At 66.8% G+C, this 54496-nt stretch carries 58 protein-coding genes and 1 tRNA gene (2 of these 59 cut by a window edge); 26 read left to right on the top strand and 33 right to left on the bottom strand.

Going from position 1 to position 54496, the window contains the following annotated elements:
- From ACTIF6_RS02115 to ACTIF6_RS02095, 5 genes are all read left to right on the top strand, one after another.
- Positions 1-1890, top strand: partial view of an alpha-2-macroglobulin family protein gene (locus ACTIF6_RS02115; RefSeq protein ID WP_439586528.1) — the 3' portion only. The gene continues 4050 nt to the left of window position 1, outside the view; 1890 of the gene's 5940 nt are visible here — the last part of the coding sequence; its start codon lies beyond the left edge, outside the window; the stop codon is at positions 1888-1890.
- Positions 1890-4064: a penicillin-binding protein 1C gene (gene pbpC / locus ACTIF6_RS02110; RefSeq protein WP_439586344.1), complete on the top strand. Its 2175-nt coding sequence runs from the start codon at positions 1890-1892 to the stop codon at positions 4062-4064. Before ACTIF6_RS02115 ends, pbpC begins: the two co-directional genes overlap by 1 nt.
- A gap of 1 nt (position 4065) precedes the next feature.
- On the top strand, positions 4066-4953 hold the full coding sequence (locus tag ACTIF6_RS02105) for a LysR substrate-binding domain-containing protein (RefSeq protein WP_439586343.1): 888 nt from the start codon (positions 4066-4068) through the stop codon (positions 4951-4953).
- A 125-nt stretch (positions 4954-5078) separates the two neighbouring features.
- On the top strand, positions 5079-6233 hold the full coding sequence (locus ACTIF6_RS02100; RefSeq protein WP_439586342.1) for a mandelate racemase/muconate lactonizing enzyme family protein: 1155 nt from the start codon (positions 5079-5081) through the stop codon (positions 6231-6233).
- 36 nt (positions 6234-6269) lie between these two features.
- Positions 6270-7253: a Bug family tripartite tricarboxylate transporter substrate binding protein gene (locus ACTIF6_RS02095; RefSeq protein WP_439586341.1), complete on the top strand. Its 984-nt coding sequence runs from the start codon at positions 6270-6272 to the stop codon at positions 7251-7253.
- Positions 7254-7272: 19 nt separating this feature from the next.
- Here ACTIF6_RS02095 and ACTIF6_RS02090 read toward each other — a convergent pair whose 3' ends face one another.
- Positions 7273-7584 (bottom strand): DUF4124 domain-containing protein, encoded by a 312-nt coding sequence (locus ACTIF6_RS02090; protein WP_439586340.1) that lies wholly within the window; start codon positions 7582-7584, stop codon positions 7273-7275.
- Between the two features lie 174 nt (positions 7585-7758).
- On the opposite strand from ACTIF6_RS02090, the gene ACTIF6_RS02085 reads away from it, so the two are divergent.
- Positions 7759-8913, top strand: coding sequence for an alpha-hydroxy acid oxidase (locus tag ACTIF6_RS02085; RefSeq protein WP_439586339.1), 1155 nt, complete (start codon positions 7759-7761; stop codon positions 8911-8913).
- Positions 8910-9416 carry an anti-sigma factor domain-containing protein gene (locus ACTIF6_RS02080; RefSeq protein WP_439586338.1) on the top strand — a complete coding sequence of 169 codons (507 nt, stop codon included), beginning with the start codon at positions 8910-8912 and terminating at the stop codon, positions 9414-9416. The genes ACTIF6_RS02085 and ACTIF6_RS02080 overlap by 4 nt, the downstream gene beginning before the upstream one ends.
- On the opposite strand, the gene ACTIF6_RS02075 is transcribed toward ACTIF6_RS02080, so the two are convergent.
- From ACTIF6_RS02075 to ACTIF6_RS02065, 3 genes are all read right to left on the bottom strand, one after another.
- Positions 9401-10732 (bottom strand): hypothetical protein, encoded by a 1332-nt coding sequence (locus ACTIF6_RS02075; RefSeq protein WP_439586337.1) that lies wholly within the window; start codon positions 10730-10732, stop codon positions 9401-9403. The two genes, ACTIF6_RS02080 and ACTIF6_RS02075, sit on opposite strands and share 16 nt — an antisense overlap.
- A 31-nt stretch (positions 10733-10763) precedes the next feature.
- A complete protein-coding gene (locus tag ACTIF6_RS02070; protein WP_439586336.1) occupies positions 10764-11105 on the bottom strand; it encodes a hypothetical protein in 342 nt (113 codons plus the stop codon).
- 71 nt (positions 11106-11176) lie between these two features.
- Positions 11177-11635 carry a hypothetical protein gene (locus ACTIF6_RS02065; protein ID WP_439586335.1) on the bottom strand — a complete coding sequence of 153 codons (459 nt, stop codon included), beginning with the start codon at positions 11633-11635 and terminating at the stop codon, positions 11177-11179.
- Between the two features lie 160 nt (positions 11636-11795).
- Here ACTIF6_RS02065 and ACTIF6_RS02060 point away from each other — a divergent pair, with 160 nt between their 5' ends.
- The 6 genes from ACTIF6_RS02060 to ACTIF6_RS02035 all read left to right on the top strand — a co-directional run bounded on the left by ACTIF6_RS02060 (position 11796) and on the right by ACTIF6_RS02035 (position 17114).
- The gene (locus ACTIF6_RS02060) at positions 11796-12359 is read left to right on the top strand and encodes a CARDB domain-containing protein (protein WP_439586334.1); all 564 of its coding nucleotides are present in this window, start codon (positions 11796-11798) and stop codon (positions 12357-12359) included.
- Positions 12360-12416: 57 nt separating this feature from the next.
- The gene (locus tag ACTIF6_RS02055; RefSeq protein ID WP_439586333.1) at positions 12417-13037 is read left to right on the top strand and encodes an RNA polymerase sigma factor; all 621 of its coding nucleotides are present in this window, start codon (positions 12417-12419) and stop codon (positions 13035-13037) included.
- On the top strand, positions 13030-13716 hold the full coding sequence (locus ACTIF6_RS02050; protein WP_439586332.1) for a hypothetical protein: 687 nt from the start codon (positions 13030-13032) through the stop codon (positions 13714-13716). The genes ACTIF6_RS02055 and ACTIF6_RS02050 overlap by 8 nt, the downstream gene beginning before the upstream one ends.
- A 2-nt stretch (positions 13717-13718) precedes the next feature.
- Positions 13719-14984 (top strand): S8 family serine peptidase, encoded by a 1266-nt coding sequence (locus ACTIF6_RS02045; RefSeq protein WP_439586331.1) that lies wholly within the window; start codon positions 13719-13721, stop codon positions 14982-14984.
- 89 nt (positions 14985-15073) lie between these two features.
- A complete protein-coding gene (locus ACTIF6_RS02040) occupies positions 15074-16312 on the top strand; it encodes a Y-family DNA polymerase (RefSeq protein WP_439586527.1) in 1239 nt (412 codons plus the stop codon).
- Positions 16272-17114: an enoyl-CoA hydratase-related protein gene (locus ACTIF6_RS02035; protein WP_439586330.1), complete on the top strand. Its 843-nt coding sequence runs from the start codon at positions 16272-16274 to the stop codon at positions 17112-17114. The genes ACTIF6_RS02040 and ACTIF6_RS02035 overlap by 41 nt, the downstream gene beginning before the upstream one ends.
- Positions 17115-17141: 27 nt before the next feature.
- On the opposite strand, the gene ACTIF6_RS02030 is transcribed toward ACTIF6_RS02035, so the two are convergent.
- The gene (locus ACTIF6_RS02030) at positions 17142-17567 is read right to left on the bottom strand and encodes an Lrp/AsnC family transcriptional regulator (protein ID WP_439586329.1); all 426 of its coding nucleotides are present in this window, start codon (positions 17565-17567) and stop codon (positions 17142-17144) included.
- A gap of 122 nt (positions 17568-17689) precedes the next feature.
- Between ACTIF6_RS02030 and ACTIF6_RS02025 the strand changes: the two genes are divergently transcribed.
- The 4 genes from ACTIF6_RS02025 to ACTIF6_RS02010 all read left to right on the top strand — a co-directional run bounded on the left by ACTIF6_RS02025 (position 17690) and on the right by ACTIF6_RS02010 (position 21416).
- Positions 17690-18766 (top strand): ornithine cyclodeaminase, encoded by a 1077-nt coding sequence (locus ACTIF6_RS02025; protein ID WP_439586328.1) that lies wholly within the window; start codon positions 17690-17692, stop codon positions 18764-18766.
- Positions 18767-18813: 47 nt separating this feature from the next.
- Positions 18814-19875, top strand: coding sequence for a histone deacetylase family protein (locus ACTIF6_RS02020; protein ID WP_439586327.1), 1062 nt, complete (start codon positions 18814-18816; stop codon positions 19873-19875).
- A 175-nt stretch (positions 19876-20050) separates the two neighbouring features.
- A complete protein-coding gene (locus ACTIF6_RS02015) occupies positions 20051-20623 on the top strand; it encodes an RNA polymerase sigma factor (protein ID WP_439586526.1) in 573 nt (190 codons plus the stop codon).
- A gap of 10 nt (positions 20624-20633) precedes the next feature.
- Complete coding sequence (locus ACTIF6_RS02010) at positions 20634-21416, top strand: anti-sigma factor (RefSeq protein WP_439586326.1); 783 nt, start codon at positions 20634-20636, stop codon at positions 21414-21416.
- Here ACTIF6_RS02010 and queF read toward each other — a convergent pair whose 3' ends face one another.
- The 6 genes from queF to ACTIF6_RS01980 all read right to left on the bottom strand — a co-directional run bounded on the left by queF (position 21417) and on the right by ACTIF6_RS01980 (position 26463).
- Positions 21417-22262, bottom strand: a complete 846-nt coding sequence (queF, locus tag ACTIF6_RS02005) for an NADPH-dependent 7-cyano-7-deazaguanine reductase QueF (RefSeq protein ID WP_439586325.1) — start codon at positions 22260-22262, stop codon at positions 21417-21419.
- The gene (locus ACTIF6_RS02000; RefSeq protein ID WP_439586324.1) at positions 22259-23146 is read right to left on the bottom strand and encodes a 2OG-Fe(II) oxygenase; all 888 of its coding nucleotides are present in this window, start codon (positions 23144-23146) and stop codon (positions 22259-22261) included. The genes queF and ACTIF6_RS02000 overlap by 4 nt, the downstream gene beginning before the upstream one ends.
- Before the next feature lie 11 nt (positions 23147-23157).
- Positions 23158-23934 carry a peroxide stress protein YaaA gene (gene yaaA / locus ACTIF6_RS01995; RefSeq protein WP_439586323.1) on the bottom strand — a complete coding sequence of 259 codons (777 nt, stop codon included), beginning with the start codon at positions 23932-23934 and terminating at the stop codon, positions 23158-23160.
- 60 nt (positions 23935-23994) lie between these two features.
- Positions 23995-24585 (bottom strand): DUF3501 family protein, encoded by a 591-nt coding sequence (locus tag ACTIF6_RS01990; protein WP_439586322.1) that lies wholly within the window; start codon positions 24583-24585, stop codon positions 23995-23997.
- A 10-nt stretch (positions 24586-24595) separates the two neighbouring features.
- Positions 24596-25945: a (Fe-S)-binding protein gene (locus ACTIF6_RS01985; RefSeq protein WP_439586321.1), complete on the bottom strand. Its 1350-nt coding sequence runs from the start codon at positions 25943-25945 to the stop codon at positions 24596-24598.
- Positions 25946-26040: 95 nt separating this feature from the next.
- The gene (locus ACTIF6_RS01980; protein WP_086125420.1) at positions 26041-26463 is read right to left on the bottom strand and encodes a rubrerythrin family protein; all 423 of its coding nucleotides are present in this window, start codon (positions 26461-26463) and stop codon (positions 26041-26043) included.
- Positions 26464-26752: 289 nt separating this feature from the next.
- On the opposite strand from ACTIF6_RS01980, the gene ACTIF6_RS01975 reads away from it, so the two are divergent.
- From ACTIF6_RS01975 to ACTIF6_RS01960, 4 genes are all read left to right on the top strand, one after another.
- On the top strand, positions 26753-27367 hold the full coding sequence (locus tag ACTIF6_RS01975) for a VOC family protein (RefSeq protein WP_439586320.1): 615 nt from the start codon (positions 26753-26755) through the stop codon (positions 27365-27367).
- A 302-nt stretch (positions 27368-27669) separates the two neighbouring features.
- A complete protein-coding gene (locus ACTIF6_RS01970; protein WP_439586319.1) occupies positions 27670-29400 on the top strand; it encodes an FAD-dependent oxidoreductase in 1731 nt (576 codons plus the stop codon).
- On the top strand, positions 29397-29579 hold the full coding sequence (locus tag ACTIF6_RS01965) for a DUF2783 domain-containing protein (RefSeq protein WP_439586318.1): 183 nt from the start codon (positions 29397-29399) through the stop codon (positions 29577-29579). The genes ACTIF6_RS01970 and ACTIF6_RS01965 overlap by 4 nt, the downstream gene beginning before the upstream one ends.
- A gap of 67 nt (positions 29580-29646) precedes the next feature.
- Positions 29647-32541: a valine--tRNA ligase gene (locus ACTIF6_RS01960; protein WP_439586317.1), complete on the top strand. Its 2895-nt coding sequence runs from the start codon at positions 29647-29649 to the stop codon at positions 32539-32541.
- A gap of 12 nt (positions 32542-32553) precedes the next feature.
- Here the strand turns inward: ACTIF6_RS01960 and ACTIF6_RS01955 are convergent, their stop codons facing one another.
- The 4 genes from ACTIF6_RS01955 to cysM all read right to left on the bottom strand — a co-directional run bounded on the left by ACTIF6_RS01955 (position 32554) and on the right by cysM (position 35429).
- Positions 32554-33600, bottom strand: coding sequence for an NAD(P)-dependent oxidoreductase (locus ACTIF6_RS01955; RefSeq protein WP_439586316.1), 1047 nt, complete (start codon positions 33598-33600; stop codon positions 32554-32556).
- Between the two features lie 44 nt (positions 33601-33644).
- Positions 33645-33872 (bottom strand): sulfurtransferase TusA family protein, encoded by a 228-nt coding sequence (locus ACTIF6_RS01950; RefSeq protein WP_439586315.1) that lies wholly within the window; start codon positions 33870-33872, stop codon positions 33645-33647.
- A gap of 86 nt (positions 33873-33958) precedes the next feature.
- Entirely contained in the window at positions 33959-34513 is a 555-nt protein-coding gene (locus ACTIF6_RS01945; protein ID WP_439586314.1) for an NUDIX domain-containing protein, read from the bottom strand.
- Positions 34514-34526: 13 nt separating this feature from the next.
- Entirely contained in the window at positions 34527-35429 is a 903-nt protein-coding gene (gene cysM, locus ACTIF6_RS01940) for a cysteine synthase CysM (protein WP_439586313.1), read from the bottom strand.
- 40 nt (positions 35430-35469) lie between these two features.
- Between cysM and ACTIF6_RS01935 the strand changes: the two genes are divergently transcribed.
- Positions 35470-35554, top strand: a tRNA-Leu gene (locus tag ACTIF6_RS01935).
- 55 nt (positions 35555-35609) lie between these two features.
- Here the strand turns inward: ACTIF6_RS01935 and ACTIF6_RS01930 are convergent.
- On the bottom strand, positions 35610-36530 hold the full coding sequence (locus ACTIF6_RS01930) for an SDR family oxidoreductase (RefSeq protein WP_439586312.1): 921 nt from the start codon (positions 36528-36530) through the stop codon (positions 35610-35612).
- 82 nt (positions 36531-36612) lie between these two features.
- Here ACTIF6_RS01930 and ACTIF6_RS01925 point away from each other — a divergent pair, with 82 nt between their 5' ends.
- Positions 36613-37647 carry a CDP-6-deoxy-delta-3,4-glucoseen reductase gene (locus ACTIF6_RS01925; protein WP_439586311.1) on the top strand — a complete coding sequence of 345 codons (1035 nt, stop codon included), beginning with the start codon at positions 36613-36615 and terminating at the stop codon, positions 37645-37647.
- A gap of 43 nt (positions 37648-37690) precedes the next feature.
- On the top strand, positions 37691-38662 hold the full coding sequence (locus ACTIF6_RS01920) for a tripartite tricarboxylate transporter substrate binding protein (protein ID WP_439586310.1): 972 nt from the start codon (positions 37691-37693) through the stop codon (positions 38660-38662).
- 8 nt (positions 38663-38670) lie between these two features.
- On the opposite strand, the gene ACTIF6_RS01915 is transcribed toward ACTIF6_RS01920, so the two are convergent.
- The 4 genes from ACTIF6_RS01915 to styA are packed head-to-tail and all read right to left on the bottom strand — an operon-like array spanning position 38671 to position 42211.
- Positions 38671-40119, bottom strand: coding sequence for an aldehyde dehydrogenase family protein (locus ACTIF6_RS01915; protein ID WP_439586309.1), 1449 nt, complete (start codon positions 40117-40119; stop codon positions 38671-38673).
- Positions 40116-40637 (bottom strand): styrene monooxygenase NADH-dependent flavin reductase subunit StyB, encoded by a 522-nt coding sequence (gene styB / locus ACTIF6_RS01910; RefSeq protein ID WP_439586308.1) that lies wholly within the window; start codon positions 40635-40637, stop codon positions 40116-40118. The genes ACTIF6_RS01915 and styB overlap by 4 nt, the downstream gene beginning before the upstream one ends.
- Positions 40634-40945, bottom strand: a complete 312-nt coding sequence (locus ACTIF6_RS01905; RefSeq protein ID WP_439586307.1) for an EthD family reductase — start codon at positions 40943-40945, stop codon at positions 40634-40636. The genes styB and ACTIF6_RS01905 overlap by 4 nt, the downstream gene beginning before the upstream one ends.
- A gap of 21 nt (positions 40946-40966) precedes the next feature.
- Positions 40967-42211 (bottom strand): styrene monooxygenase subunit StyA, encoded by a 1245-nt coding sequence (gene styA, locus ACTIF6_RS01900; protein ID WP_439586306.1) that lies wholly within the window; start codon positions 42209-42211, stop codon positions 40967-40969.
- A gap of 103 nt (positions 42212-42314) precedes the next feature.
- Between styA and ACTIF6_RS01895 the strand changes: the two genes are divergently transcribed.
- Positions 42315-43217: a LysR family transcriptional regulator gene (locus tag ACTIF6_RS01895; RefSeq protein ID WP_439586305.1), complete on the top strand. Its 903-nt coding sequence runs from the start codon at positions 42315-42317 to the stop codon at positions 43215-43217.
- Between the two features lie 5 nt (positions 43218-43222).
- On the opposite strand, the gene ACTIF6_RS01890 is transcribed toward ACTIF6_RS01895, so the two are convergent.
- From ACTIF6_RS01890 to ACTIF6_RS01855, 8 genes are all read right to left on the bottom strand, one after another.
- Positions 43223-44701, bottom strand: a complete 1479-nt coding sequence (locus tag ACTIF6_RS01890; protein ID WP_439586304.1) for a DegQ family serine endoprotease — start codon at positions 44699-44701, stop codon at positions 43223-43225.
- 66 nt (positions 44702-44767) lie between these two features.
- Positions 44768-46102: an ATP-binding protein gene (locus ACTIF6_RS01885; RefSeq protein WP_439586303.1), complete on the bottom strand. Its 1335-nt coding sequence runs from the start codon at positions 46100-46102 to the stop codon at positions 44768-44770.
- On the bottom strand, positions 46099-46758 hold the full coding sequence (locus ACTIF6_RS01880) for a response regulator (protein ID WP_439586302.1): 660 nt from the start codon (positions 46756-46758) through the stop codon (positions 46099-46101). The genes ACTIF6_RS01885 and ACTIF6_RS01880 overlap by 4 nt, the downstream gene beginning before the upstream one ends.
- A 34-nt stretch (positions 46759-46792) precedes the next feature.
- On the bottom strand, positions 46793-47407 hold the full coding sequence (locus tag ACTIF6_RS01875; RefSeq protein ID WP_439586301.1) for an SCO family protein: 615 nt from the start codon (positions 47405-47407) through the stop codon (positions 46793-46795).
- A 5-nt stretch (positions 47408-47412) separates the two neighbouring features.
- On the bottom strand, positions 47413-48318 hold the full coding sequence (gene cyoE / locus ACTIF6_RS01870; protein ID WP_439586300.1) for a heme o synthase: 906 nt from the start codon (positions 48316-48318) through the stop codon (positions 47413-47415).
- The gene (locus tag ACTIF6_RS01865; RefSeq protein WP_439586299.1) at positions 48315-49481 is read right to left on the bottom strand and encodes a COX15/CtaA family protein; all 1167 of its coding nucleotides are present in this window, start codon (positions 49479-49481) and stop codon (positions 48315-48317) included. Before ACTIF6_RS01865 ends, cyoE begins: the two co-directional genes overlap by 4 nt.
- A gap of 1 nt (position 49482) precedes the next feature.
- Entirely contained in the window at positions 49483-50160 is a 678-nt protein-coding gene (locus ACTIF6_RS01860) for an SCO family protein (RefSeq protein ID WP_439586298.1), read from the bottom strand.
- Complete coding sequence (locus ACTIF6_RS01855; RefSeq protein WP_439586297.1) at positions 50141-50881, bottom strand: SURF1 family protein; 741 nt, start codon at positions 50879-50881, stop codon at positions 50141-50143. The genes ACTIF6_RS01860 and ACTIF6_RS01855 overlap by 20 nt, the downstream gene beginning before the upstream one ends.
- A 41-nt stretch (positions 50882-50922) precedes the next feature.
- Between ACTIF6_RS01855 and ACTIF6_RS01850 the strand changes: the two genes are divergently transcribed.
- Positions 50923-51159, top strand: a complete 237-nt coding sequence (locus ACTIF6_RS01850) for a twin transmembrane helix small protein (RefSeq protein WP_439586296.1) — start codon at positions 50923-50925, stop codon at positions 51157-51159.
- A gap of 88 nt (positions 51160-51247) precedes the next feature.
- On the opposite strand, the gene ACTIF6_RS01845 is transcribed toward ACTIF6_RS01850, so the two are convergent.
- The 5 genes from ACTIF6_RS01845 to ctaD all read right to left on the bottom strand — a co-directional run.
- Positions 51248-52129: a cytochrome c oxidase subunit 3 gene (locus ACTIF6_RS01845; protein WP_439586295.1), complete on the bottom strand. Its 882-nt coding sequence runs from the start codon at positions 52127-52129 to the stop codon at positions 51248-51250.
- A 69-nt stretch (positions 52130-52198) separates the two neighbouring features.
- Positions 52199-52405: a DUF2970 domain-containing protein gene (locus ACTIF6_RS01840; RefSeq protein ID WP_439586294.1), complete on the bottom strand. Its 207-nt coding sequence runs from the start codon at positions 52403-52405 to the stop codon at positions 52199-52201.
- Complete coding sequence (locus ACTIF6_RS01835) at positions 52402-53019, bottom strand: cytochrome c oxidase assembly protein (RefSeq protein ID WP_439586293.1); 618 nt, start codon at positions 53017-53019, stop codon at positions 52402-52404. Before ACTIF6_RS01835 ends, ACTIF6_RS01840 begins: the two co-directional genes overlap by 4 nt.
- 22 nt (positions 53020-53041) lie before the next feature.
- Complete coding sequence (locus ACTIF6_RS01830) at positions 53042-53158, bottom strand: cytochrome oxidase small assembly protein (protein ID WP_439586292.1); 117 nt, start codon at positions 53156-53158, stop codon at positions 53042-53044.
- A 16-nt stretch (positions 53159-53174) separates the two neighbouring features.
- Positions 53175-54496, bottom strand: partial view of a cytochrome c oxidase subunit I gene (gene ctaD, locus ACTIF6_RS01825; protein WP_439586291.1) — the 3' portion only. Its footprint extends 298 nt past the window's final position; the window shows 1322 of its 1620 coding nt (coding positions 299-1620); the start codon falls outside the window, past its right edge; its stop codon occupies positions 53175-53177.

Below are 54496 nucleotides of genomic sequence, written 5' to 3'. Positions count from 1 at the left end.
GAGATCGCGCCGCGAGCGACGCTGCTGGAACTGAACACCCAGACGGTGGACATCCCTGCGGGTGAGGCACGCGAAGTGGCCTGGACGGTGACCGCGCCTGCACAGCTCGCGCAGACACGCGCCGAGGCGATCCTGTGGGAGATCGAGGCCAAGGACACGCTGGGCGGTGCAAAAGACGCGCTCAAGGCCCGACAGCGCATCGTGCCCGCCGTGCCGCTCACGGTGCAACAGGCCACGCTGGTGCAGGTGGATGGCGCGTTCAATCTGGACGTGAACCCGCCGGCCAACGCCCTGCCCGGGCGCGGTGGCCTCAAGCTCGCGCTGCAGCCCAGGCTGGCCGAGGGCCTGCCCGGCGTGCGCGACTGGTTCGCCAACTACCCCTTCGTCTGCCTCGAGCAGAAGACCAGCAAGGCCGTGGGCCTGCGCGATGCGAAGCTGTGGCAAGGCGTGGTGACCCAGTTGCCCAACTACCTGGACGCCGATGGCCTGGCCAGCTACTTCCCGCCGCGCGAAGGCGATGCCAACCGGGGCAGCGACACGCTCACGGCCTACCTGCTGGCGGCCACCCACGAAGCCTCGACCCTCGAACCCGCCTTCGGTTTGCCGGACGATGTGCGCGCACCCATGGAGCGCGGCCTGATCGCTTTTGTCGAAGGCCGCATCAGCCGCGAGTTCTGGAGCCCGCGCAAGGACCTGGACGTGCGCAAGCTCGCGGCCATCGAGGCCCTCTCGCGCTACGGCAAGGCGCGGGGCCGCATGGTGGGCAGCGTCACCATCGCCCCCAACCAGTGGCCCACCAGCGCGGTGATCGACTGGGTGTACATCCTGAAGCGTGTGGCCGATGTGCCGCAACGCGAGCAGCGCATGGCCGAGGCCATGCAGGTGCTGCGTTCGCGCCTGAGCTTCCAGGGGACGAAGCTCGCGTTCAGCACCGAGCAGGACGACTACTGGTGGTGGCTCATGACCAACGGCGACGTCAACACCGCGCGGCTCATGCTCGCGGTGATGGACGACCCGGCCTGGAAGGACGACATGGGTCGCCTGGCCAACGGCTTCATCGGCCGGCAGCAGGGCGGCGCCTGGCACACGACCACGGCCAACCTGTGGGGCGGCCTGGCGCTGGAGAAGTTCTCGGCGAAGTTCGAGGCCGTGCCGGTGGCGGGCGTGACGCGCGCGGCCATGGGCACGGGCAGCGCGGCCATCGACTGGAGCAAGGTCGACCGCGTGAAGACTTCCGACGCCGCCGGCGCACCCAACCAGAAGCAACAGGATGGCACCCGTGGCGTGCCGTGGTTCGGCGCGCCCGCCAGCCCCGGCAACCTGCGCAACAACACCGGCTTCCTGCCATGGACCACCAACGGCGGCAAGGACACGCTGACGGTGACGCACCAGGGCGCCGGCAAACCCTGGCTCACGCTGCAGTCGATCGCGGCCATTCAGCTCAAGGCACCCTCCAGCGCGGGCTACGCGATCAAGAAGACCATCACCCCGGTGGAGCAGGCGACGGTGGGCAAGTACACGCGAGGCGATGTGTTGCGCGTGGCGCTGGAGGTGAACGCCTCGGCCGACATGACCTGGGTCGTGGTCACCGACCCGATTCCCGGCGGCGCCACCATCCTCGGCGGTGGGCTCGGGCGCGATTCGCAGATCGCGACCTCGGGCCAGAGGAGCCCGACCGGCTACGCCTGGCCGGCTTTCGAGGAGCGCAGTTTCGAGGCGTACCGCAGCTACTACGAGTACGTGCCCAAAGGCGTGATCAAGATGGAGTACACCGTGCGCCTCAACAACGTCGGCGAGTTCTCGCTGCCGCCCAGCCGCGTGGAGGCGATGTACGCGCCCGAGATGTTCGGTGAAACACCCAACGCACGGGTGAAGGTGGAGATGCCGTGATGAAGGCGGTTCGAGCCGGCATCGCCATCACCCTGCTGGGTGCGGCGGCGCTCGCGCACGCCTTGCCCACTTTCGACGAGGTCCGCAGGAACTGGCAACCGTCCGACACCACCATCGTCGATCGCCACGGCGAATTCCTGCAGCGCATCCGCACGGATGCCACCGTGCGGCGCGGGCAGTGGGTGGACCTGCAGGACATGTCCCCCGCGTTGCGCACGGCCATGGTGTTGAGCGAAGACAAACGCTTCCACGAACACAGCGGCGTCGACTGGCGCGCGGTGTCGGCGGCCGCCTGGGCCAACCTGTGGAACCAGCGCACGCGCGGCGCCTCGACCATCACCATGCAACTGGCCGCCCTGCTGGACGATGGCAACACCCTGCAACGGGCGGCAGGCGGCAGGACCGTGCCGCAAAAACTCGGGCAGGCCGTGGCGGCCCAGCGACTGGAACGGCACTGGCGCAAGGACCAGATCCTGGAGGCCTACCTGAACCTCGTGCCTTTCAAGGGCGAGGTCGTCGGCATCGACGCGCTCTCCCGCACGCTGTTCGGCAAGGCCGCGCATGGTCTCGACGAGCGCGAAGCCGCCGTGGCCGCGGCGCTGGTGCGCGCGCCGAACGCGAAGGCGCGGCAGGTGAGCCAGCGGGCATGCGGCGTGCTCAGACTCATGCAGCCGGGCACGCAGGTCGATTGCGCCGGACTGGCCATGTTTGCCACGGCCACCCTGCCGCAACGCAGTTTCGATGCCAGCGAAGGCATCGCGCCGCACCATGCGCGGCGCCTGCTGACCCAGGCCAGTCAGGCGGGTGGTGCGGGTCCGGCATCCACGGTGGCGTCGACCCTGTCCGCGCCCCTGCAGCGTTTTGTCTTGCAGACCCTGCAACGCCACCTGCGCGAGCTGCGGGGCCGCAACGTGCACGATGGCGCCCTCGTCGTGCTGGACAACGCCACCGGCGAGGTTCTGGCCTGGTTGGGATCGTCGGGCAACCTGAGTGCGGCGTCCGAGGTGGATGGCGTCCTGGCGCAGCGGCAACCGGGCTCGGCACTCAAGCCGTTTCTCTACGCTCAGGCGATGGCCGAGCGCCGCATCACGGCGGCCTCCCTGCTGCAGGACTCGCCCACCAACATCCCGACCGCCAGCGGCCTGTACATCCCGCAGAACTACGACCGCTTGTTCAAGGGCTGGGTCTCCGCGCGCACGGCACTGGCGTCTTCGCTCAACGTGCCGGCCGTGCGCACGCTGGTCATGGTGTCGCCCGATGCCTTCCACAGGCAGCTCAAGGCCGTCGGCCTGCCGCTGCGGGAGTCTGGCGACTACCACGGCTACAGCCTCGCCCTGGGCAGTGCCGAAGTGTCGCTGCTTTCGCTGACCAATGCCTTCCGCACGCTGGCCAACGGCGGACGCTACGGACCGGTGGGCTCCCCCCCGCAGGCCAGGCCCGCGATCGACCCGCGCGCCGCCTTCATCGTCGGCGACATCCTGAGCGACCCCAACGCGCGGGCCCGCACCTTCGGCACCGACAGCATCCTGGCCACGCGCTTCTGGGCCGCCGTGAAGACCGGCACCAGCAAGGACATGCGCGACAACTGGGCAGTCGGCTGGTCCGAGCGCTATTCGGTCGGCGTGTGGGTCGGCAACGCCGACGGTGCACCCATGTGGGACGTCAGCGGCACCAGCGGCGCAGCGCCCGTCTGGGCGGCCGTCATGCAGCACCTGCACGCCCACACGCTCAGCCGCGCGCCGCGCGCGCCCGCCGGCCTGGTGCAGGCGCAGGCCAGCTTCGGCGACCCCGGCGACGGCCGGCCCCTGGAAGCGGCGCGCCGCGAATGGTTCATCGCCGGCACCGAACAGGCCAGCTTCGCCATGCACACACCGGAGCAGCGCAGCGCTGCCGCACCGCGCATCCGCACGCCCGCGCCGGGCACCATCGTCGCGCTGGACCCGGACATCCCGCCCGACCGCCAGCGCCTGACCTTCGCCGCCAGCGGTGCGGGTGGCCACTGGCGCCTGGACGGCAAGCCGCTGGCCCGGGGCACGCAGGTGCAATGGCTGCCCTGGCCGGGCCGGCATGTGATGCAGCTCACCGACGCGCGCGGCCGCGTGCTGGACGAGGTGCGCTTCGAGGTGCGCGGCGCGGGGGTGAAGCCGGGCGCCATGGCCGTGGGAGCGCGCTGAGATGCACGAACCCATCGACCTGAGCACCCTGCGCGTCGTGGTCGCTGCCGCCGACCTGGGCTCCATCAGCGCGGCCAGCGAGCGGCTGCAACTGGCCGTGGCGGCGGCCAGCGCGCGCATCACCGCGCTGGAGGAATCGCTCGGCTTTCGCGTCTTCGAACGCTCGTCGCGCGGCGTGCAGCTCACACCGGCCGGTCAGATGCTGGTGCAGCGCAGCCGTGCCCTGCTCACCGATGCCGACCGCCTGGCCCAGCACCTGCGCGGCTACAGCGAGGGCCTGCAGGGCCACGTGCGCGTGCTGGCCAACACCTCGGCGCTGCTGGAGGTGCTGCCGCAACGGCTGGCGCATTTCGCGAAGGCGCATCCGCTGATCCGCATCGATCTGGAGGAACGCGGCAGCCCGGAAATCCCGCTCGCCCTGATCGAGGGGCGGGCCGACTTCGGCGTGGTGGACCTGCCCGTTCCGCCGGCTGGCCTCGCGTTCACGCCGTTTTTCAGCGACACGCTGGTGCTGCTCACGCCACGCTCGCACCGGCTCGCCAGCCGGCGCCGGCTGCGCCTGGTCGACGCGCTGGACGAGCCATTCATCACGCTGCACGACGGCACCGCGCTCTCCAACCGGCTGGTGACCTCGGCGGCCGACGCGGGCCGACCCCTCCACGTGCGCATGCGCATGCGCGGCTTCGACGCCGTCTGCCGCATGGTGGCCGCCGGGCTGGGCGTGGGCGTGCTGCCGCTGCAGGCCATCGCGCCCCAACTGGCGCACCTACCGTTGTCGGCCGTGCCGCTGTCCGACCCGTGGGCGCAACGCACACACCACATCGCTACGCGGGTCGACGCGCCTTCGGCGCCCGCCGCGCTCACGCTGATCCGCGCCCTCACCCGCTGAAGCGGCTTTCGCGAAACGCGAAAGCCGCCTTTGCCGCACGCCATTGCGGCGCCACGGCCACCGTTCCTACACTGACCCAGACCCAAGAACACAAGTGCCGGCGCACCGCTGGCGCAGGAGACCCCATGAAGATCGTCCGCGTCAGCGCCACGCCGCTGAACCTGCCCGTGACCGTGCCCCTGGGCAGCGGCAGCAAGACCACCAGCCTGTCGGTGTGCATCGTCAGCATCGAGACCGACACCGGCCTGGTCGGCACCGGCATGACGGCCATCACCGAAGAGGAAGTGATCGGCAGCATCGTCAACGACATCGCCGCACACCACCTGGTCGGCATGGACCCGATGCGCCACGAGCAGATCTGGGAGCGCCTGTACTGGCTGCTCACGCCGCGCGGCCAGTCGGGCTACGCCAGCCACGCCATCGCCGCCATCGACCTCGCGCTGTGGGACATCAAGGGGCAGGCCCTGGGCGAGCCGTGCTGGCGCCTGCTGGGCGGCGCGCGGGCCGAGGTGCCGGTGTACGCCACCTTCGGCTTTGCGTTCTTCGATCGCGACGAACTGGCCGCGGCCGCGCGCGACTGGGTCGATCGCGGCTTCTCGCGCCTGAAGATGACCGTGGGACACCACGCCCTGCAGCGCCGCGACGAGCCGCGCCCGCTCGACCAGGTGATCGCGGAGGACTTGCAGCGCATCCGCGCGGTGCGCGAAGCGGTCGGGCCAGAGGTGCAGATCTACATCGACGCCAACTGCAGCCTGGACTACTTCCACGCGCTCACCCTGGCGAAGAAAGTGGAGCCGTATGACATCAGCTTCTTCGAGGAACCGGTGTCGCAAAACGACATCCCCAACCTCGTGAAGCTGCGCGCCAAGACCTCGATCCCGCTGGCCGCCGGCCAGAACGAAGGCCTGGCCTCGCGCTTTCGCGACCTGCTGGTGGCCCAGGCGGTGGACGTGGTACAGCCCAATGCCTGCATCACCGGCGGCTTCACGCAATGCACCCGCATCGCCGGCATGGCTGCGGCCTTCAACACGCGGCTGGCCAACGGCGGCGCCTGGCCGCACCACAACATGCACCTGCACGCGGGCCTGGCCAATGGCTCGCTGGTGGAATACCACTCGGTGGCCGTGCAATGCTGCGAACTGGTGTTCGACGACCTGCCCAAGCCCGAACACGGTGTGCTGCGCCTGCCCGAAACACCCGGCCTGGGTTTCAAGCCGAACCCCGAGCGACTCGCCGAACTCGCCCGGCGCCCAGGCTCCCGGGGCGCCGGCAAGGCCTGAGATTCGCGACCCCAAAAAACACCACAGGAGACCTCCATGCCCCTTTCCCACCATGTTTCATCGATCAGCCGGCGCGGCGCGCTGGCCCTGGCCCTGGCCGCCGCCACCAGCGGTGCCTGGGCCCAGGCCTATCCGTCCAAGGCCGTGCGCCTCGTGGTCGGTTACTCGGCCGGCGGTGGCGTCGACGCCATGGCGCGGCTGATCGCGCCGCGCATGGCCGCCGCGCTGGGGCAGCAGGTGGTGGTGGAGAACCGCACCGGCGCAGCGGGCCTGATCGCGGGTGACACGGTGGCGCGCGCCGCGCCCGATGGCTACACGCTGATGCTGGGCGACAGTTCGCTGCTGATCGCGCAGCACCTGCAGCCGCGCATGAGTTTCGATCCGGTCAAGGCCTTCACGCCGGTGGCCAGCGTGTTCACGCTGCCGCTGGTGATCGTGGTGAACAACGACGTGCCCGCGAAGACGCCGGCCGAGTTCGTCAAGCTCCTCAAGGACAACCCGGGCCGCTATTCCTACGCCACCTCGGGCGTGGGTACGGTGCACCACCTCGGCTTTGAGATGCTCAAGGGCAAGACGCGCAGCTTCGTCGTCCACATCCCCTACCGCGGCGCGGCCCAGATCGTGCCCGACGTGATGAGCGGCCAGGTGCCGATCGGCGTGGTCAGCGCCACCTCGGCCATCGCGCAGGCGCGCGCGGGCAAGCTGCGCGCGCTGGCCGTGATGAACCCGGTGAAGCTGGCCGGTGGCGAGGACATTGCGCCGCTGTCCGACGCACTGCCCGGTTTCTCCGCCGTACCACGGCTGTACGTGCTGGCCCCAGCCGGTACGCCCGCGGCCATCGTCGACCGGCTCAGCGACACCCTGCGCACGGTCATGGAGGCGCCGGACATCGCCCAGGTCGCGGCCCAGCAGGGCGCGGTCCCTGCCTACATGCCGGCCGCGCCGCTGGCCGCCGACATCGTGCGCGAGTCCGCCGAGTGGGGCAAGGTGATCCGGGAGCAGGGCATCACGGCGCAGTGAGCGGGCGTTCGTCGCCGCATCAGGTGCAGGGTTCGGGCTGCGGCACCTCGGTGCAGCGCTGGTAGGCCTCGGGCTTGAGCCCACCGCCGACCACCCGGTACTGGTCGAAGCAGGCGGCGCTGGCCAGGTAGCGGTGCCAGCGCGCCTCGCAGGCGTTGGTGCCCCGCGGCAGCGGCGCGCTGGCGGGCTCGGCGCGGTGTCGGTGGCGTTCCGGCACCTCGGTGCCATAGACCCAGCGGCCGAAGTCGTCCACCCAGCGGTACACCTCACCCGAATGGGCCAGGCAGGGCAGCGCCAGCAGGCACACCAGGAGCATCCGTTGGAACTTCATGACCCTGGGATTCTGCGCCTGGCCACCAGGTTCCACCTCCTGTCTGGCGGTCCAGCGCGTTCCCGTGTCATTTTTTTCAAGCGCCACCGTCCCGCTTTCACGCGCCTTTTGAGGAGCGGGCCGCTAACATGCGTGCCAGCGACCCCGACAACACTTATTTCCGGAGACTCCCGAATGACTGTCATCACCACCGTCGAAGACCTTCGCGTGCTCGCCCAGAAGCGGGTCCCGCGCATGTTCTACGACTACGCCGATTCGGGCTCGTGGACCGAGGGCACCTACCGCGCCAACGCAGACGACTTCCAGAAGATCAAGCTGCGCCAGCGGGTGGCCGTGAACATGGAGAACCGCAGCACGCGCAGCACCATGGTGGACCAGCCGGTGGCCATGCCCGTGGCGATCGCCCCCACGGGCCTCACCGGCATGCAGCACGCCGACGGCGAGATCCTGGCCGCGCGCGCCGCGAAGGCCATGGGCATTCCGTTCACCCTGTCGACCATGAGCATCTGCTCGATCGAGGACGTGGCGCACAACGCCGGCGACGGCTTCTGGTTCCAGCTCTATGTGATGAAGGACCGCGCGTTCATCGAACGCCTGATCGACCGCGCCAAGGCCGCGCGCTGCTCAGCCCTGGTGCTCACGCTGGACCTGCAGATCATCGGCCAGCGCCACAAGGACCTGAAGAATGGGCTCTCGGCCCCCCCGAAGCTGACACTGGCGAACATGATCAACATCGCCAGCAAGCCGCGCTGGGCACTGGGCATGCTGGGCACCAAGCGGCGCCAGTTCGGCAACATCGTGGGCCACGTGAGCGGCGTGGCCGACATGAGCAGCCTGGGCGAATGGACGGCCAGGCAGTTCGATCCCGCGCTCAACTGGGGCGACGTGGAATGGATCAAGCAGCGCTGGGGCGGCAAGCTCATCCTCAAAGGCATCCTGGACGTGGAGGACGCGAAGCTGGCCGTGGCCTCGGGCGCCGACGCCCTGATCGTGAGCAACCACGGCGGGCGCCAGCTCGACGGCGCGCAAAGCAGCATCGAGGCGCTGCCCGCGATCGTGGACGCGGTGGGCGGCCAGATCGAGATCCACATGGACGGCGGCATCCGCAGCGGACAGGACGTGCTCAAGGCCCGTGCGCTGGGCGCGCGTGGCGTCTACATCGGTCGGCCCTTCCTCTATGGCCTGGGGGCGATGGGCGAAGCCGGCGTGGCCAAGTGCCTGGAAATCATCCACCGCGAACTCGACCTCACCATGGCCTTCTGCGGCCACACCAACATCGAGAACGTGGACAAACGCATCCTGCTGCCCGGCACCTACCCCACCGCATGAACACACCCGAACCGCGTCCACGCACCTCGAAGTTCTGGCTCGCCGTCAGCGGGGTGCTGACGCTGGCCCTGCTGCTGGGCGGCGCGGCCACGATGAGCCTGTACGAGCAGATGAAGGCGCAACTGGAACACCTTCAGAGCCAGGTGGCCACCACACCGCAGGTTCGGTATATCGCCGTGCTGCTCGACGATCAGCAACTCCCGGCCTTGCTGGTGACGCTGGACCCGCGAAGCGGCCTGCTGGAGCTGCAACGGCTCAACAACATGGTGGAGGGGCGCGAAGACACCATGCAGCTCTGGGCGCTGTCCACCGGGCACCCGCCACGCTCGCTCGGGGTGATCCAGAGCAAGATCAGGACAGCGCAGTTGCCAACGACCGAATCCGCCCTGAAGACCGCCACCCAACTGGCCGTCAGTGTGGAGATCAAGGGCGGGGTGCCGGAAACGGTGGGGCCGCGCCAGCCCTACCTGTTCAAGGGCTGGCTGGTTCAACGCGCCATCTGAGCCCGGGCGACGGGTGCGGGTCGCGTCGCCCGCACGGGCGGCCGGGCCGCCGGGACTGTGCGAAGCGCGGCAGCGGGCAAACGCACCGCGCCCACCGGTGCCGCACCGGGTGCCTTGAAACCCCCGGGTTGCTTGCCCTGGCAATCGAAGTTGTACTCGGCCATGTTCGACTTGAAGCTGAAGTTCTTGCCGACCATCTGGTACCAGCCGCTGTACTGCTGGGCCGACGCATTGGGGGCCAGCGTGCTGGCTGGGTTGCCCGGCGTGGGCGTGGCCACGGGGGTGGTCAGCGCGGAGCCACTGCCCCCACTCGGGGAGAAGTCCACCTCGTCCACGAACATGACCGTGCTGGAGTGATCGGTCTTGCGCGTGCGCGAGGGTGTCTCCACCCCTTTGTGGTTGCGGTAGGCGTAGGTGACGGTGGTGTTCGGCAGGTTGGTCTCGATCACGCCAGAGAGCTTGACGCCGCAGGCCCCGGTGGGCTTGTTCTTCTCCAGCAAGGTCAGGAACGACTGGGTCACACCACGGGCGATGGCGATGTGGCTCGGGCCAGCGGGAATGGGCGTGGGATCCTTGGGAGCGGCCACCGGCAGATCGGGCGACTTCTCGCACACCACGTTCACGTTCTGCCAGATCGTGGCCTGGCGCCAGTAGCGTTCGTCCAGGGGAATGGACCCCGCGCCATGACCCAGCGCACCCTCGTTGCTGTGCTCTTCTTCCTTGTCCTTGTCGTGCACCTGCGCGGCGAAGTGAAACGCCACCGGGATCGTGATGGTGCGCGACTGGTTGAAGATCGCGATGGCGCTGACCCCTTGCTGCTGCAGTCCCAGCTTGTGGGCATTGCAGCGCTGCACCGCGAAGTGGCCGAGGCCTGAAGCGCCGAGCGGCACCTGGACCGGATGGTCCTTGATCGAGTATTGCTTCTTCGGGTACTGGTTCACGCCCACGCTGTGGAAGCTGCCGAAGTTCCCGAGGTGGCCGTTGCCCTGGGCATCGAGGCGCGTTCCGTCGTTCATGACAGCGAGGGCGCCAATGCCCAGTTGCACGTTGAACACACGCCACTTGTTGGCGCTGACCTTCACGGACCCACCGACAAGGTAGGTGACGTGACTGCCTTCGGCCTGCGTGTATTCGCTGCCGTTGGAGCGCACGCGAATGGCCGAGGCGGCATTCACCGTGGGCGTCTGGCCGCTGGTGACCTGGATGGATTCGAAGCTCTCGTAGTTGGGCGACGAGATGCCGGCCTGGGCGGCGTGAGCGCAGAGGCCGAGCACGCCAGCGGCCACCAGGCCGGGAACGGGTTTGAAGTGTTTCATGGAAATCTCCTGGAATGCTCGGTGGATGGGTTCAGCGACCCGGCCTGGCAGGTGCCTTGACGATGTCGCAGATCGTGATGTCGTCTTCCGTCTTGCAGTTCGTCCAGCACTCACCGGGCGACGACAGCACCGGGTCGCAGGCCTGGCGCGCGCTGCCACCGGGCGCGGCCAGCAAGGGCTTGGGAAGCGCGTGTACGGCACCGGTCTGGCCCAGCGGCGGTGGGTTGTTGCAACCGAAGTCGCCCCACTTGCAATGGGCGAGCGGCCGGGGGGCGCTGCCCTGGGCGTGCAGGCTGGCGCTGCCTGCGCCCAGCAGGGCCAGCAGGGCCAGCAGCAAGAGGCTCGAAAGGACTTTGCGGGAATGGGTTTTCATGGTGATCTCCTGTGGGTTGTGCCTTTTGGCCTGACTGAGTCGGCGCGAGTGCGGGATCGGTTCAAAGAGATTCACCGCGACACGCGGCTCTTGCCTTCGGCGCTCAGCACGCGCACGCGGTCGCCCTTCTTGAAGGGCTCGTCGGCCGACTGCACGAGCGAGATCTGCTGGCCGTCGTCCAGCCGCATGCTGATTTCCAGGCCCGGCAGGCGAGCCACGCGGCTCTCGATGGCCTGGCCCGCCAGGTCGCCCGCCACGCTGGCCAGCACCGAGCCGACGAACTGACCATTGCCCTTGCCGGCGAAGCCGCCCAGCGCCAGGCCCACGTTGGCACCTGCAGCGCCACCGACACCCGTGGGAGATCGCTCGATGGTGACCACGCGCACAGCAGTGACCGTGGCCATGGTGATGCTGTGCGCGCGCTGGGTATCGGTGTCGGCGTAGACGTTTTCCGCATGGCTGCGGTACGCACAGCCCTGCAGCAGCACGGCAGAGAGCACCAGGGCGGACGTGATGAGTGGGGGGTTCATGAAGGGCTCCTTGCGGCGTTGAGGTGCCGATTGAGTCGCTGCAAGCGCCCATCTGGTTCAAAGAAAAAGATTGAACCTGCTGCATCCAACCCCCGACTCAGTGGGCGTCAGGCACCAACCCGACGTCCCATCGACCCCATTTCACGAACAGGAGCTCGCCATGAACACCATCGCCACCCCCAGCCTGCATGCCCGCCATCTGTTGCTGGTGCTCTGCATCGCCGCTGCCACCACAAGCCTGGGCGCGCGTGCCCAGGGCACAGCACACCTTCCCACCTTTCCCGCAGGCCCGGCTGCACTGGCTTCGAACGAGAAGCCCGACCTCTTCATCTACCGGCACTACGGTTCGCCCGAAGAAGCCGGCTCGCCACGCGGTTATCCCTACGTGGAGTTCTGCGGCGGCCACGACGGCCAGGGCGGCCCGGCCCGTCGTGTGTATTTCGAGGTGTTCAACCGGGGCGCCGTGGCAACGCCGGCCAGCCAGGTGCGCGTGCAGTTCACCAACCCCCAGACCCACCAGGTCCGGGTGGTGAACGTGGCGGTGGCACCCCTTGCGCCCCAGGCGAATCTGGTCAAGCGGGTGCCCATTCCACCCGGCTGCTACTCCGCTGGATCCAGCGCGCAGTGCAACTTCACCATCACCGCCGACCCCGACCAGCAAGTGGCCGAGCGCTTCGAGAACAACAACGCGCAGCGCTCTTACTGCGTGGGTCCCTCTTTTTGATGAGGTCCCGATGAATGCCCGTTGCCGCTCGGCCCCGCAGTCCTATACTGCTGCCGCATGCACGCCTCATCGCGCCAGGACGAGTCCGATCTCCGAGCCGATCTCGACGCGATCATCGAACAGGATGCGCAGGCCATGAAGCGCTTCTACCTGGCCCTCGCGCCCACCACCTACCAGTTCGCCATGCGCCGCCTGAGCGATCCGGTGCAGGCCGAAGAAGTGGTGGTGGAAACGATGTACGAGGTGTGGACGCATGCCGGTCGTTTTTCCGGGCAGTCCAGCATCCGCACCTGGGTGCTGGGCATTGCACGCCACAAGCTGCTGGACAAGTTGCGCGACCGTTACCGCCACCAGCACGAAGCGCTGGACGACGAGACCGAGGACGCCCGTGCAGGTGATGCGGAATCGCATGCGCCCGAGGGCTTCGAGCGGGTGGCCCAGCGCGAGCACCACGACATGATCGTGCACTGCGCCGGCAAGCTGCCTGAAGACCAGCGCGAGGCCCTGCACCTGGCGCTGTATGAAGATCTGCCACTGGCCGACATCGCACGGGTTCAGGCCTGCCCGGAGAACACGGTGAAGACACGCCTGTTCCATGCGCGCCGCAAGATGAAGGAGTGCCTGCAACGGCTCTTCAAGGACGTGAATGGTCCCTTTGCGGGAGCCGGCCATGGCTGAGCACGAACCGATCGATGCAGACCGGCAGCAGTTGCTCGAATGGTTGCCGCTGGCGGCCAACGAGACCCTCGCACCCGACCTGCTCGCGCAACTGGAATCGGGCCTGGCCCGGCATCCCGATCTGCGGCACGAGCTGCGCTGGCTGCAGACCTTGCGCCATACCGTGCAGGCGCAGCCGCTCGAGGCCGTGCCCGACGGTGACCTGGGCTGGTCGAAACTGGAGCGCCGCATGGCCGCCACCGCAGGAGCCAGGCGCAACCGTGCGGCAACGATCGCACCGCAGGGCTGGTCTGAAAAGCTGCGCGACTGGCTGCAGGCGAACTTCGGCCCCGTGCTGGCTACGGCCTGTGTGCTGATGGTGGCGCAGGCCGTGCTGATCGGCACACTCATCCAGCAGGCGTCCACGTTCGAGGCCGCCGGTGGAAAGCCGCCGGTGGAAGGTGTGGCTTCCGGCGTGTTGCTGCACGTGACGGTGCGGGAAGGTGTGAGCGAATTGCAGCTGCGCGAAGCACTGCGGCGCTTCAACGCCAGCATCGTGCAGGGCCCGAGCGCGCTGGGCATCTACACGCTGCGCATGGCCGATGGCAGCGGCTCGCAAGATGCGCGCGCGCTGGCACAACGCCTCATCGACGAGGCGGGTGGCGTGTTCGAAAGCGCCGCGCCCACCACGGGAGAATGACGATGCGCGCCTGGCTGCTCTTGCTGATGGCATTGCACGCGTTGTGCGCGGGCACCTCATGGGCGCAGACCGCGGGGGGACGTGGATCGAGTGGCGGTGCGCGGGGCGGCGACTGGCGTGCACCGCCGCCGGTGCGAACCCCGCCACCGGTCGTGACGGTGCCCATTCCCACCTCGTCACAGGTTCACGAGGTGGAGCCCGGACAGGTGCTGCTGCTGTCGCGAGATTTCCGCATCACGCGCCAGGTGCTGGGTATCCTGCAGGCCGAAACCATCGTGCCCGTGGCCACAGCGCGACTGCGCACGCTGGGCTGGGACCTCGCACTGTTCCATTTCGCGGACCACGCCGCCGCACTGGAGCGGTTGCTGCAGTGGCGCCAGCGCTTTCCGCAGGTGAGCGTGGACCTCAACCACCTCTACCAGGCGCAGTCCGACATGCAGGGCCGCGAATACGCACTGCGCATGCTGGACCTGCCGCTGCAAACCGCATCGGCGAAAGGAACGGGCGTGCGCATGGGCATGCTGGACACGCGGGTGGAAAACACCGACTGGCTCAGGCAGGCCACGCTGACGCGCAGGCCCTTCCTCAACGACACCTCGGCACGGCAGCCCGATGTGCCGGCTTCGCCCGCGCACGGCACCGCCATCGCCAGTCTGGTCGCCAGTGTGGCGCCGCAGGTGCGCCTGTACGCGGCCGAAGTCATGGCCGCGCGGGGCGACAGGACCGTCACCAACAGCTACCGCCTCATCCAGGGCGTGGACTGGCTGCTGGGCCACCAGGTTCGCGCCATCAACATGAGCCTGGCTGGCCGCCCCGACGTCAACCTGGCCACCACGGTGGATGAACTCATGCGGCGCGACGTGGTCGTGATTGCGGCGGCCGGCAACCAGGGCCACGGCGCGCCGCCCGCCTACCCGGCCGCCTACGCCGTTGCCCATGCCGGCATGCTGGCGGTGACGGCGGTGGACGTGCAGGGGCAGTTGTACGACCAGGCCAACCGGGGCGGCTATGTGTCGGCCGCGGCGCCTGGGGTGCAGATCTGGGTGCCCGCCGCAGGTGCGATGGGAGCCCGCTACGTGAGCGGCACCTCGTACGCCAGCGCTTACGCGACCGGCGCGGTGGCGCGCTGGCTGGCCACCTACCCCGGCCAGAGCGCGTCGACCGCCACCCGGCGACTGCGCGACACCGCACGGGACCTGGGGCCCACGGGGCGCGACGAGTCGTTTGGTGACGGCCTGCTGCAGGTCAACGCCGCGCTGCGCCGCTGATCCGGCAGCGCTATGCTTGCCGCGTGACCGAACCCACCGTCCCGATTCCCACGTCTTCCCGCCTGCCCCGGCGCATCGCGCACCTGGACATGGACGCGTTCTTCGCGTCGGTCGAGCTGCTGCGCTATCCGCAACTCAAAGGCCTGCCGGTGGTGATCGGCGGCGGGCGTCGGCGGGAGGACGAGATGTTCGAGCAACTGCGGCAGGCGCATCCCGAGCGCGACTGGAGCGGCACCGACCTGGCGCACATACCGCCCGAGTACTTTCCCCGGCTGGAAAGCTATGTGGGACGCGGCGTGGCCACCACCGCCACCTACGCCGCACGCCAGTTCGGCGTGGGTTCGGCCATGGGCCTCATGAAGGCCGCCAAACTGTGCCCGCAGGCCATCCTGCTGCCGGTGGACTTCGACGAGGTCCGGCGCGTCTCGCGCCTCTTCAAGAGCACCATCCGCGAGATCGCGCCGGTGATGGAGGACCGTGGGGTGGACGAGGTTTACATCGACTTCACCGATGTGCCCGGCGGCCAGCGAGAGGGTGGACGCGTGCTGGCGCGGCTCATCCAGAAGAGCATCTTCCAGGCCACGGGCCTGACCTGCTCCATCGGCGTGGCGCCCAACAAGCTCATCGCCAAGATGGCGAGCGAATTCAACAAGCCCAATGGCATCAGCATCGTGCACATGGACGACCTGCAAAGCCTGATCTGGCCCCTGCCCTGTCGCAAGATCAACGGTGTCGGCCCGAAGGCCGACGCAAAGCTGCAGGGCCACGGCATCCACACCATCGGCGATCTGGCCCAGCGCGAGCGCCCCTGGCTGGTGGCGCATTTCGGCAAGAGCTATGGCGCCTGGCTGCATGAGGTGTCCTGGGGCCGCGACGAGCGGGCGGTGCAGACCGAGAGCGAGCCGGTCAGCATGAGCCGCGAAACCACCTTCGACCGCGACCTGCACGCGGTGCGCGACCGCGCCGAACTGGGCGGCGTGTTCACCCGGCTCTGCGAACAGGTGGCCGACGACCTGCAACGCAAGGGCTACGCGGGCAAGACCATCGGCATCAAACTGCGTTACGACAACTTCCAGATCGTCACCCGAGACATCACCATGGATGCGTTCACGAGCGATGCCGCCACCATCCGTCGCCAGGCGGGGCTGTGCCTCAAGCGGGTGGACCTGGACCGTCGCATCCGCCTGCTGGGCGTTCGCGTGGGCAAGCTCGTCAAGCCCGGGACAGAGGCGGAAAGCACCGCAGGCTACATTGAGCCTCCACGCCGCCACCGAGACAAATCCCGCCATGAACACACCGACCTGCTTTTCCCTGAGCTCGACGGATGACGTTGCTCACCTGGTGTTGAGCCGGCCCGCCGAGCTCAACACCATGCACCCGACCTTCTGGCGTGAGCTCGACGAGCTGCTCACGCAGATTCACCACGAAGGCACGGCACGCGCGCTGGTCATCAGCAGCACCGGCAAACACTTCAGCGCGGGCATGTCGCTGGAGACCTTCGCGGGCGCGATCCAGATGGACGACCAGAGCCCCGAGGGCCGCGCCGCCATCTTCGATCTGCTCACCGACATCCAGGCCACCTTCACGAAGATCGAGAACCTGCGCATCCCGGTGATCTGCGCCATCCAGGGTGGCTGCATCGGCGGCGCGGTCGACATGGTCACCGCCGCCTGCATCCGCTACGCCAGCGCCGACGCCTTCTTCTGCATCCAGGAAATCAACATCGGCATGGTGGCCGACGTCGGCACGCTCCAGCGCTTGCCGAAATTGATCCCTTTCGCCGTGGTGAAGGAACTGGCCTACACCGGCCGGCGCCTGCCGGCAGCCAAAGCACTGGCCTACGGCTTGGTCAACGAGGTGTTCGACTCCCACGAAGCCACCGTGGCGGGCGCCTTGCAGTGCGCAAAGGAAATCGCGGCCAAGCCGCCGGTGGCCATCTGGGGCACCAAGCAGGCCGTGACCTACGCGCGCGACCACTCGGTGGAAGACAGCCTGCGCCAGATGGGCTGGCTGCAGGGCGCGGTGTGGAGCAACGCGCACGTGCGCGAGGCCATCACCGCGATGAAGGAGAAGCGCGCTGGCGACTTCACGCCGCTGGCCGGCCTTCGGCCATTCAAGTCGCTGGGCTGATCGGGCACCGCCGCAACGCTTCGCGGCTCAGGACAGGCGATAAGTCGCCAGGTGCAGGCTGGTCTCGGTGCTGCTGATGCCGCGGATCAGGCGAATGCGTTCGAGCACCTGCGAGAGTTCAGTGAGGCTGGTCGCGCGCAGCTCGGCCAGCAGGTCCCAGCGGCCATTGGTGTCGTGCAACTCGGCCACGCCGGGCTCGCCGAGCAGGCTGGCGATCACGGCGCGGGTCTGGTTGCCTTCCACCGCCACGCTCATCCAGGCGCTGATCTCGCTGGGCTCGGCATCGGGCCGCAGCCGCACCGTGTAGCCAACGATGACGCCGCTGTCTTCCAGCCGCGTGATGCGGTTGGTGACGGTGCCGCGCGAGACGCCGAGCTTCTTGGCGAGCGCCGCGACGTTGGTGCGCGCGTCCTTGCGCAAGAGGGAGATCAGTTGCTGGTCGATGGCGTCCATTTGGGCATTATGCGATTCGTGGCTGACGTTTTGCTATTTTTCTGACAAAACTTAAGCAGAGTTGGCGATTTACATTGAGTCTGCGCCTGGCGACACTGGATGCAACCCAGAAGGACACCGCCATGAACGCCCCCCTCTATTCCCTGCCCACCCTGTTTCTGAGCGCCCAGGACGTGGCCACGCTGGTCCACCGCCTGGGCCTGCCCGCCGCGCTGGACCGCATGGCCGGCACCATCCACGCCGACTACCTGCGCTGGCCCGATTTCGACAAATCGGCGCGCGTCGCCAGCCACTCGGCCGACGGCGTGATCGAGCTGATGCCGATCGCCGACGACACCACCTACGCTTTCAAGTACGTCAATGGCCATCCCAAGAACACCCAGAGTGGCCTGCCCACGGTGATGGCCTTCGGCGTGCTCGCCGACGTGGACACGGGCGTGCCGGTCCTGCTGAGCGAGCTCACGCTCACCACCGCGCTGCGCACGGCGGCCATGTCGGTGGTGGCCGCGCGTGCGCTGGCCCGGCCGGACAGCCGCCGCATGGCGCTGATCGGCAACGGCGCGCAGAGCGAGTTCCAGGCCCTGGCCTTTCACCACCTGATGGGCGTCGACGAAATTCGCCTGTACGACACCGACACGGCCGCCACGCGCAAGCTCATGGCCAACCTGGCGGGCCTGCCCGGCTTGAAACTGTTCGTCTGCGACAGCATCGCGCAAGCGGTGCGCGGCGCCGACATCGTGACCACGGTGACCGCCGACAAGACCAACGCCACCATCCTCACACCCGGAATGATCGAACCCGGCATGCACATCAACGGCGTCGGCGGCGACTGCCCCGGCAAGACCGAGTTGCACCCCGACGTGCTGCGCATGGCCTCGGTGTTCGTGGAGTACGAGCCCCAGACCCGCATCGAAGGCGACCTGCAGCACCTGCCGGCCGACTTCGCCGTGACCGAGCTCTGGCATGTGCTCGCCGGCAACGCCCCGGGCCGCAACGACGCGGCGCAGGTGACGCTGTTCGACTCGGTGGGCTTCGCGCTCGAAGATTATTCGGCGCTGCGCTTCCTGCGCGAGGCCGCAGGCGAACTCGGCCTGGGCCAGGCGCTGCCGCTGATCCCCGCGCTGACCGACCCGAAAGACCTGTTCGGCCTGCTGCGCCGGGCCGAGCCGAGGCCAGTGGCCCTGGCGCTGGCGGCCTGAAGCAGCCGCTTTCGCTACGATGGGCATCCCCCATCGTTCGCGCGCTCATGAAAACCTTTCACAACCCCCACCACGCAGGCCACGCGGGCCAGCAGGAAATGTTTCGCGGCCGCATGGTGCCTTGCCATGAAGTGCCTGCACGGCTGGCCTTTGTGCTCGCCGAGCTGCAGCGCCGCCCACTCGGTGCGCTCACCGCGCCCGTGGTGGACAACACCGCGCTGGACGCGGCCATCGCCCGCGTGCACAGCGCACGCTACCTCACCTTCCTGGCCAGCGCGTGGGACGACTGGGTCGCCATGGACCCGGCCAACGCGCAGCGCGACGCCCTGCCCTCGGTCTGGCCGCTCGGCAACCCGCACGGCTTTCGCAACGACGTGCTGCCGCACAACTTCGCGGCGCGCCTGGGCCTGTTCTCGTTCGACTCGGGTTCGCCCCTGACCGCCGGCACCTGGGCCGCCGCGCGGGGCGGTGCGGCGTGCGCGCTGGCCGCGGCGCAAGCGGTGGCCGGCGGCGACCGCAGCGCCTTCGCCCTCACGCGCCCACCCGGCCACCATGCCGGTCCGGACTTCCTGGGCGGCTACTGTTTCCTGAACAATGCCGCGATCGCCGCGCAGGCGCTGCGCGACGCCGGCCATGCGAAAGTGGCCGTGCTGGACGTGGACTACCACCACGGCAACGGCACACAGACCATCTTCTACGAGCGCGCCGATGTGCTCACGGTGTCGATCCATGGCGACCCGGCCACCGAGTACCCGTTCTTCCTCGGCCACGCGGACGAGCGCGGCGCGGGCGCCGGCGAAGGCTTCAACCTCAACCTGCCATTGCCGCGCGGCACCGGCTTTGCCACCTGGCGCGCCGCGCTGGATCGCGCGCTGCAGGTCGTGCGCGATTTCGGCGCCAACGCCCTGGTGGTGCCCATGGGCCTGGACACCTTCCAAGGCGACCCGATCTCGGGCTTCACCCTCAAGACCACCGACTACGCCGCCGTCGGCGCGGCATTGGCCGGTGCCGGCCTGCCCACGGTGTTCACCTTCGAGGGCGGCTACGCGGTGGACGAGGTCGGCACCAACGCCGTCAACCTGCTGGAAGGTTTTCAGCAGGCGACCTGAAAAAGTGCTGAATCCGGCACGCCTTCTGGTGCGTATCCAGAGGGCCATGAAGCTCTTTCAACCCACCCCACGCCCTGAAACGCCGCGCCGCGCTGCGGCCGGCTCACGCCCCGTTCTGGTCTGGAGCCGGCCCGATGGGCACCCGCCCGCGTCCCGGCTACCGCACAATGCGCCCATGAGCGACCAACCCGACGACACCCTCATCGCCCTGATCGACCGCATCGCGCAACGCGACGAGGCGGCGCTCAAAGCCCTTTACGACCTGGTGTCGTCCAAGCTCTACGGGCTTTCGTTGCGTGTGGTGGGCAAACACGAATGGGCCGAGGACGTGCTGCAGGAGACCTTCCTGCAGATCTGGCGATCGGCCGGCGACTACCGCGCCAGCCTGAGCCCGCCCATGGCCTGGCTGGGCCTGATCGTGCGCAGCCGTTCACTGGATTTCCTGCGTCGGCGCACCGCCGAGCGCGTGCACCTCACCGACGAGATCGACGACGTGATGGCCGACACGATGGAAGGCGACTCCCCCAACCCCATGGACGTAAGCCTGGCGAGCCAGCAGGCCTGGGCGCTGCACCAGTGCCTGGGCAAGCTGGAGAACCGCCAGCGCGAGGTGGTGAGCCTGGCCTACCTGCGCGACCTGAGCCACAGCGAGCTCGCCGAGCAGCTCAAGCTGCCGCTGGGCACGGTCAAGACCTGGATCCGGCGCGGGCTTGATCAACTGCGCACCTGCATGGCGCGCTTTGCGTGAAGGAGCTGCCATGAACCTTCTGCAAAACCCCGAACTTCTGGACAAACTGGCCGCTGCCCACGCGCTGGGCACACTGCGCGGCGGCGCACGCCGGCGCTTCGAAGCCATGGCACGCGAACAGGCGCCGGTGCGCGCTGCCGCCCTGGTGTGGCAGAGCCGCGTGGCGAGCATGAACGAGCTGCAGGCCCCCAGCGACCCCGCTCCCGCGGTGTGGACGCGCATCGAGAACCTGGTGCGAGCCGACCGCGAAGAACAGGCCATGACCGTGGCGCGCGCCAAACCATCCCAACCCGCCAGCCGGGGCGGCTGGCTGCGCAGCCTGGCGTTGTGGCGCGGCACCACCGCGGCCGGCGCACTGGCCACGGTGCTGGCGGTGGTCACGGCTGTGGGCCTGCGCGACAACCTGGGCGCACAGATCGGCGAACTGCAGGCCAGACTGGAAGCCACGCCCGCCATCGAATACGTCGCCGTGCTCAACGACGACAAGGCCAGCGCTTCCATGCTGGTGACCTTCGATCCGAAGAGCAGGAAACTGACGCTGCAGCGCGTGGGGGGTTTCCAGGAGGCGAGCGACAAGTCGCTGCAACTCTGGGCCTTACCGCCTTCGGGCGGACCGCGCTCGCTCGGCGTGCTGACCCATGAACGTCTGCTGCAACTGGCCGCCGATCAAGCCGACGTGCGCGAGGTCCCGGCACTGGCCGTCAGCCTGGAACCTCTCGGAGGCGTGCCCAGCGAACGCGGACCGACGGGGCCGGTGCTGTTCAAGGGCGCGTTGATCCAGAAGATGCTGTGATCACTGCCGCGCCGTGCGCACATTGGCCGGTGGTGATTGCGGGTGGCTGCTGCGCCAGGGGTTGATGTCGAGCCCGCCGCGGCGCGTGTAGCGCGCGTACACCGTGAGCTTGGCGGGCTTGCATCGCTGCCAGATGTCCATGTAGATGCGCTCCACACACTGCTCGTGGAATTCGTTGTGGTTGCGAAAGCTCACGATGTACTGCAGCAGCCCGGCCTGGTCGATCTGCGGTCCGCTGTAGCTGATCTGCACGCTGCCCCAGTCGGGCTGGCCCGTCACCAGGCAGTTGCTCTTGAGCAAGTGGCTCACCAGGGTTTCGTCCACCGGCTTTTCGTCCAGCGCGGCCGTCAGCAGTTCGGGTGCGGGCTGGTACTGCGTGCACTCCACGTCGAGCCGATCGATCGACAGGCCGCTCAATTCGTGCACGGGCTCGGCATCGAACTGCTCGGGCATCAGCAGCTTCACGCCCGCACTCGCCTGCACCGGCCCACCGTGCCAGATGGCCGCGCTCACGTCGATGCGGATGCGCTCGCGCACGGCGTCGGCGCTGGCGAAGAGGCTGTTGTTGAAGCTGTTGAGGTAGAGCTTGAACGACTTGCTCTCGACAATGTGCGTGCTCTCGCAAGGCACGGTGATGTGGGCCAGGGCCACCTGCGGCTTGCCGCGCAGGTTCAGCCAGCTCAATTCGAAAGCGGTCCAGAGATCGGCGCCCAGAAAGGGCACGCTGCCGGTGATGCCGATCTCGCGCCGCTTGGTCTCGCGCGGCAGGGGAAACAGCAGGGAAGCGTCGTATTGGTCGACGTAGGCCGAAGCGCGGCCAAGCTGGGATTGTTCAGGTGTGTTCACACGAATTCTCGTTCTCGGAGCCACTTGGTGGCGACCCATTTCTCGCCCTCGATCACCGGCGCACCGCCATGCAGGGTGCGCGTCGAGGGGTGCGGCCGGTCGTAGCTGAAGAACACCGCGTTGCCGCGCACCGGTGCCACTTCGAAGCCGACGTCGGGAAAGGTGGTGCCGCCGCCGCGTGCGGGTTCATTGAGGTACATCACGAGCGTGGCCACGCGCTGGCCGCCGCGCCGCAGGATGGTGGGCGTGCCCGGCTCGGCCGGGTCGAAGTAGTCGTAGTGCGGCTTGTACTCGGCGCCGGGGTGGTAGCGCAGCACCTGGAAGCCCTCGCCGTTCTCCACCGGCCAGCCCACCAGCCGCGCGATGCGCGCTTCGATGCGCGCCACCTCGGGAATCTGCCCGCGCGTGAAGAACATGCCGCTGCTGGTGCGATCGGGGTTGAGTTCCTCGCCACCCGTTTTGGTCTCCACGGTGAGCGAGCGGGCCAGTTGGGGCCGCGCAGCCTCCATGAGCGCATCGCACTCCTCGGCGCTGAGCAGGTTGCCCAGCACCACCACGCGCGGGTGGTTGAGCGTGGCGATCACGTCGACCATGCGATCGCCTGCGTCGATCTGACGCGGAGAGCGGCTCAGGTCAAGATCGGGCACCGGCACACCCACCTGCGCGGGTGCGGCACCGCTCGCGGTGGGAGCCGCAGCGACGGCTTTCGCGGCCGACTGCGTGCGCAAGTGCTCGCGCAGCGTGGTGTCGAGTGCCTTCATGGCCACCGATTCGCTCCAGCCCGAGGCCACCATGGAGGCCAGCACCACGTCCGGGGTGAAACCGGCGGTGGCCTGTTCGATGATCCAGCGGCGCAGTTCGGGGGTGATGGTCTGTTGGGCCATGGGCTGCCTCCTCAGATGCGGGCATCGCGGCGGAACACCAGCCGCTCCGTGGTGGATTCGGCCCCGTGGAACCGATAGCCTTCAAGATTGAAGCGCTTGAGCTGCTCGACCGCAGTGATGCGGTGCTGCACGGCGTAGCGCACCATCAGGCCGCGCGCGCGCTTGGCCATGAAACTGATGACCTTGTAGCCATCGGCCTTGCGCTCCTCGAAAACGCAGGTCACGACGCGCGGCACCAGCGCCTTGCGGTCCACCACCTTGAAATATTCTTCGCTGGCGAGGTTGACCACCACCGGGCTGAGTTCGGCCTGGGCGCGTTGATTGAGGTGCTCAGCAATCTGGCGGCCCCAGAACTGGTAGAGGTTGGTGCCGCGCCCGGTCTTCAGGCGCGTGCCCATTTCCAGGCGGTAGGCCTGCATCAGATCGAGCGGGCGCAGCACGCCGTAGAGGCCACTCAGGATGCACAGGTGCTGTTGCAGCCAGTCCAGGTCGGCCTCGGGCAGGGTCTTCGCGTCCAGGCCACCGTACACGTCGCCATCGAACGCCAGCACCGCCTGCTTGGCGTTCCTGGGCGTGAAGCGGGGCCGCCAGGCCTGGTACCGCGCGGCGTTCAAACCTGCCAGCGCATCGGACAGATCCATGAGCTCGGCGATCTGCATGGGCGACTTCTCGCGCATCACGCCCACGAGTTCGGTTGCCTGCTTCATGAACAGCGGCTGGGTGTGGGTGGCCACGTGGGGTGGCGTGTCGTAATCGAGCGCCTTGGCGGGAGAGATGAGAAACAGCATGGCGATGGGATGTGAAAAGGGCTTCCCGAAGGAAGCCCTGATTATGACCACGGGTGGGATTTACTTCAGGTCACCGGCCAGGCTCGCCAGGGTTTCAACCGGCACCTGCATGTGTGCGGGGTAATGGGTGTGATCGCAACCGATCTTCACCGCCGCGCCCGCCTGGATGGCGGCGCGCATCGTGGGCGTGAACTCGAAGCGCACGAAGTGCACCGCCGAGGTCTTTTCGTCGTTCTCGCGGTCCAGGTCCTCGTCGGCGATGGCGTAGACCCGGGCGTGGCCTTCCACCTCGACGAACATGCGGTCCTCCACGCCGATCAGGCGCGCGAGCTCGCGCTTGCGTTCGTTGACGTCGGTGTATTCGATCATCATCGTCGCCTTCCAGTTGGTGCCATCGGGCACCAGCGGCGCATAGGCTTCGATCTCCTGCTCGATGCCTTCTTCTTCGAAGATCTTCTCGATGCGCAGCATCTCCTGGATCTGGTAGCGGATGGTGGTCTCGCTCTCGAACTGCAGGTGGATGTGCTCGCCGAGCTGCACGCTGCGCAGCTTGCGGTGTGCGATGACCTCGGGCTTGTGGACCTTGCGCCACTTGGTGTAGGCCTCCAGGCTCATGAGCGTGTCGGCGGTGATGCGGCCGGTGAGTTGCATGGGCTTCTCCTTACTTCAGCCCGTAGGCCTGGGCCACGAGGCTGAGCGGGTGTTGCAAGGTGGGCGCACCCAGGCCGTTGACCTCGAAGCCTTGCGCGATGTGGTGGCCTCCGAGCGGACAGTCCGAGCTGATGTAGTCGGGCTTGCTGCCATCCTTCATGTTCGCCATGGCCTTGAACACCGGCTTGCCGATCTTCAGCGCCGTCTGGTGGTAAGCCTTCTTCACCCCAAAGGTGCCCGCGTGCCCCGAGCAGCGCTCGATGGTGTTGAGCGTGGTCTCGGGAATCATCTTCAACATCTCTTCGGTCTTGCGCCCGATGTTCTGCACCCGGCCGTGGCAGGGAATCTGGTAGCTCACGTTGCCCAGCTTCTGCGGGAACTCGGTCTTGAGCAGGCCATCGCGCTTGCGCGCCATGAAGTATTCGAACGGATCCCACAGGTGTTCCTTCACCAGCTGGGTGTCGGCGTCGTCAGGAAACATGAGCGGGATTTCCTGCTTGAACATCAGCGCGCAACTCGGCACGGCCGCGAGGATGGCGTAGCCGTCCTTCGCGTACTTCGCCAGCACGGGGATGTTGGCGGCCTGACTCTTCTGCACCGAGTCCAGGTCACCCAGTTCGAGCTTGGGCATGCCGCAGCATTGTTCCTTCTCGACGATCACATAGGGAATCTCGTTGTGGTCGAGGATCTTCAGCAGGTCCAGGCCGATGCCGGGCTCGTTGTAGTTGATGTAGCAGGTGGCAAAGATGGCGACCTTGCCCGGGGTCTTGTCGCCATCCTTCACCACCGTGGCCTTGGCTTCAGGGGTGCCGGATCGGAACTTCCTGGTCGCGAGCTCGGGCAGCCAGGCGTCCTTGTCGACACCGAGCGCGCTTTCCATGACGCCGCGCGCGGCCTGGGTCCGGTTCACCGCGTTGGCCACCTGCACCACGATCGGGATGCCCGCGAACTGGCCGTGCACGTCGGTTGACGCCAGGAATTTCTCGGCCAACCCGACCTCGCCCTTCTTGAACTTGATGGCCTTGGCGCGCAGCATGGTGTGCGGGAAGTCCAGGTTCCATTCGTGCGGTGGCGTGTAGGGACACTTGGTCATGTAGCACAGGTCGCACATGTAGCACTGGTCGACCACCTTCCAGTAGTCCTTCTTGTCCACGCCGTCGACCTCCATGGTCGAGCTTTCATCGACCAGATCGAACAGCGTGGGAAAGGACCCGCACAGGCTCACGCAACGGCGGCAGCCATGGCAGATGTCGAAGATGCGCTCCAGTTCGTGGAAGCACTTCTCCTCGTCGTAGAAATCGGGGTTCTTCCAGTCGAGCGCGTGCCGCGTTGGCGCCTGCAGATTGCCTTCGGTGGCCATGCTTGTCTCCTCGTCTTGTGCGAGTGTGTTCGTGGGGGAAACGCTGCGCTCAAGTGAGCGCAGCTTTCAGAACGCCGCGCGAAGCGCGGCGGGGGTCAGTCCACCAGTTCGTTCAAGGCTTTCTGGTAGCGGTTGGCGTGCGAACGCTCGGCCTTGGCCAGGGTCTCGAACCAGTCGGCCACTTCGTCAAAACCTTCCTCACGCGCAGTCTTGGCCATGCCTGGGTACATGTCGGTGTACTCGTGCGTTTCGCCAGCCACGGCCGAAGCCAGGTTGTTGCGGGTGGAGCCGATCGGCAGGCCCGTGGCCGGGTCACCGGATTGCTCGAGGAATTCCAGGTGGCCGTGCGCATGACCGGTCTCGCCTTCGGCGGTGGAGCGGAACAGTGCGGCCACATCGTTCTGACCTTCCACATCGGCCTTGTTCGCGAAGTACAGGTAGCGGCGGTTGGCCTGGGATTCGCCAGCGAAGGCGTCCTTCAGGCATTGCTCGGTCTTCGAGCCTTTCAATGCGGGCATGGGGTATCTCCTTGTGTGGTTGGAAGAAGTGCCCAGGAGTCCGAAAAAACACGTCCGTTCTCCTGGAGCGAAACACGTTACGCCGGCTGCAGAGGAAGGTCTAATTGTTCTGGGCTATCCACCCTATTGGAGCTGGCTATTGATGCAAACGGATTGATAACCGTTCTCAACAACGTCGACACACCGCCTGGAAAGCCGCAAACTGGAGCGCGACGCAGGCCCTTTGATTACGATAAGGGAAATGCATTGCATAATGGTGAATCGCGACAAACGCCTTCAGGAGACAAGCATGCCGTCCAACGCCACCCTGCCCGCACCCGCTCCGATCCAGCAACTGCACCACTACGCCTACCGCGCCAGGGATGCAGAAGAGACACGCCGGTTCTACGAAGACGTCCTGGGCCTGCCGCTGTACCACATCATCCAGAGCGATTACGTGCCCAGCACGGGTGAGTACTGCCCGTACACGCACTTCTTCTTTCGCCTGCAGGACGGTTCCTTCATCGCCTTCTTCGACCTGGGCGACGACGAAGCCGCGCAGCCGAGCCCGAACACGCCGAAGTGGGTGAACCACATCAGCTTCCGTGTGGACACGGAGCAGGAGCTGGAGAACACCAAGGCGCGCCTGGAAGCGCATGGTGTGGAGGTGCTGGGCGTGACGGACCACCACATCTTCAAGAGCATCTATTTCTTCGATCCGAATGGCATCCGCCTGGAGCTCACGGCGCAACTGGCCGATGAGTTCGAGATGCTGGAAGAGAGCAAGACGGCGCATGCTCGCCTGGGCGAGTGGAATGCGCGCAAGGAACAGTGGCGCAAGGAACGCGCCGAGGGCAAGTCCGCCGCGCCGCTGAAGCCGCAGCAGAACGATCGGCCTGAGGTGGCTGAGCGGGTGAAGGCCTGAGTTCTTGGCGTTGTCGTGAGTCCGGTCGGCGCGAGCAAGGGCGAAGGGCTCCGCGAATGTCCCCCGGGCCGGCTTCGCCGCCCCTCCTCCTTTATTTCGCTGCGCCCTTGCTCGCGCCGACCTCATGGCACACGACCATAGGCAAGCCAGCATGTCACCCGCTCGTTGACGTTGGGCGCTCTGCGCAGCGAAATAAAGGAGGAGGCGGCCTCCCGCCGCCGGGGGACATTCGCGGAGCAGAGTGCCCAACGTCAACGAGCAGCGCGAGGTAGTCGAATGAAATCAACAAGAAGGAGCAACGCATGTCCCTGACAGCGTACAAAGAAACCGCCCACACCAACAGCTACCAGTTCACCGCTGGCACAGGCTACGAACTCCCCGAGTACCCCTTCGTTGCCCCGCCTGAATTGAAGAGCGAACAGGTGGTGCGCCACCCGGTGGTCATCGTGGGCGGGGGCATCACCGGCCTCACCCTGGCCTGCTCGCTGGCGCGCCTCGGGGTCAAAGCCGTGCTCATCGACGAAGACAACACCGTCGGTGTCAAAGGCGCTTCTTCACGCGGCATCTGCTACACCCAGAAATCGCTGGAAATCTTCGAGCGACTGGGCATCTTCGAGCGCATCGCCGCCAAGGGCGTGCAGTGGAGCGTGGGCCGCACCTTCGCCGGTGACGACGAGGTCTACAGCTTCGACCTGCGCCAGCAAGGCAACTTCCACCTCTCCAGCCAGCCACCCTTCATCAACATCCAGCAGTTCTACATCGAAGGTTTCCTGGTCGAACGCATCCAGGAACTCGGCGTCGTCGAGCTGCGATGGCAGAACCGCCTCACGGCCTTCGAACAGAACGCCGAGTGCGCCACCCTTACGGTGGAGACGCCAGCCGGCAGTTACCGCATCGAAGCCGAACATGTGATCGACGCCACCGGCTCGCACAGCCCGCTGCGCAAATGGCTGAACGTGCCCTTCGACTCTCGCCGAGGCGACGACCGCTGGTGCATCGCCGACGTGCGCTTCAGCACGCGGCCACCCGTGGAGCGCCACACCTGGATCGAGGCGCCGTTCAACGAGAACCGCGCCGTCTGGCAGCACCTCATGGCCGACAACGTCTGGCGCATCGACTATCAGATGGCGCCCAACGCCGACCCCGAATACGTGAGCCGCGAGGATGTGGTGCGCGAGCGGCTGCAACGCCAGTTCGGCGCCGACGTGCAGGTCGACATCGTCTGGGTCGGTCCTTACGCCTACCGCAGCGAATGCGTGCACGGCATGCGCCACGGCCACGTGTACCTGATGGGCGACTCGGCCAAGGTGGTGAGCCCCTTCGGCGCACGCGGCGGCAACACCGGTGTGGCCGATGCCGACAACCTGGCCTGGAAGCTGGCCGCCGTGCTGCGTGGCAAGGCCGCTCCGGCCCTGCTCGCCAGCTACGACCAGGAGCGCCTGGAAGCCGCGCAGCAGAACGTGAACGTAACCAACCGCACCGCGCGGTTCCTGCGCCCGGCCGACGGCAGCGAGCGCCTGTTCCGGGACGCCGCCATCGGCCTGGCCAGGCAATACCCGTTCGCGCGCAGCCTCATCAACACCGGGCGCATGGCGGTGGCCAACCCCTACAGCCGTTCGTCCGTCTGCACCTACGCACCCACCAGCGCCGCCGGCCAGTCGGTGCAGAACGTGCACTTCGCCTGGGCCAACGGCCAACCCGGCAAGGTCAACGACCTGCTGGACTGGGCCGCTGGCGACCTGCTGCTGCTGGTGTTCGGCGACCTGAGTGCCGCCAGCGCGCAGCGCCTGCGCCGGCTGTGTGGCGATGCACCGGTGCGCAGCGTGCAGGTGCTGGGAAAAGACGGCGCGCCACAGGCGCTGGAACATGTGCGCGATCCCAACGGCCACCTGCAGGGCGCCTGCCAGGTGTCCGGCCATGCCTGGGCGCTGCTGCGGCCCGACGGCTACCTCGCCGCCACCGGCGAAACCATCAACACCCCACTGATCGAGGCCATCGAACGCTCGCTGGGCCTGCGCGGAGATACCCCATGAAGACCACGCCCCAATTCCAGGACGCCGACGCGTTCTACGAGCAGTTGCTCGACGCCCAAGCTGGCCTCAGCCGCGAAGAGGCCGAGCTGTTCAACGCCCGCCTGATCCTGCTGCTGGCCAACCAGATCGGGGACACGCAGGTGCTGCGCGAATGCATCGCCGCGGCAGGGCAACGATAGAATCAAGGGCTTCCCTGCTCTCCCTGACGGCATCCTGCGGGATGCCGTTTTTATTCTGGCGCCCCCCATGACCGACACCCTGAACCAGCCTGGCCTGCAATCCCTGGCCAAATCGTTCGAACCCGCACCGATCGAAGCCCGCTGGGGCCCGGAATGGGAGCAGCGCGGCGTGGGCGTGGCGGGCTTCCGGGGCACGGGGGCACCCAAAGCCGGTGCGCCGTCGTTCTCGATCCAGTTGCCTCCCCCGAACGTGACCGGCACGCTGCACATGGGCCACGCGTTCAACCAGACCATCATGGACAGCCTCACGCGCTACCACCGCATGGCCGGCGCGAACACCGTCTGGGTGCCCGGCACCGACCACGCCGGCATCGCCACGCAGATCGTGGTGGAACGCCAGTTGCAGGCGCAGGGCATCAGCCGCCACGACATGGGCCCCACACCGGCCGAGGCGCGCAAGAACTTCGTGGCCAAGGTGTGGGAGTGGAAGGAGCAGAGCGGCAACACCATCACCACACAGATGCGCCGCATGGGCGACAGCGTGGACTGGAGCCGCGAGTACTTCACCATGGACGAGAAGCTCTCGACCATCGTCACCGAAACCTTCGTGCGTCTGTACGAACAAGGCCTGATCTACCGTGGCAAGCGCCTGGTGAACTGGGACCCGGTGCTCAAGACCGCCGTGTCCGACCTGGAAGTGGAAAGCGAAGAGGAAGACGGTTTCCTCTGGCACATCGCCTACCCGCTCACCGACGGCAGCGGTTCGCTCACCGTGGCCACCACCCGCCCCGAAACCATGCTGGGCGACGTGGCGGTGATGGTGCACCCCGAGGATGAGCGCTACACCGCGCTGATCGGCAAGACCGTGCGGCTGCCGCTGTGCGACCGCGACATCCCGGTGATCGCCGACGCCTATGTGGACCGTGAATTCGGCACCGGTGTGGTGAAGGTCACGCCCGCGCACGACACCAACGACTATGCGGTCGGCCAACGCCACAAGCTGCCGATCATCGGCGTGCTCACGCTCGACGCCGCCATCAACGAAAACGCCCCCGCGAAGTACCAGGGCATGGACCGCTTCGTCGCACGCAAGGCCGTGGTGGCCGACCTCGAAGCCGCCGGTCTGCTGGTGGAAACGAAGAAGCACAAGCTCATGGTGCCGCGCTGCGCACGCACCGGACAGGTCGTCGAGCCCATGCTCACCGACCAGTGGTTCGTTGCCATGAGCAAGGTGAGCGAATCCGATCCCAGCGGCAAGAGCATTGCGCAAAAGGCCATCGATGCCGTGCAGTCGGGCGAAGTCACCTTCGTGCCCGAGAACTGGGTCAACACCTACAACCAGTGGATGAACAACATCCAGGACTGGTGCATCAGCCGTCAGCTCTGGTGGGGCCACCAGATTCCCGCCTGGTACGACGACGACGGCAACGTGATCGTGGCGCGCAACGAAGCCGAAGCGCAGGCCAAGGCGTCGGGCCAGACGCTCACGCGCGATCCCGACGTGCTCGACACCTGGTATTCATCGGCCCTGGTGCCTTTCTCGACGATGGGCTGGCCGAACCAGAAGGATGGCGAGACCGAGGATTACAACCTCTACCTGCCCAGCAGCGTGCTGGTGACCGGCTACGACATCATCTTCTTCTGGGTCGCCCGGATGATCATGATGACCACGCACTTCACAGGCCGCGTGCCCTTCAGGCATGTTTACATCCACGGTCTGGTGCGCGATGCGCAGGGCCGCAAGATGAGCAAGAGCGAAGGCAACGTGCTCGACCCGGTGGATCTGATCGACGGCATCTCGCTCGCGCCGCTGCTCGAGAAACGCACCACCGGACTGCGCAAGCCCGAGACCGCGCCCAAGGTGCGCAAGGACACCGAAAAGGAATTCCCCGAAGGCATTCCGGCCTACGGCGCCGACGCACTGCGCTTCACCTTCGCCGCGCTCGCTTCGCTCGGCCGCAGCATCAACTTCGACAGCAAGCGCTGCGAGGGCTACCGCAACTTCTGCAACAAGCTCTGGAACGCCACGCGATTCGTGCTCATGAACTGTGAGGGCCAGGACTGCGGCCTGGAAGAACACACCAAGGCCGAATGTGCGGTGGGCCAGCCCTTTCACGGCTACCTCAGTTTCAGCCAGGCCGATCGCTGGATCAGCTCGGTGCTGCAGAAGGTCGAGGCCGACGTGGCCAAGGGCTTCGCCGAGTATCGGCTGGACAACGTGGCGAACACGATCTACGACTTCGTCTGGAACGAGTTCTGCGACTGGTACCTCGAGATCGCCAAGGTGCAGATCCAGACCGGCGATGCATCGCAGCAGCGCGCCACGCGCCGCACCCTGATCCGCACGCTCGAAGCCATCCTGCGCCTGGCCCACCCCGTCATCCCCTTCATCACCGAAGAGTTGTGGCAGAAGGTCGCGCCGGTGGCCGGCATGGCCGGTCCCACCATCAGCGTGGCGCGCTACCCCGAGAGTCAGCCCAACAAGATCGACGAAGCGGCCATTGCACACGTGGTCAAGCTCAAGTCGCTGGTCGATGCCTGCCGCACCTTGCGTGGCGAAATGAACGTGTCACCCGCCACGCGCCTGCCGCTCTATGTGGTGGGGGACGCCGACTTCATGCGCGCGGCTGGCCCGGTGCTGCAGGCCCTGGCCAAGCTGAGCGAGGTGCGCGTGTTCGACGACGAAGCCGCGTGGGCCGCCGCCGCGCAGGCCGCGCCCGTGGCCGTGGTGGGCGAGGCGCGCCTGTGCCTGTACATGGAGATCGACGTGGCGGCCGAGAAAGCGCGCCTGGGCAAAGAGGCCACGCGCCTGGAAGGCGAGATCACCAAGGCCAATGCCAAGCTGGGCAACGAGGCTTTCGTGGCCAAGGCACCGCCGGCCGTGATCGATCAGGAGAAGAAGCGGGTGGCCGACTTTTCAGCCACGCTGACCAAGGTGCGGGAACAGCTCCAGCGTCTGTGAGCGCCTGATGCGTCAGTTCCGATGCAGCGCGATCGAGCTCCACTGTGATGGCGTGACCGTCTGCGGATCGCCCGGTTCCTGATAGTCCAGGTTGTCGAGCGCCGAGAAATCGCTGACGCGGTGCTCGGCGCTCTGCGCCGCCGCACCCGGTGACAGCGTTTCGTGGATCCGGTGCGCCACGTACCAGCTGGCGCGCAGCTTGGCTTCGCGCGTGTGCGAACCGAGGCGCGGCGTGAGGTGCAGGTTGGGAATGCCGTGCAGCGGCGTGCCCTCGGCGGCGAACTGGGGATTCGCGCCATCGAGCAGGCAGGCGTCGATGCGGCCATCGCACAGCGCCAGCGCCAGCGCCTCGGCGTCGAACAGCGAACTGCGGCTCACGCCCACCCACAACTGACCGGGCTTGCAATGGTTGAGCAGGCGCTCGTTGATCCAGCCCTTGAAGCGCGAGGCGTACACCATCTGCAGCGAGATCGCGTCGGAATGGTTCAGCAGCTCCTGCAGCGAAACAGGTTCGACCTTGAGCTTGTCCCAGATGTCGGCGGCGTGGTGCACGGCCGGGTCATAGCCCAGCAGCCGCACGCCCAGGCTGCGCAGCATGGGCGCCAGCGTGTGGGCCACGGGCGCGAGGCCCAGCAGACCCACGGTGCTTCCCGAAAGCTCGCGCCCCATGCGCACCTGCGAAATCTTGCGTCCCAGCAGCGCGCTGATCATGCCGCGCCGGTAGAGCATGAGCAGGCCATACAGCAGGTATTCGGCGTTGGAGCGCACCGTGGCGCTGCGCGCCTGCAGCACGCGCACGTTGCGCCGCGCGCAGGCGTCCAGGTCGGTGTTGTCGCTGGAGATCTGCATGCGCGCCACGATCTCGAGCTTGGGTGCGAAATCCAGGAACTCGTGAGAGACCACCACATGCGGCGGCAGCACGATGGCGCGCGACTTGTAGGTGCTCTTGCGCAGTTCCGGTGGATCGTCGGCGAGCTCGGGGCGGAAACTCACCTCATGGCGTTCCTGCAGCCAGGCCAGCGCCTCGGGCACGAGCGGATCAAGGAGCAGGACTTCCATGGTGCAGGACGGGTTGGAGGTCGTTGAAGGGGATGGCCCGGCAATCAGCGCCGCTTGAGCACGCTGATGTGGTCGCCACCAAGCGTGGCCTGCTCCAGCAGAACGTTGCCGGTCTGCTTGGCAAAAGCCTGGAAATCGCGCACCGAACCCGCATCGGTGGATATCACCTTCAGCGTCTGGCCACTGAGCATGTCGGCCAGGGCTTTCTTGGCCTTCAGGATGGGAAGCGGGCAGTTCAGGCCGCGCGCGTCGAGTTCTCGATCAGCATTCATGGGGGGGTATTCCTGGGTTCACGACATTCTAAGCGTGGCACGCGGCCAGCGCGGGCCGAGCTGCTCCCGGATTCCCGCTGGCCGGTTCAAGCGGCCGGACTTGCGGTGCCCGGGCGTGGCGGATCGTCCCGGAACCCGGGTTCGATGCCGCGCGCGCGCAGCCACTGGGCCAGCGCCAGCCCGGTGCCCGCGCGCCAGCACAGCACCTTTTCTGGCGGCAGCAACCGGTACTCCACCAGTTCGGGCGAGAGCTTCACGTCGCCGTGAACCCGTGCGTGGTAGGTGATGATGACCTGGTTCATGCGCTGGAAATCGTGCACCGCCACGAGCGAGAGTTCGTCCACGGCCAGGGTGGTTTCCTCGGCGATCTCGCGCCGTATGCCCTCTTCAGGCGTCTCGCCCGCCTCCATGAAGCCGGTGATGAGCCCGAACATGTCGGGCCGGGGCCAGGCCGCGTTGCGCGCCAGCAGGATCCTGCCGTCCAGCTCCACAATGGCCGCGAGCACCGGCGTGGGGTTGTTCCAGTGGGTGAAGCCGCAGGCCGGGCAGCGCAGCCGCTCCACCAGGCCGCTGTCTTCCTCCAGACCGAGCATTTCCAGCGGCGTGGCGCAGTTCGGGCAAAAGCGGAATTCGCTGCTCATGATCGGCAGCGCGTCAGGCGGGGAACACGCCGGTGGACAGGTAGCGGTCGCCCCGGTCGCAGACGATGAAGACGATGGTGGCGTTCTCCACCTGGCGCGCGATCTGCTGCGCGACCCAGCATGCGCCTGCGGCCGAAATGCCACCGAAGATGCCTTCTTCACGCGCGAGCTGGCGGCACATCTCCTCGGCATCGGACTGGTCCACGTACACGAGTTCGTCGACCCGGCTGGCGTCGTAGATCTTCGGCAGGTATTCCTGCGGCCATTTGCGGATGCCGGGGATGCGCGAACCCTCGCTGGGCTGCGCCCCGATGATGCGGATGGCCGGGTTCTTTTCCTTCAGGAAACGCGAGACGCCGGTGATGGTGCCGGTGGTGCCCATGGCGCTGACGAAATGCGTGATGCGACCGCCGGTCTGCGCCCACAGCTCCGGCCCGGTGGTCTCGTAGTGCACACGCGGGTTGTCCTCGTTGGCGAACTGGTCGAGCACGCGGCCCTTGCCTTCGGCCTGCATGCGCTCGGCAAGGTCGCGCGCCGATTCCATGCCGCCGCTCTTGGAAGTCAGGATGAGTTCCGCACCGAAGGCCTTCATGGTCTGTGCACGTTCGATGGACAGGTCCTCCGGCATGATCAGCACCATGCGGTAACCCTTGATGGCGGCAGCCATGGCCAGCGCAATGCCGGTGTTGCCCGACGTGGCTTCGATCAGCGTGTCGCCAGGCTTGATGTCGCCGCGCTCCTCGGCGCGCTTGATCATCGAGACCGCGGGCCGGTCCTTCACCGAACCAGCCGGGTTGTTGCCTTCGAGCTTGCCGAGGATCACGTTGCCGCGCTCGGTGTTTTGCGCAGCGCCGATGCGCTGCAATGCCACCAGGGGCGTGTTGCCGATGGCGTCTTCAATCGTCGGGTATTTCATGGCGTCACTGTGCCATAATTTCCGGTCGCCGTTCCGCGATGCCCGGGTGGTGAAATTGGTAGACGCGCCGGACTCAAAATCCGGTTCCGAAAGGAGTGTCGGTTCGATTCCGACCCCGGGCACCAGATATCAGGCCGTGCAGTTGTGCTGCACGGCCTTTTTCATGTCTGTTCAAGGTCCTCAAGGCTTCAAACCCTGAGCCACGGTCGGGTAACGCAGCCGAAGCCCGAGCTCGTGCTTCATGCGCTGGTTGCGCAGGCGGCGCGACTCACTCATGAAACTCAGCAGCGACAAGGGCAATTGATCGCCCGCCGCATCGCGCGCAATGCGCGGTGGCCGGGGCACGCCGTAGAGGTCGGCAGCGAAGTCGAAGTAGTCGCCCATCTTGAGTTCGGTGTCGTCCACCACGTTCACATTCCGCTGTGGCCGGCCCCGCCAGAGCGCCAGCATGCAGGCGCGCGCCAGGTCGTCGGCGTGGATGTGGTTGGTGTAGACGTCGTCCTCGGCGCGCAGCACGGGCGTGCCGCGCTGCAGGCGCTCGCGCGGCGTGCCTCCCACTCGGTCGGGCGCGTAGATGCCAGGGATGCGCAGCACCGTGGTGCGCACACCGGTGGCGCGCCCCAGCCAATGCACCACCGCTTCAGCGTCCACACGGCGCCAGGCCCGCGGCGTGAGCGGATTCGCCGGCGTGGCTTCGCTTACCCAGTGACCCCTGGCATCGCCGTACACGCCGCTGGTGGAGCCATACACAAGCGCCGCTGGCAACGATCGCTGAACCAGGGCTCGCACCAAGGCGCGGCTGCGCGGGTCGAGCCGCCAGTCACTGGTTTCACCCGAAGGCGGTGGCGCCAGGTGCAACACGCGGGTGGCGATGCCGGCAAGGCGACGCAGGCTTTGCGCATCGTCCAGGTTGCCCTGCAGCGGCGTGATGCCCCGTTCACGCAGCGCAGGCACGCGCTCGGCGCAGGAGGTGAGCGCGAGCAGGCGCACGCGCTGGTTCGAGCCCAGAAGACGCGCAGCGCGCAGGCCGACATCGCCGCAGCCGATGATCAAGACCCGCTCACGCCGGAAGCGTGCGGGCAAAGCGCCCAGGAGGCTCATGCGAAATCCGAATTTGAGACAATGCCCGATTGCCGCCAGCGCACCATGCGCTGGCGGGCCGTTCAAAGACCGAAGTGGCAGTATGACATTCCAGATCACCGTTCAGCCCAGTGGGCGCCAGTTCTCCGCCGAACCCGACGAGGTCATGCTGGCCGCCGGCATCCGCCAGGGCATCGGCCTGCCCTACGGCTGCAAGGACGGGGCCTGCGGCTCCTGCAAGTGCAAGCTGATCTCGGGGAGCGTGGTGCACGGGCCGCACCAGAGCAAGGCTCTCAGCGCCGAAGAGGAAGCCACCGGCTACGTGCTCACTTGCTGCGGTGTGGCGCACAGCGACGTGGTGCTTGAATCGCGCCAGGTCACCGAGGCCGGCGCGTTCTCGATCAAGAAGATGCCGGTGCGCGTGAACTCGCTGGAGCGCGCTTCGCACGATGTGATCGTGCTGCGGCTGCAACTCCCGGCCAGCGACGTGTTCCAGTACCACGCAGGCCAGTACGTGGAATTCCTGCTGCGCGACGGCGACCGCCGCAGCTACTCCATGGCCAACGCGCCGCACCTCCAGGCCACGCAGCCGGGGCTGGAACTGCACCTGCGCCACATGCCGGGCGGCAAGTTCACCGACCACGTGTTTGGTGCCATGAAGGAAAAGGACATCCTTCGCATCGAAGGGCCCTACGGCAGCTTCTTCCTGCGCGAGGACAGCGACAAGCCCATTGTCTTGCTGGCCTCGGGCACGGGGTTTGCGCCGATCAAGGCGGTCATCGAACACATGCTGCACAAGGGCATCGAGCGCCCCGCCACGCTGTACTGGGGCGGCCGTCGCCCGTCCGACCTGTACCAGGCCGCCTGGATCCAGGCGCGCCTGGCCGAGATGCCCAACCTGCGCTACGTGCCGGTGGTGTCCGACGCGCTGCCCGAGGACGCCTGGACCGGTCGTACCGGCTTCGTGCACCAGGCCGTGCTGCAGGATTTCCCCGACCTGTCGGGTCACGAGGTCTATGCCTGCGGTGCGCCCATCGTGGTGGATTCGGCCCGGCACGACTACGTGACCAAGGCCGGCCTGCCGGAAGAAGCTTTCTTTGCCGACTCGTTCACCACCGCGCTGGACAAAGCCGCCTGATCAAAATCGCTTGATTCCCCTTCGAACAACCAGGAGACACACCATGACCAACCGCCGCCAAGCCATCACCGCGCTCGCCGCCGCCAGCCTCGCCGCGCCTGGCATGAGCTGGGCCCAGGCCGCTCCCACGCGCATCGTGGTGCCCTTCGCTGCGGGGGGTCCCATCGACGTGACCGCGCGCGTGCTGGCGGAAGCCGTCAAGGGTTCGCTGGGCACGGTGATCGTGGAGAACCGGCCCGGCGCAGGGGGCAACATCGGCGTCAGCGCGGTGGCCAAGGCGCCGGCCGACGGCCTCACGCTGGGCATTGCCACCACCGCCTCGCACGGCATCAACCCCTGGCTGTTCAAGCAATTGCCCTACGACCCCGCCAAGGACTTTGCCGCCATCACGCAGATGCTGCGCGTGCCCAACGTGCTGGTGATGAACGCCGAGACCGCCACGCGCCTGAACATCAACACCGTGGCCGATCTCATCGCCTACGGCAAGGCCAACCCCGGCAAGCTCAACTACGGCTCGGGCGGCAATGGCAGTGCAGGCCACCTGGCCGGTGAACTGTTCAAGAACCAGGCCGGCATCTTCGCGGTGCACATCCCCTACAACGGTGGCAACCCCGCGCAACTCGGCCTGCTCTCCGGCCAGGTCGACTTCAACTTCGACAACCTGGCCACGGCGGCGGCCAACATCCGCTCCGGCAAGCTCAAGGCCCTGGCCATGACCACACGGCAGCGCAGCAGCGTGATGCCCGACGTGCCCACCGTGGCCGCCACGCTGCCGGGTTTCGACATCGACACCTGGTGGGGCCTGATCGCCCCGGCCGGCACGCCGGCCGAGACCGTGCGCAAGCTCAACGCCGCTTTCAACGCGGCGCTGAACTCGCCCGATGTGAAGGCGCGTTTCGCTCAGTTGCTGGCCGAACCCGCGCCCAGCACGCCCGAGCAGTTCGACGACTTCATGAAGCGCGAGCGCGCGAAGTACGAGCGCATGGTCAAGCTCAGCGGCGCGCAGGTGGACTGAGGCCCCGTCTACTTCCGTTCGCTGATAACCTGGGGTTGCGTCACGGCCTTGAGGCCCTCCAGGCCGAACTCCACGCCCCATCCGGAGCCCTTGACCCCGCCGAACGGCACCATGGGGTGGATGGTTCCATGCTGGTTGATCCACACCGTGCCAGCTTGAATGCGGCTGGCCACCGCCCGCGCGGCCGCAGGGTCGCGCGACCACACCGATGCACCCAGTCCCGCCCGCAACCGGTTGGCACTGGCGATCGCGTCGTCGACGTGGGTGTACCGGATGAAGGGCAGCACAGGTCCGAACTGCTCTTCGTCGACCAGTCGGTCGCCGTCCTCAAGGCCGGTGACGAGGGTCAGCGGGAAAAAATTGCCTTCGCCCGGAAGCGGCTGTCCCCCACACACGATGGTGGCCCCAGCTTCCCTGGCCGCCTCGACGAGGGAGGCGACTTTGTCGAACTGCATGCGGTTCTGGACAGGCCCCATGGCCACACCGCTCTGCGCACCATCTCCCATCGGAATCGACTCGGCAATGGCCGCAAGCTCGCCGACCAGTTCGTCGTGCAGGGATTCGTGCACGTACACGCGCTTGGCACAGGCGCAGGTTTGCCCCATGTTGATGAAGGCGCCCCAGAACAGATCCATGGCCATCGCTTTGGGATCGGCATCGGGCAACACAATGGCCGCGTCATTGCCACCGAGTTCCAGCGTGGTGGGCTTGAGCAGACGGGCTGCCGTGGCGGCGATCTTCGATCCGGTGGTGGATGAGCCGGTGAACATGATCTTGTCGATGTCCGGATGCTCAACCAGCGCCGCGCCGACATCGCCCGCTCCGCTGACCGAATTGATGACGCCATCGGGCAAGTCCGCCGAGATCAGCCGAACCAGTTCGAGCGTCCCGATGCTGGTGTACTCGGAAGGCTTGATCACCACAGTGTTGCCCGCGCGGATGGCCGGAATCATTTGCCAGATCGCGATGAGCAGCGGCCAGTTCCAGGGAGCGATGGCGGCCACCACACCGAAGGGCTTGCGAAACACGGTGTCGCGTCGCGCGTTGTCCTCGAACACGATTTCGGGTGCAAGGTCCAGACTGGCAGGCACTTCGGTCCAGACCTTGCAGCCCATCACCTCGAAGCGCGAACCCGGCACCTGGCCGGGTCCCAGGCCACCCAGTGGCTTGCCTTGTTCGCGCGTGACCCAAAGGGCCAGTTCCTCGGCGTGCGCCTCGATGGTCTGCGCCACCTTCAGCATCAGCGCCTTGCGCTCGGCATCTGGCCGGGCGGCCCAGGACGCCTGCGCGGCGCGGGCAGCTGCCACAGCGTCGTGCACCTGCTCGACGGTGGACCTGGCCACATGGCCGATGACGTCACCCGTCGCGGGATTGAAGGACTCGAACGTGGCACTGGCCGAAACGGGACGACCATTGACGGTGTTGAGAAAGGTCTTGGTGATGGTTTCCAGTTTCATGCTCGACGATCCTGTGAAATGGGGGAGTGGTCCAGGGCGCGGTGGTAGCCGCTGGCAAAGAACATCAGCGGTGCGCCGCCGGTGTGCCCACACGCCGTGACGCGCGCCACGAAGAGCGTGTGGTCGTGAACCTGCAGCAGTTCATCGACCTGGCATTCGAACCACGCCAGCGCATCGCGCAGAACCGGAACATGGGCCGCCGTGTCCCACACCGGCGCAAGCCCAGGCTGAGGATGGCCGCTGAAATGCCGGGACCAGGACTCGTGTTCGGTCCCGAGGATGCTCACGCCGTAGCGGCCCTGGCGGCGAATCCGGTCATGGGTGCGACCGGGCCGCAGCGACACCAGCACGGTGGGCGGCTCCAGGCTGATCGATGTGAAGCTGCTGATGGTCATGCCATGGGGTTGGCCCTGCTCATCGAAGCAACTGACGATCGCGATGCCGGTGGCGAACCGCGAGACACTGGACCTGAAGCGGTGCGGGTCAAGCGCAGCGTCCGGGACAGAGACCAGGCTCATGACGGGTGGGCAGCGACGTCGTAGTGCACCAGCGTGGCGCCGGCTGGCGAGTAGTTCGGCACATCGGCCGCCACCTGCGCGCCCACGGGCGATTGCAGGGCCGCCAGCAGATCGGCCTCGCTGTCGAAGTCGGCCTCGAAGTGGAGGAAGTTCGGTGGGTTCCCCGGCCCCAGAGCTTGTGGAAGAAACCATCGGCAGTCCTTCAATCCAGGCAAGCGGCGCGCCAGCGGAACATGCGTCTTCACGTAGTAGTCCAGGAAGACGTCCGCGTCTACGGGCGCCGGGTAGGTCACGAGCAGTCGGTGCATGTGGGCTCCTCAAGGATCAACTCAGGCCGCCAGGGCCTCGCGAGAGCGCGGCTCGGCCAGCCAGTTGAGGATGCGCTGCGGGCTCGCCAGGCGGTTCCACTGCTCCTCAGGCCGGTTGAAGTTGTCGGTGAACTCGTCGCAGAGCGCGCGGTCCTGGCTCATGGTGCCGATCAGTTGCATGAGTTCAGGCGACGGAGGCTGAAGGAACAGGTTGGTCCAGCGCGTCGCGCCCAGGATGCGATCGCGGCGCTGCGCCTCGACGATCTCGCAGAAGCGCTCGTCGTACACCGACTGACGCACGATCTGCTCGCCCAGGACGAAGGCCGCATGAGAGGCCATGTTGGCGCCCTGGCCGCACAGCGGATCGACCACCGCCTGCACATCCCCGAGCGCGATCGCGATCTTGCCGCTGGGCAGCGTCATGTGCCCCTGGCGCACCGTGGGCGTGACGCCACCCTGCAGCAGGTCCAGTCCGCCCTGGGCCAGGTCGAACGTGTCGCGGTCGATGCGGCGGTACACGGTCGGATGGTGCTTCTCCAGCTTGTCCAGCAAGGTGTCGAGGAAGAAGCGCGGGTCGTCTTCGTAGCGCAGATGGGCCAGGGTTTCCATCTCGCCACCCGGCACGTTCTCCATCAGAAGCGCATGGGCCATTCCGCTGAACGTCACCGTGGGGATGTCGATCAATTCGCCCTGCCCTGGCGACACCGACAGGGTCACGCTGCGGGTGGCTTCTTCCCTCACCCCTTTGTACAGGCCCACGCACAGCATCCGCTGCGGCCCATCGAAGGGTGAATGCGCAGGATCGTGCTGGAACAACTGCCCCAGAGGACCCTTGCCGGCGCACACGACCACCAGATCGGCGCCATCGACGAGGTGGGCAACGTCATCGGCCTTCAGCGCGCCATAGACGAACCGCCCCCCCCGGCTGGCAAGGTCTTCCATCAGGCGCGGCAGGTAAAGCCGGTAGTCCACCGCGCGGCTTGCCGACTTGAAATCGCCCCGGAAGAACAGCGGCTGCTCGCCACCGAAATGGTGGTAGTGGCAGTAGTAGCCGTACTGCTCGGTGGGCCAGTGGTTGACGCCGAGTTCGGTCTCGCGCGCCACGGTGATGCTGTGATGGGCCACGGTGTTCAGCAACCGGGCGCCGGCGAATTCATGCGGTTGCCGGTCGGTGTACACCGTGACCGCAATGCCGCGCGCACGCAAGTAAAGCCCGAGGTGCAATCCCCCGACGCCGCCGCCGACGATGGCAATGTGTTTGCTCATGTTCTGTCTCCTTCTGTGGGTATGCGGGCCATTGTGCAAACAGCCATGCCCTTGCAGAAGGCCATGAATTCGATAACATCCATTCATTTTCTGACTGAAAAGAATGCAGGGTCTCAGCGTCTACACCGCCTTTGCCCGCGCCTACGAGTTGCGCAGTTTCTCTGCCGTGGCGCGAGAGATGGGGTTGACGCAATCGACCGTCAGCAAACACATCGCCGCCCTGGAATCCGAGCTGAAGGTCCAGCTGTTCGCCCGCACCACGCGCAAACTCAATCCCACGCAGGACGCTGCCCGTCTGTATGAAGGCGTGCTGCAGTTGCTCGACGCGGCCGACGCCGTGCAGGCCGCCGTGGGCGGCCAACGCGCCGAGCCGTCCGGACTGTTGCGCATTTCGCTGCCGGATTCCTATGGGCGCGCGATGGTGCTTCCGAGACTGGCGGTCTTCATGAAGCAGCATCCGAAAGTGCGCCTGGACGTGCGGTTGAGCGATCAGGCTGTGAATCTGGTGGAGGACGGTGTGGAAGTCGCGGTGCGGATCGGCGACCTGGCCTCGAGCACGCTGGTGGCGAGGTCCATGGGCGTGATCGAACACCTGATCGTGGCGACACCTGAGTACCTGGCGGCCCACGGCGAGCCGCGCCATCCAACCGATCTGCTGCACCACAACTGCATCGTCTACACCGGCTTCGCCAAGGCCAACCGGTGGGTGTTCGATTCCGAACAGGGACGCCAGACCATCGAAGTGCCCAGCACGCTGGGCATGAACAGTGCCGACGCCATGTACGACGCCGCGCGTGCCCACCTGGGCATCGCGCGAGTGCCTTCCTGGGTCGTGGGCGATGACCTCCGGCAGGGCCGTGTGAAGAGTCTGTTGCCGGACGACTGGCCGACCTCCCTGCCGATCCACATCGTGTACCCACAAACCCGCGTGCTGTCGTCGCGCGCTCGCGCCTTCATCGACTTCCTGCTGGAGATCGCCGCGCCCGCCCCGGCCCGGCCGGGTTGACGGCTTCAGCCCAGACGCACCGGCACGAAGATCTGGTCGCCGTCGCGCTGGATCAGCAAGGCCAGCGATTTGGTGGACTTGCCCAGCAGCGCGCGCACCTGTTCCACGCTCTGCACCTTCTCGCCATTGACGGCGAGCAGCACGTCGCCCTGCTGCACACCCGCCAGTGCGGCCGGACCGCGCGCATCCTCGACCAGGAGGCCGCTTTCCACACCGACCTCCCGCCGTTCCTGCGGCGCCAGCGGCCGCAGGGCCAGACCCAGGCGACCCTGGTCGGTGGACGCGTCCGCGCGTGCCGTCTTCACGGTCTTGTCGGCGGCATCGCCCAGCTTCGCGTTCAGCTCCATCGCCTTGCCTTCGCGCCACACGTTCAGGCGCACCTGCGCACCGGGTGCGGTCTGGCCAATAAGCGCCGGCAAGTCGCCCGAACCCACGATGGCCTGCCCGTTCACCTGACGGATCACGTCGCCCACCTTCAAGCCGGCCTGGGCGGCCGGGCCGCCCGGCTCCACGCTGGAGACCAGCGCGCCTTCGGGCTTGTCGAGCTTGAACGACTCGGCGAGTGTCTGGTTGATCTCCTGTACGGCCACGCCGAGACGCGCGTGGCTGGCCTTGCCGTGGGCCACGATCTGGTCCTTCACCTGCAGCACGGTCTCCATGGGAATCGCGAACGACAGGCCCTGGTAGCCGCCGGTGTGGCTGTAGATCTGCGAGTTGATGCCCACGACCTCACCGCGCGAATTGAACAAAGGCCCACCGGAGTTGCCAGGGTTCACCGCCACGTCGGTCTGGATGAAGGGCACGAAGCTGTCATCGGGCAGCGATCGCCCCTTCGCACTGACCACACCCGCCGTCACGCTGTTCTCGAAACCGAAGGGCGAGCCAATGGCGAGCACCCATTCACCCACCTGAAGGTCGCGCGCGCTGCCCAGGGGCACCACGGGCAGGTCTTTCGCGTCGATGCGCAACACCGCCACGTCGGTCTTGGCGTCGCTGCCCAGCACCTTGGCCACGAACTCGCGCCGGTCGGTCAGCTTGACGGTGACGCGTTCGGCGTTGCGCACCACGTGCGCGTTGGTCAGCACCAGGCCATCGGCGCTGATGATGAAACCCGAGCCCTGACCGCGCGCGGGCATCTGGCGCCCACCGCCAGGGGCATCGGGCATCTGGAAGCGCTTGAAGAATTCGAAGAACGGATCGTCGGGGTCGATGCCGGGGCCGCGACGGGCCGCCGCCGGCGATGCCTCGTCCGATCCGGCCTTGCCGACCACGCTGATGTTGACCACCGCCGCGCCGTGGCGCTGCGCGATCTGCGCGAAGTCGGGCATGGCCACGGTGGCCACGGCGGGTGCCTGCGCGGCGATGGCGGGCACGGCGGCGTGGGCGTGGTAGCCAGACACCAGGCCGACGCTGGCGCCGCCCACGATGCCGGCCGCCGCCAGCGAGAGCACCAGCCGGGTGGCGGAGAGTGACAAGGTTTTCATGAAGGCTCCTTCAGCAGAGGCAGATTGAACATGCCGCTACTTTGAGCCCGCAGAGTTAGACGATTCTTAGGTGGGTGCCACCGGCAGGCGAAGGCCGATGCGCAAGCCGCCGAACCGCGGCGAGCGGTCCAGCGCCAGGACACTGCCATGCAGTTGTGCGATGGCGCTGGCTATCGCCAGGCCCAGGCCGCTGCCCGTGGTGGCGCTGCCCGGTACACGGTAGAAGCGATCGAGCACGCGGTCGCGGTCGGCCTCGGCGATGCCGGGGCCGCTGTCCTCCACCGACAACACCAACTCCGCCCCTTCGCGCCGCAAGCCCACGTCAACGGTGCCGCCCTCGGGCGTGTACTTCACGGCGTTGTCCACCAGGTTCGCGAGCAGGATGCGCAGCGGCTCCGCATGTCCCTGCACCGGCGTGGCGTCCACCGCATCGAGTCCAAGGTCGATGCGCTTCGCTGCGGCCCACGGTGCGGCATCGGCCACCACCTGCGCGGCCAGGGTGGCCAGCGCGACCGGCTGTGCCGTTGTGGCCTCAACCCCATGGGCCTGCTGGCGCGCCAGCACCAGCAACTGCTCCACGAGGCGGGTGGCACGGTCGATGCCGGCCAGCAGCCGTTCCACCGCCAGCTCGCGGGTGGCATCGTCGCGCGCGCGTTGCAGGCCCTGCACCTGCAGGCGCAGCGCGGCCAGGGGCGAGCGCAGCTCGTGCGCCGCTTCGGCCACGAAGTGCTTCTGCGCATCGAAGGCCTGGCGCACGCGGCCGAAGAGCAGATTGAGTTCGCGCACCAGCGGGCGGATTTCGTCCGGCAGCCCCTCTTCGCCCACCTCGGCGAGTTCGTCCGCACCACGCTCGGCCACCTGCCGGCGCACGCGCGCCACCGGCGCGAGCGACACGCTCACCACCGCCCAGGCCACCAGCATCAGCAGCGGCGCGATCCAGACGATGGGCAGCACGGTGCGCCATGCGATCGAGCGCGCCATGTCCTGGCGCGGCTGCATGTCCTGCGCGACCTGGATGACCTGGGTGCGCGAGTTCATGGAGTACACGCGGTACGGCCGGCCATCGATCTGCATGTTGGAGAACCCGAGCACGGCGCGCTGCGGCAGGCTGGCGTTGGCGCCCGACTGGAACACGCGCAACCCGTCGTGCGTCCAGACCTGCACGAAGAAATCGAAAGCCTCCGGCGGCGGTGGCTCGCCGCCCGACAGGGGCAGGCCTGGCAGCGGCACACCGGCTCGCAGGGCCTGCGCCATCTGCTCCATGTGGTAGTCGAACATGCCATCGGCCTCGGCTCGCGCCTGCTGGTACACGATGGTGGCCTGCACACCGGCGGCACCGACGATGGCCAGCAGCAACAGGCCGAGCAGGCGCGTGCGCAGCGAGTTCAGCGACAACCTCATGCCTTAGGCACCATGTAGCCGACGCCCCGCACGTTGATGATCAGGCCAGCCCCCAATTTCTTTCGCACGCCGTGGATATAGACCTCCACCGCGTTGCTGCTCACGTCGTCCTTCCAGCCGTAGAGTTTTTCCTCGAGCTGTTCACGGGAGAGCACCAGTCCGGGCCGCGCGATCAGGGGTTCGAGCACGGCCCACTCGCGCGCCGAGAGCACCACCGGCTGCCCGTTCGCGCTCACCTCGCGCGTGGCGGTGTTGATGCTCACGCCCATGTGCTCGTACACCGGCTCGGCCCGGCCCGCTGCACGGCGCAGCAGGGCGCGGATGCGCGCGAGCAACTCGTCCATGTCGTAGGGCTTCAGGATGTAGTCGTCCGCGCCTGCATCCAGCCCCTCCACGCGCTGCTGCACCGAGTCGCGCGCGGTGGCGATCAGCACCGGCACGCGGTCCTTGCGCGCACGCAGATCGCGCAACACCTCCAGGCCATCGCGGCGCGGCAGGCCCAGGTCGAGCAGGATGAGGTCGTAGTCGAGCGATTTCGCCGCCGTGGTCGCCATCTCGCCGTCGCGCACCCAGTCCACCGCGTAGTGTTCCGCGCGCAGCAGGTCCAGCACGGCCTCGCCGATCATGGTGTCGTCTTCAACCAGCAGCAGCCTCATGGGTCGATGGTGCTGGTCTCGACTTAGGCCGGCCTTAGGCCTGCGCCAGCAGCTTCTTCACATCGCCCGCCAGCGCGGCGGCGCCGCTGCCATACCGGTGGTACAGGCGGATACGGCCCTGCGGGTCGTACACGTAGCTCCCGGCCGAGTGGTCCATGGTGTAGCTGGTGGGCGTGGGCCCGTCCACCTTCTTGTAGTAGACCTTGAAGCTCTTGGCCAGCTCGGGCAGCGCATCGGGCGCGGCGTACAGGGCCAGGAACGTGGGGTCGAAACTGGCCATGTACTGCTTCATGATCTCGGGCGTGTCGCGCTCGGGATCGACGCTGATGAACAGGCCTTGCAGGCGATCGCCATCGGAACCCAGCAGGCGTTTGACCTCGGCCAGCTCGCTCATCGAGGTGGGACACACGTCCGGGCATTGGGTGAAACCGAAGAAGATCACCACCACCTTGCCCTTGAAGTCGGCCAGCGTGCGCGCCTGGCCGTTGTGGTCGGTGAGCGAGAAGCCGGTGGCGTAGTCGGCACCGGTGATGTCGATGGCGGCAAAGGAGGCGTTGGCGGCGTCGTCGGAGCAACCGGCGAGGAACAGGCCGGCTGCGCCCAGCGAGGCGGCCAGCAGGTGGCGGCGTTGAAGGTGAGGTGACGTCATGGCGGTCAGATGTAGTGGTCCACCAGCAAGGCGGCGAACAGCAGAGAGAGGTGGATCAGGGAGAAACGGAAGGTCTTGCGGGCCAGCGCATCGGAGTAGTTGCGCCAAAGAGCCAGCGCGTAGGCGCAGAAGCCGATGCTCAGCACGATCGCGGCGGCCAGGTAGATCCAGCCGCTCATGCGCATCACGAAAGGCATGAGGCAGGCGGCGAACAGCACCACCGTGTAGAGCAGGATCTGCAGCCGCGTGAACTCGGAGCCGTGCGTGACCGGTAGCATGGGCAGGCCGGACTTGCGGTAGTCCTCCACGCGGTAGAGCGCCAACGCCCAGAAGTGCGGCGGCGTCCAGAGGAAGATGATGAGGAACAGGATCAGCGCTTCGGGAGCGACCACGCCCGTCATGGCGCTCCAGCCCAGCACCGGGGGCATGGCGCCCGAAGCCCCGCCAATCACGATGTTCTGCGGTGTGAGCGGTTTCAGGATGACCGTGTAGACCACCGCGTAGCCCACGAAGGTGGCGAAGGTCAGCCACATGGTCAGCGGATTGACCCAGAAGTACAGCACGGCGGAGCCGGCGGCACACAGCACGGCCGAGAAGGTGAGCGTCTTGCCATTGGTGAGTTCGCCCTTGGCGGTCGGACGCCAGGCGGTGCGCTTCATCTTCGCGTCGATGTGCTGTTCAACCACGCAGTTGAAGGCGGCGGCCGCACCCGCCACCAGCCAGATGCCGAAGCAGGCGATGGCCGCCAGTTGCACCTGCGCCCAACTCGGTGCGCCCGGCACCGCCAGCACCATGCCAATGAGCGCGCAGAACACGATGAGCTGGATCACGCGTGGCTTGGTCAGCGCGTGGTATTGCCGCCAGACCGATGGCAATGGCATGGCAACGGGAGGGGTGGACGCAGCGCTCATGAAGTGGGCCGGGAAAAATGCAGGGGGGCGGTCTTCACCGTCAAGGCGTCGTGCTGGCGTGCGCGCCGCGTGCCCGCCAGCGCACCGGTGAACACGATGACCATGGCCGCAGCACCGCCGGTGTGGGCCACGGCAGCCAGCAGCGGCCAGTCGAGCACCACGTTGGTCAGGCCACTAACGAACTGCCAGGCGGCCAGCAACAGCAAGGCGCGCGCGGTGGCGCGCATTCCAGGCTCGCGCCACAGGCGCCACCCCAGCCAGACCATGGCCGCGAGCACGGCGTAGGCCATCAGGCGGTGCACGTAGTGAATGGCGGTGAGCGCCGGAAAGGCAATGGCATCGCCCGCTCGGTTCTGGCCGAGTTCGCGCCAGAGCGTGAAGCCTTCGCGGAAATTCATGACCGGCCACCAGCTTCCCTGGCAGGTGGGAAACTCGCTGCAGGCCAGCACGGCGTAGTTGGTGCTGACCCAGCCGCCCAGAGCGATCTGCAGCCACAGCAGGCCGGTCACCAGCCCCAGCGCCAGGCGCAAGCGGCCACGCAGTTCCACCGGGCCCCTGGAACCCGGCTCGGCCAGCGTGTAGGCGACCGACTGGGCGCGCAGCAGCGCCAGCAGTGCCATGCCCCCCAGCAGGTGCAGGGTGACGATGGCGGGAAAGAGTTTCATGGTGACGGTGAGCGCCCCGAACGCACCTTGCAGGCACACCCACACCAGCGTCACCAGCGGCCACACGAAAGACACCGAGAGCCGACGCCGCTCGATCCAGCTCACCAGCGCCAGCACGAGGATGAGCACGCCCACGGCGGTGGCCAGGTAGCGGTGGATCATTTCGATCCAGGCCTTGGAGAAGGTGACCGGGCCGGTGGGCATGGCCGACTGCGCCGCGGCGATGGACGCGCTGGCACCCACTGGGCTCGCGCTGCCGTAGCAGCCCGGCCAGTCCGGGCAACCGAGGCCGGAGTCGGTGAGGCGTGTGAAGGCGCCAAACAGCACCAGATCGAACGTGAGGAACAGCGTCACCAGCGTGAGCACGCGCAGGCGGTGCGCCGGTGGCGCATGGCGGTTGCGCAACCACACCCACGCCAGCGGCCCGAGCGCGATCACCACGCCCAGGAGCATGAGGCGGGCCACGGGGGCCAGGTCGTACAAAGGCTGCACTTCCATTTCAGTTTTGCCTGCCTTCTTTATCCCAGAAGGCAGAGGCCCTGAGGAGACGATCCAGGTCGCGCTTGGCCTGTGCGGGATCGAGGTGAGCCGGGAACCGCATCATCCAGTTGCCCAACGGATCGACCACGTACAGGTGGTCCTCGATCTTCTGGCCGGGTGCTGGCTGCAGCCAGGCCGCCAGCGCCTGTGCGTCCACGTGCAGCACCTGGGCGGCCTGCGTGGCCTCCTTCAACGGTTCGGCAAGCGCCGCATCACCAGTGCGCAGCCACACCCAGTCGAGGCGGGTCTTCTCACGGCCCAGCGTCTCGCGCAACTGACGCTGCAGGTACAGGTGCTGCTGGCAGGCTTCGGGGCAAGAGGAATCGGCCACGCTGATGAGCAGCCACTGGTCTTTCAACGACGCCAGCGGCACCTGCTGGCCCTGCGCGTTGGTGCCGCTCCAGGTGGGCAGGGGGCGCTGCGGATCGATGAGTTCACCGTAGTTGCGCCGGCCTTCGGGCCGGATCACGTAGTAGGTGAAGTACGAGGCAATGACGGGCGCTGCGCACACCAGCATGAGACCCAGCAACTTCCAGCGGCCCGAGCGCGTGCTCGCCACGGCCTGGGCACCGGCCTGGTCCAGTCGGGGCAGACTGTGCACGGTCATCGTCAGGGGTTCATCGGGCGTCTGTGCCATGGAGTTTGCGCTTTCGGCGGGGGGAGAGGATCTGGAACCAGACATAGAGAATGCCCGCTAAGGCACACAGGGCGAACCACTGGAAGGCATATCCGTGGTGTTTGCTGACATCAAGGGCCACCTGAGGCCACTCGCGCAACAGGCCATCGGAGGCATCACCGGATTGCAGGACCGACACGTCCAGCAGCTGCAGGCCGGTTTCCCGCGCGAACGCGGCGAGGTCGATATTTTGCCGGATCGGGCCGGTGCCCGCCTCACCCAGCTCATAGAGCTTGCCCGGCGGCGGGGCCAGGCGCCCCTGAATGCGCACCGTGCCTTCGGGCGTGGGAATGGCGGGCACGCGGTTGCGGTCGGTGAAATCGCGCGCCACCCATCCGCGCTGCACCAGCACCACGCGATCACTTCCCTGCAGCCGCAGCGGCGTGACCAGGAAAAACCCCACACGGGCATTCATCTGGCGGTTGTCCAGGAACACACTCGCATTCGGCACCCACTCACCCACCAGGTAAGCTGGGCGGTGGACCCCGAGCCTCGGATCCGCGCTCATCAGGAGATCGGTGTTGCCCCAGGCCGCCAGGCCGCTGCGCTCGTTGATCTGGGCCTGCAGGTCCAGTTTCTGCGCCGCGCGATCGAGCTGCCACAGGCCGAGCGAGGCGGTGATCGCCATGGTCAGCACCGTGGCGGCGCTGACGATCCAGAAACGCAGGCGGATACGCGTCATGGGGTCAGCACCGGGTGCGCGAGGCACCGATAATCCGGGGAATGAAATATCTGGTCATCGTGGCGTTCGTTGCCATCATTGGAAGCCTGGGTGCCGCGTTGATCTACATGATGCGCGGTGGACAAGGTGACACCGCCGAAGGTGATGTGCCACGCAAGAACCACATGGCACGTGCACTGGCGTTTCGGGTCGGATTCTCCATCCTGCTCTTCGTGGTGGTGCTCATCAGCTACCTGATGGGCTGGATCCAGCCCACCGGATTGCCGTTGCGCGGCTGAACTCCCCATCCTCTCAGCAAAAAAGCGCCAGAAGGCGCTTTTTCTTTGGGCGTCTTTCGGGGGCGGAGTTCCCGCCCCTGCAGGCGCATTACATCCAGTAAACCAGGATGTACAGGCCCAGCCAGACCACGTCCACAAAGTGCCAGTACCAGGCTGCGCCTTCGAAACCAAAATGGCGCTGGGCGGTGAAATGGCCCTTCTGCAGGCGCAGGGTGATGAACAGCAGCATCAGCATGCCCACGAACACGTGAAAGCCGTGGAAGCCGGTGAGCATGAAGAAAGTGGAGCCGAACACGCCCGAAGACAGCTTGAGGTTCAGGTCGGCGTAGGCGTGCGCGTATTCGTAGCCCTGCACGCCCAGGAAGACGATGCCCAGCACCACGGTCATCCACATGAAGGCGATGGTGCGGGCGCGGTTGCCGGCCTGCAGTGCATGGTGGGCAATGGTCAGCGTCACGCCCGACGTGAGCAGCAGCGCGGTGTTGATCGTGGGCAGCCAGAACGGGCCCATGGTCTGGAAGGGCTCGACCATGCCGGCCGGCGATGCGGTCGCACCAGCCTGGACGCTGGGCCAGACGGCTGAGAAGTTCGGCCAGAGCAGCGAGTTCTCGAAGCTGCCCAGCGCCGGCACAGAGTGGGTGCGCGTCCACCACAGTGCGGTGAAGAAGGCGCCGAAGAACATCACTTCCGAGAAGATGAACCAGCTCATGCTCCAGCGGAACGAGAGATCGATCTTGCGGCCGTACATGCCCGTCTCGCTCTCGTGCACCGATTCGCTGAACCACTGGAACAGCACGACCAGCCAGAACACCAGGCCAAAGGCCAGCGAGTAGGCACCCCAGCCCGCGCCATTGATCCACTGCCCTGCGCCCAGGATGACGAAGAAAAGACCGATGGCGGCCATCACGGGGTGGCGCGAGGGGCCGGGAACGTAGTAGTAGGGCGTCGTGCCGTGGGATGCTGCTGACATGCTCACTCCTGTTTTGCTTTCGCTTGTATCAATGTCTAAGAATCAAAAAATCTGCACTAGTCGCCCGCCTCAGCCGGCCACCCAGTTCACCAGCACGATGAGACCGAGCACAAAGAGAAACGCCATGCCCACGCCCACCGCGATGAGGTGCAGCGGGTTGAGTTTGGCAATGTCGTCCTGGTAGTCGGCGTTGCGCCGCACGCCCAGGAAGCCCCACAGCACCGCCCTGACGGTGCCGAGGAAAGAACCCTTGCGTTGACGGACCGGCGCGTTCATACGGCCCCCGGCGATTTGACGACCACCGGGCTCAAGGCTTGCGGCGGCTCATCCCGAGGCGCATCGGGCACCTTGCCGCCCACCTCGAAGAAGGTGTAGGAAAGCGTGATGGTGCTCACGTCCTTGGAGAGCCGTGGATCGATCACGAAGGCCACCGGCCATTCCTTTTTCTCACCGGCTTGCAGCGTGTACTGCGTGAAGCAGAAGCACTCGAGCTTGTTGAAATGCGCCGCGGCCTGTTTGGGCGCGTAGCTGGGAATGGCCTGCGCGGCCATGGTGCGGTTCTGGATGTTCTGGAACTCGTACATCACCGTCGTGAGCTCGCCCGGGTGCACCTGCAGCGAGCGCACCGCCGGCTTGAAATGCCAGGGTCCGCGGGCGTTCACGTCGAACTCCACGGTGATGGTGCGCGTGCGGTCCACCTGGGAGTTCGCCGGCATTTTGGTGGGTGCCGCGCCGGGCACCCGAAGTTCTGACACCGCCAGCACGTTGATGCCCAGGGCTTCGCAGATGTGCCGGTAGATCGGCACCAGCGCGTAGCCGAAGGCGAACATGCCCAGCGCGATCACGCAGAGCTTGCTCACCATCTTGAGGTTTTCGCGCTGAAGTCCCACGGCGTGTCTCCAGATCTGCGGGTCAGAAACCCAGCAGGAACCGTTTACCGACAAAGCCGAGGAAGAACACCAGGGCCACCGAGGCCAGGATCAGGCCCAGGCGGCGGTTGTTCTTCTTCTGTTCGGATGTTGTCGTCATGGCCATCACCTCCGGTTCAGCCGATCACCTTGGTGGCGGTGGCGTCGAGCTTGGGCGGGTTCTCGAAGGTGTGGAACGGTGCGGGCGAAGGCACTTCCCATTCCAGGCCTTCGGCGCCTTCCCAAGGCTTCTGCGAAGCCTTCTCGCCCTGGCCGCGCATGGCGGGCAGCGCCACGAAGAGGAAGAAATACACCTGTGCGATGCCGAAGCCGAAGGCGCCGATGGAAGCAATGGCGTTGAAGTCGGCGAACTGCATCGGGTAGTCGGCATAACGGCGCGGCATGCCGGCCAGACCCAGGAAGTGCATCGGGAAGAAGGTGATGTTGAACGAGATCATCGACCACCAGAAGTGGATCTTGCCGCGCGATTCCTTGTACATCACGCCGGTCCATTTGGGCAGCCAGTAGTAGATGCCCGAGAACATGGCGAACAGCGAGCCGGCCACCAGCACATAGTGGAAGTGCGCCACCACGTAGTAGGTGTCCTGCATCTGGATGTCGATCGGCGCGACCGACAGGATCAGGCCGGTGAAGCCACCGATGGTGAACACGAAGATGAAGCCCACGGCCCACAGCATGGGGGTCTCGAAGGTCATCGAGCCCTTCCACATGGTCGCGATCCAGTTGAAGATCTTCACGCCCGTGGGCACGGCGATCAGCATGGTGGAGTACATGAAGAACAGCTGGCCCGTCACCGGCATGCCGGTGGTGAACATGTGGTGAGCCCACACGACGAAGGACAGGATGGCGATGGAGCCGGTGGCATACACCATGGAGGCGTAGCCGAACAGCTTCTTGCGCGCGAAGGCGGGCACGACCTGGCTCACGATGCCGAAGGCCGGCAGGATCATGATGTAGACCTCGGGGTGGCCGAAGAACCAGAAGATGTGCTGGTACATCACGGGATCGCCGCCGCCGGCGGGATTGAAGAAGCTGGTGCCGAAGTGGCGGTCGGTCAGCGTCATGGTGATGGCGCCGGCCAGCACGGGCATCACGGCGATCAGCAGGTAGGCGGTGATGAGCCAGGTCCAGCAGAACATGGGCATCTTCATCAGCGTCATGCCGGGCGCGCGCATGTTCAGGATGGTCACGATGATGTTGATCGAGCCCATGATGGACGAGGCGCCGAGGATGTGCATCGCGAAGATACCGGCATCCATGCTCGGACCCATCTGCAGGGTCAGCGGGGCGTACAGCGTCCAGCCGGCGGCGGGGGCGCCACCGGGCATGAAGAACGAACCCACCAGCATGATGGCCGCAGGAATCATCAGCCAGAAGCTGAAGTTGTTCATGCGGGCAAAGGCCATGTCACCGGCACCGATCTGCAGAGGGACCATCC

This window comes from Hydrogenophaga sp. (genome assembly GCF_051860785.1).
Classification (GTDB): domain Bacteria; phylum Pseudomonadota; class Gammaproteobacteria; order Burkholderiales; family Burkholderiaceae_C; genus Hydrogenophaga.
This window is presented reverse-complemented; position numbering and strand designations above follow the sequence as displayed.

Bases quoted from the DNA above. Each gene is read 5' to 3' on its own strand.
- ACTIF6_RS02035 (WP_439586330.1), top strand. From the start codon at position 16,272: ATGAACACACCGACCTGCTTTTCCCTGAGCTCGACGGATGACGTTGCT.
- ACTIF6_RS01850 (WP_439586296.1), top strand. From the start codon at position 50,923: ATGAAATATCTGGTCATCGTGGCGTTCGTTGCCATCATTGGAAGCCTG.
- ACTIF6_RS02045 (WP_439586331.1), top strand. From the start codon at position 13,719: ATGCGCGCCTGGCTGCTCTTGCTGATGGCATTGCACGCGTTGTGCGCG.
- ACTIF6_RS02000 (WP_439586324.1), bottom strand. From the start codon at position 23,146: ATGGCCCAACAGACCATCACCCCCGAACTGCGCCGCTGGATCATCGAA.
- ACTIF6_RS02060 (WP_439586334.1), top strand. From the start codon at position 11,796: ATGAACACCATCGCCACCCCCAGCCTGCATGCCCGCCATCTGTTGCTG.
- ACTIF6_RS01855 (WP_439586297.1), bottom strand. From the start codon at position 50,881: ATGACGCGTATCCGCCTGCGTTTCTGGATCGTCAGCGCCGCCACGGTG.
- ACTIF6_RS02020 (WP_439586327.1), top strand. From the start codon at position 18,814: ATGAAAACCTTTCACAACCCCCACCACGCAGGCCACGCGGGCCAGCAG.
- ACTIF6_RS02040 (WP_439586527.1), top strand. From the start codon at position 15,074: ATGGACGCGTTCTTCGCGTCGGTCGAGCTGCTGCGCTATCCGCAACTC.
- ACTIF6_RS02030 (WP_439586329.1), bottom strand. From the start codon at position 17,567: ATGGACGCCATCGACCAGCAACTGATCTCCCTCTTGCGCAAGGACGCG.
- ACTIF6_RS01945 (WP_439586314.1), bottom strand. From the start codon at position 34,513: ATGAGCAGCGAATTCCGCTTTTGCCCGAACTGCGCCACGCCGCTGGAA.
- ACTIF6_RS02055 (WP_439586333.1), top strand. From the start codon at position 12,417: ATGCACGCCTCATCGCGCCAGGACGAGTCCGATCTCCGAGCCGATCTC.
- ACTIF6_RS02075 (WP_439586337.1), bottom strand. From the start codon at position 10,732: ATGAAACACTTCAAACCCGTTCCCGGCCTGGTGGCCGCTGGCGTGCTC.
- pbpC (WP_439586344.1), top strand. From the start codon at position 1,890: ATGAAGGCGGTTCGAGCCGGCATCGCCATCACCCTGCTGGGTGCGGCG.
- ACTIF6_RS01915 (WP_439586309.1), bottom strand. From the start codon at position 40,119: ATGAAACTGGAAACCATCACCAAGACCTTTCTCAACACCGTCAATGGT.
- ACTIF6_RS02065 (WP_439586335.1), bottom strand. From the start codon at position 11,635: ATGAACCCCCCACTCATCACGTCCGCCCTGGTGCTCTCTGCCGTGCTG.
- styA (WP_439586306.1), bottom strand. From the start codon at position 42,211: ATGAGCAAACACATTGCCATCGTCGGCGGCGGCGTCGGGGGATTGCAC.
- ACTIF6_RS01890 (WP_439586304.1), bottom strand. From the start codon at position 44,701: ATGAAAACCTTGTCACTCTCCGCCACCCGGCTGGTGCTCTCGCTGGCG.
- ACTIF6_RS02085 (WP_439586339.1), top strand. From the start codon at position 7,759: ATGACTGTCATCACCACCGTCGAAGACCTTCGCGTGCTCGCCCAGAAG.
- ACTIF6_RS02015 (WP_439586526.1), top strand. From the start codon at position 20,051: ATGAGCGACCAACCCGACGACACCCTCATCGCCCTGATCGACCGCATC.
- ACTIF6_RS01950 (WP_439586315.1), bottom strand. From the start codon at position 33,872: ATGAATGCTGATCGAGAACTCGACGCGCGCGGCCTGAACTGCCCGCTT.
- ACTIF6_RS01955 (WP_439586316.1), bottom strand. From the start codon at position 33,600: ATGGAAGTCCTGCTCCTTGATCCGCTCGTGCCCGAGGCGCTGGCCTGG.
- ACTIF6_RS01990 (WP_439586322.1), bottom strand. From the start codon at position 24,585: ATGCAACTCACCGGCCGCATCACCGCCGACACGCTCATGAGCCTGGAG.
- ACTIF6_RS02105 (WP_439586343.1), top strand. From the start codon at position 4,066: ATGCACGAACCCATCGACCTGAGCACCCTGCGCGTCGTGGTCGCTGCC.
- ACTIF6_RS01920 (WP_439586310.1), top strand. From the start codon at position 37,691: ATGACCAACCGCCGCCAAGCCATCACCGCGCTCGCCGCCGCCAGCCTC.
- ACTIF6_RS02010 (WP_439586326.1), top strand. From the start codon at position 20,634: ATGAACCTTCTGCAAAACCCCGAACTTCTGGACAAACTGGCCGCTGCC.
- ACTIF6_RS01905 (WP_439586307.1), bottom strand. From the start codon at position 40,945: ATGCACCGACTGCTCGTGACCTACCCGGCGCCCGTAGACGCGGACGTC.
- styB (WP_439586308.1), bottom strand. From the start codon at position 40,637: ATGAGCCTGGTCTCTGTCCCGGACGCTGCGCTTGACCCGCACCGCTTC.
- ACTIF6_RS01970 (WP_439586319.1), top strand. From the start codon at position 27,670: ATGTCCCTGACAGCGTACAAAGAAACCGCCCACACCAACAGCTACCAG.
- cysM (WP_439586313.1), bottom strand. From the start codon at position 35,429: ATGAAATACCCGACGATTGAAGACGCCATCGGCAACACGCCCCTGGTG.
- ACTIF6_RS02080 (WP_439586338.1), top strand. From the start codon at position 8,910: ATGAACACACCCGAACCGCGTCCACGCACCTCGAAGTTCTGGCTCGCC.
- ACTIF6_RS01895 (WP_439586305.1), top strand. From the start codon at position 42,315: ATGCAGGGTCTCAGCGTCTACACCGCCTTTGCCCGCGCCTACGAGTTG.
- ACTIF6_RS01965 (WP_439586318.1), top strand. From the start codon at position 29,397: ATGAAGACCACGCCCCAATTCCAGGACGCCGACGCGTTCTACGAGCAG.
- ACTIF6_RS02095 (WP_439586341.1), top strand. From the start codon at position 6,270: ATGCCCCTTTCCCACCATGTTTCATCGATCAGCCGGCGCGGCGCGCTG.
- ACTIF6_RS01985 (WP_439586321.1), bottom strand. From the start codon at position 25,945: ATGGCCACCGAAGGCAATCTGCAGGCGCCAACGCGGCACGCGCTCGAC.
- ACTIF6_RS01840 (WP_439586294.1), bottom strand. From the start codon at position 52,405: ATGAACGCGCCGGTCCGTCAACGCAAGGGTTCTTTCCTCGGCACCGTC.
- ACTIF6_RS01925 (WP_439586311.1), top strand. From the start codon at position 36,613: ATGACATTCCAGATCACCGTTCAGCCCAGTGGGCGCCAGTTCTCCGCC.
- ACTIF6_RS02050 (WP_439586332.1), top strand. From the start codon at position 13,030: ATGGCTGAGCACGAACCGATCGATGCAGACCGGCAGCAGTTGCTCGAA.
- ACTIF6_RS01975 (WP_439586320.1), top strand. From the start codon at position 26,753: ATGCCGTCCAACGCCACCCTGCCCGCACCCGCTCCGATCCAGCAACTG.
- yaaA (WP_439586323.1), bottom strand. From the start codon at position 23,934: ATGCTGTTTCTCATCTCTCCCGCCAAGGCGCTCGATTACGACACGCCA.
- ACTIF6_RS02025 (WP_439586328.1), top strand. From the start codon at position 17,690: ATGAACGCCCCCCTCTATTCCCTGCCCACCCTGTTTCTGAGCGCCCAG.
- ACTIF6_RS01875 (WP_439586301.1), bottom strand. From the start codon at position 47,407: ATGACGTCACCTCACCTTCAACGCCGCCACCTGCTGGCCGCCTCGCTG.
- ACTIF6_RS01885 (WP_439586303.1), bottom strand. From the start codon at position 46,102: ATGAGGTTGTCGCTGAACTCGCTGCGCACGCGCCTGCTCGGCCTGTTG.
- cyoE (WP_439586300.1), bottom strand. From the start codon at position 48,318: ATGAGCGCTGCGTCCACCCCTCCCGTTGCCATGCCATTGCCATCGGTC.
- ACTIF6_RS02070 (WP_439586336.1), bottom strand. From the start codon at position 11,105: ATGAAAACCCATTCCCGCAAAGTCCTTTCGAGCCTCTTGCTGCTGGCC.
- ACTIF6_RS01845 (WP_439586295.1), bottom strand. From the start codon at position 52,129: ATGTCAGCAGCATCCCACGGCACGACGCCCTACTACTACGTTCCCGGC.
- ACTIF6_RS02100 (WP_439586342.1), top strand. From the start codon at position 5,079: ATGAAGATCGTCCGCGTCAGCGCCACGCCGCTGAACCTGCCCGTGACC.
- ACTIF6_RS01980 (WP_086125420.1), bottom strand. From the start codon at position 26,463: ATGCCCGCATTGAAAGGCTCGAAGACCGAGCAATGCCTGAAGGACGCC.
- ACTIF6_RS01880 (WP_439586302.1), bottom strand. From the start codon at position 46,758: ATGAGGCTGCTGCTGGTTGAAGACGACACCATGATCGGCGAGGCCGTG.
- ACTIF6_RS01830 (WP_439586292.1), bottom strand. From the start codon at position 53,158: ATGACGACAACATCCGAACAGAAGAAGAACAACCGCCGCCTGGGCCTG.
- ACTIF6_RS01960 (WP_439586317.1), top strand. From the start codon at position 29,647: ATGACCGACACCCTGAACCAGCCTGGCCTGCAATCCCTGGCCAAATCG.
- ACTIF6_RS01930 (WP_439586312.1), bottom strand. From the start codon at position 36,530: ATGAGCCTCCTGGGCGCTTTGCCCGCACGCTTCCGGCGTGAGCGGGTC.
- ACTIF6_RS02090 (WP_439586340.1), bottom strand. From the start codon at position 7,584: ATGAAGTTCCAACGGATGCTCCTGGTGTGCCTGCTGGCGCTGCCCTGC.
- ACTIF6_RS01865 (WP_439586299.1), bottom strand. From the start codon at position 49,481: ATGGAAGTGCAGCCTTTGTACGACCTGGCCCCCGTGGCCCGCCTCATG.
- ACTIF6_RS01860 (WP_439586298.1), bottom strand. From the start codon at position 50,160: ATGGCACAGACGCCCGATGAACCCCTGACGATGACCGTGCACAGTCTG.